Below are 57,671 nucleotides of genomic sequence, written 5' to 3' on the forward strand. Positions count from 1 at the left end.
CACGCGCGATATTTATGCCGATCCCGATACGAAGCAGAAGTTTATCGGTACGCAGCGATTCGATGTTATCCGTAACTATAATTACATTATCAGAATTAAGTCTGCCAACGGTAAGGGTTATCCCACCTACGACGAGGCTGTGCGCAACCCTGCCAGCAACAATCTCTTCGGTTCGGTGGAGTTGGAGAATTATTCCGACGTTACCGATGGTGAGTACACCCTCATTGTGGATAACACCAAAGCCATCATGACCCTTCCGGGCCACTTCTATTCGCCCATCACGTTTGCAGGTACAAACCTCGAGAAACCTTCTGAGCATGTGGACGTCTATCTGAACGGGAAGGAATGTAACGGCCATATAGATGGCGATCCATACATCGACCATGCCGAATATAACAAAACCACGGGTGTGCTCGATGTGAATGTGAAGGATATTCCTACTGCCGAGGATAAGCACTATGTGTTTAATGTTGTGGCGACAGCTCCCAACAAGACCACTCATATCCAGCGTACCATTGAGCTGATTCTGCGTAAGCGGTATGATTTTAAGATGCGTCTGGAAGAGAAAACCACGAGCAGGGCGCAAGGCAGCGAGGTCGATGTGGTGCTGACCATTCCCGGTACGCTCCCGGCAACGCTCTATCCTTTCGATGTCTACATCGCTGCCGATCAGTTGAGTCCGTTGGTTACTTCCGCCATCAACGACCAAATGAAGGTGCTCAAGTATGGCAAGCGCACCTATTATGTCTATACGGTCCGCACGGCGTCTACGACCGATCAGGAGGTTACGCTCCACTTCCAGCGTACCCGTAGCAACGGCACTTGCGACGTTACTGCCATCTCCGACAACTTCTACAATGCCGATGCCATATTGCCCAATGATAACAGCACCCAGACCGATAATCGGGGCTTGCTCACCTATACAGGCATCAGCTATACTGTGCCAAAGGTGGTGCCCAGTGAGTACCGTACGAAGCTGAGTCTTACGGGTACAGGATCAGCCGGCGTTACGGCCAAGATGGCATCTGCCGGTTATGTGGAGTTTGGAGGTGCAGGTTGGGCCAACGCTGCCGGCAGCCTTACCCTCACTGCTACGATGGAGTTGGGCAATGGTGTCGTGAAGGCCACGAAGATGCTCTCTGCAGACGAGTGGAGGCAACAACTGAAAGACAGGAAGACCATCAACTTGGATATTACCGATGTTACGGTGGAGGAAAAGGCGCAATACAAGGAGTCTAACGCTGCCATTTATAAGCAGGTACCTGGCGGTACTCAGTTCAAGGTAAGAACCAGTGATGCCTCAGGGAAAGTCAATGTTGATATCCAATCTACGGGAGTGGGTACATACAAGATGATTGTTACAGGGCTTAAAGATCTGAAGACGCCTATTGCGTTCACTTGCGAAGCAACGATTTACAGGAAGAAGTATGAAACGAACTCCATTTATCTGTCCAAGATATTCGATGCTCCAGTTATGTATCTGACGCCTCACTTTAATTAAACATATAATGCAAGACAAAAGATTCCTGCGTGGTATTGGCACCGTCTGCGTGCTATTGCTTCTCTGCCTGCTGCCCTCTGCGGCAAGCGCACAGAAAGCCACGGCGCAAGAGTCCTTTGTCTTTTCTTTTCCCTCTATTCCAGATTCTCTTACTTCGGTAGGCAGCCGTGCTTCCTATTTGGTAAGCCACTATTGGGACAAGGCTTCTTTCCCTGCCGCCTTGTCTTCAGCCGACAATGATTCCATAGAACAGGCTTGGGTCAATTATTGCGACCTTTTCAGCCTTGCAGATAGTGCTGTGGTGGAACGTTCCCTGTCCGGTGTTCTGAGCGAGGCGCGTTTTTCCGCTTCTGTCCGGATTTTTCTGATGTCGCTGGCAGAAAAATATTTCTTCGATTCCGATTCGCCTTACTGCAACGATGCTGTCTATCTCTGCGCCTTGAAAGCCTTTGTTTCCTGCAGGGACGTGGACTGCCTCTACCAGATGCGCTATGCCGCCCACCTCCGTATGCTCGAGCATTGCCGGGAGGGAGGCCGTGCTTCAGATTTCGGTTTTGTGTCCGGGCGTGGCACAACGTCTACGCTCTACCGGCTTTCGGCTTCCCACGTGCTGTTGATGATTTACGACCCGGAATGCGACCATTGCAAATCGGTAATAGGTTGGCTGAAGACGGACGAACGCATTGCATCGCTGCGCACATCAGGGAAACTGGCGATTCTCTCGGTAAATGTGGGCGAGGCGGACAATGCGGCTCTGAAGCCCGATGCGGGACACAATTGGATAGACACGCGCGAGACGCATCCTGATATGATTGCAGGAAACCTCTAAGACCTCCGCACATTGCCGCTTTGTCTTCTTCTCGATGCCGACAAGAACATCGTGGCGAAGGCGTGCAAGGTTTCCGATTTGGAGCAGAAGCTACGCACGCTTGTGCGGCAATAACCTCCAAGAAAAAACTTGCATCCATTAGTTTTCCAAGGTTACTTCATTCTTAAATGATTTCTGTCTTATTTTCCTGAACATACGCAGTAATCTGCTTGTCCCTTCGTTCCCTTGTAAACTCGTCCCCTCATCAGAACCTACTGCGCTCGCTCTGTCCTGCGCCGGTTCCCTTGTATTTGCTGCGTGTGGTGTTGAATTTATAGCGCACGGTAACAACGACTTCCCTGTTGTCGTAATTGTTATGCGAGTTTATCTTTAGGCTGTTCGTGTACACGATTACTTGCTGTGCGGATCGGTTGAACAGATCGTTCACGCCCGCGCTTACGGAAAGCCTGTCGTTCAGGAATGATTTCCTTACCGAGAAGTTAATCGTATAGCTGTTCTGAATGATTTCCGTATTCTCCGTTATGCCCTTGGAGTTGATTTGCAGAAAGGCATCTGCTGCCCAGTTGTGTTTGAATTCAAATGAATTGTTGAACTGGATGCCCCATATCGGTTTGCCCAAATCGAACCTGCTGCCCATACGCTCAATGTCGAACCACTGCTTTTGATAGAAAAACGTGAGCTGTGGCGACCATATTCCGAATGTCGGCGATGCCGTGAGGCTCAATGTAAGCTGTGGCAGCCTGTCGAAATTCTGGAAGCGCAGCGTCGTAATGTTCTCATCCTCGGCGTCCTGTTCGTTCCAGTACATAATTTTGTTGTGCGTCTCGTTGTAATTGGCCACAAGGGTGAGGAATTTCCAACTGCCCATCAGCGTCAGGTCGTGCTGCGTGGTTGGTTTCAGCATAGGGTTACCGCTCTGACGCGTGAAACGGTTCATATACAATATGTGCGTACCCAACTGGCTGTAGGATGGGCGATGCGTCTTTTTCGCATAGGAGAGTTGCAGTCCCACTTTCTGAATTTGCGTGGCAAAGCTGAACGATGGAAACCACTGATTGTAGGTGCGGCTTTGCTCCGGACTGTATATGCCTTGGTCGTAATAGTCGGAATTTACGTGTTCGTAGCGCAGTCCGGCAGTGAGCTGTCCGATGGGTGTTGCACGGCTGTATTCCATAAAAATGGCATTGTTGAGTTCCTTGACGGTCGATGCCGTATTGGGCACAAAGCCTTCTTCGTTGGCATAATTCTGCTTGTGGTTGGTATAGGTGTTCTCGTTTCCGAGCGACAGATTGCCGCCAAACAAGGGATGGGTAAACACCAACTTGGTGGCGAAGAATTTGTTGGCGTGCTGCCCCACAGACGTAACCGTTCGGTTCTCGAAGTTTGCACTCTGTTCGGAGGTAATGGTCGATTCGGTCTCTCTGCCGTAGTAATAGTCGGCGTTGAAGTCGATGTTCGTTTTTCCAACCTTTCCTACATAGTAAGCCGATAGACTCTTGTTGGGAATGGCAGTTCCCGTGTTTTGCAGTTGCGATTCTATGTGGTCGAAAAGCACATTGTTTTTAAGTATGTCGGTAGAGAAAACGCCGTGCCCCGGATCGTTGCCCACGATCAGGTTAGTGAAAAACTTGGCACCAACGAAGTGATTGGCATTAATTTCATAAGTTGCTGAGAACGTATAATTGTTGTTCTTGTTGTGGAAACGGCTGTCACCGACCCACTTGTTCTCCCACAAATTGGCCATTTGCACTTCGTTGATACTCGTCTGTTTATGGAAACTGTTATTGATGTTGTAACTCGTTCCCGCCGTGAGTTCCAGTCCCTTGTGGCGATAATGCACGTTCAGGTTGTTGAATGTGTCCCAGTTTTCCCAATAATAGACCGATGAGCGTGCATCGAAGCCGAAACCGTCGCCCACACGCTTTATTGTGTGAATACGGACAACGGCACGCACCGATGCATCGTAGCGTGCGCCCGGATTGGTTATAACCTCTATGTCCTTGATATCCGATGAGTTGAGGCGTTCAATTTCCGTTGCATCGGTTACTTTCCTGTTGTTTATGTAGATTACGGCTGCGCCCTTGCCCACGACGGAATAGCTGCCTTCCTTGCCCGAAAGCAGCGGAATGCGCTTCAGAACGTCGTTGCCCGAACCGGCTTTTGCCAGCGACGAACCCACGATGGTGGTAACGAGCGCATCGTTTCTGATAGCCATTCGTGGGCGTTGCGCCGTAACGGTTATGCCTTCCATCGTCTTTGATTCCGTGTTCAGTTGCAGAGTGTCGGCGATGAGGGGCAAGGAGAGGCTGCGTTGTTCGTAGCCCACGCCCGAGATGCGCAGAAACACCTTTTTCTCGGCTGGCACGGAAAGCTGAAATGCTCCTTTCTCATTGGTAATAGCACCCGTAACGAGCGAGGAGTCGCTTGTCGAAAGGGCTATCACATTGGCATATTCTATGGGCAAACGCTGTTCGTCTACCACCCAACCGTGAATGGACTGTTGCGCTTTTGCTATGCCGGAAAGCAGCAGGAGCATCGTAAGAATCGTGTGAATTTTCTTCATCGTTGTATTTTTAGGTTGTGGGTCAGCCTGTCTTTCAGGTGCATTACAGATTGACAGGAGGCTCTGTCGGCGTATTGCCAAGCCAATATCCTCTCTCTTCTTGTGCACGAAATGATTTACAAAGTTACGATTTAAAATAAATCTTGCGACATTTGTTTGTAAAAAAAACTAAATTTTTGTTTTTAATTTAAAACGAATGTGTCTTTCAAGGGCGCAGAAAGATAGTTGTTTTGATTGAATTGTCGCATAAATAACTTCAGTATGTTCAAAGGAATAATGGACAAATTGAGTTTGAGAGAGTTCGGGAATGCAGAAATCTACTGGTCAGTCTGCCAACTTGCAGGTCTATCGGCTTATCCCGAATTCGGATAGACCTAAACGTGTTTTGCAATCGTGCGAAGAATGCGTTTCAATCTTCGCACGATTGCAGTGCATTTTTGCGAAGAACGGACTGCATTCTTCGCACGTTTGGAAATTAGTTTGTTATTGACTGATTATCAGTTGATTATGAATTGCTTTGAAGGGAGGTTTTCCAAAATCTTGAACAGTGGATTTTCTCATTTTCCTTTCGTCATTGCCCACACGAATCCTTTTGCTGTTCTTTCTCCGTTATCTTGAAAATGATTGCCTTCGTTCCATTCCAAGACGGTGTTCACATTTGCTTTCTCGTACAGTTCCAGTTGTTTCCTGACGCAGGTGGCTACGGTAGACATTATTTTCGTCTTCGATTTCTCTTCTTTGTCGCCGAGGCTTAGGTAGGCATTCTGCACAACCGGCTGACGGCGTTCTGCATATTCCAACCACTCGGGGTACCACGCAGACGGCGATGCCGATACGGTGGCGGAAAATCTGTCGCAATGATAGGCTGCCCATATCGCAAAGAACCCGGCGAGGGAATACCCACCCAGTATGATCTTGAGCCGTTCGTCCTGAAGCTTGAAATCTTCTTTAATTTTTGGAATAAGTTCCTCTATTATATATAATAAGGTAATGGGGGCTTTGTCTCCGAAGGGAATTTTTCCGAAAACGGGTGGGGCAGGCCAGGGAGTGAGCTCCTCGTTCCATTTCATAATCCTGAAGCCGACAAAAATAAAGTCGGCGTCGCAATTTTTCTCAATGTAGGAAATTTCTTTGTCCGTTTCTTCCAGATCGTGGCTGTCTACTGGCTGAATAAGCAGGTATTTTGGCTTTGCATTCAAATTGTCGTATGCAGTCGCATTGTAATATATGGTACACTCGTGATTGCCGATGCTCAAAATTCTTTTGGAAAGTGTCATAGAATGATAATATTATTATTTTGTTGCAAATATACACTTATTTCTTTTAATTTGCGACGATGATTCCGAAATATACATCTTTTCAGTTCTGTTTTTGCTTTGTTTTATGGGAATTTGGTGTTTGAAAAATACAGAAAGATTAAAAAAATATTGCTTTTTTGTGAAAAAAGTTTGAGAAAAGTTTGGAGCGTAACGAAATTTGATATACCTTTGCACTCGCTTTTCCGATAACACAATAACTTTGTTTTAAACGATGAGCCGGGCGAAACTCGGAAAAGAGTTTGCGCCGATGAAGAGAGAGTTCTTTGAATAGATTTACATAATACAGAGTAGTAGTACAAGAAGCGTCCGCTTTTTTTAGCGGACGGGTAGAAGAAACGAACCTTATCAATTCCGGTGTGTGTGCCCTGTGGTCTTGTGGTTCTGTGTCCTTGCGAAATTTCATATTTCCCATCACACATTTCCCATTTCCCATTACACATCACACCGAACATATCGAACAGGTACTTTTGGACTTGATACTTTCATTATAGGATAGGCATTCTGGAACAGAGACAGCTCGGCGCATCCTTCCCGTTGTTTTCGCTTCGGTAGGATTCCGCCGGTACACATATTTTTACAGTGGAGAGTTTGATCCTGGCTCAGGATGAACGCTAGCTACAGGCTTAACACATGCAAGTCGAGGGGAAACGGCGTTGGGTGCTTGCATCCTTCGGACGTCGACCGGCGCACGGGTGAGTAACGCGTATCCAACCTGCCCCGGCCTGCGGGATAACCCGTCGAAAGACGGACTAATACCGCATGGGGTTCCCTGAGGGCATCTGACGGGAACTAAAGATTGATCGGACCGGGATGGGGATGCGTCTGATTAGCTCGTTGGCGGGGTAACGGCCCACCAAGGCTACGATCAGTAGGGGTTCTGAGAGGAAGGTCCCCCACATAGGAACTGAGACACGGTCCTAACTCCTACGGGAGGCAGCAGTGAGGAATATTGGTCAATGGGCGGGAGCCTGAACCAGCCAAGTAGCGTGCAGGAAGACGGCCCTATGGGTTGTAAACTGCTTTTATGCGGGGATAAAGTGGGCCATGCGTGGCTTATTGCAGGTACCGCATGAATAAGGACCGGCTAATTCCGTGCCAGCAGCCGCGGTAATACGGAAGGTCCGGGCGTTATCCGGATTTATTGGGTTTAAAGGGAGTGTAGGCGGCCTGTCAAGCGTGTTGTGAAATGCGGATGCTCAACATCCGCACTGCAGCGCGAACTGGCTGGCTTGAGTGCACGCAACGTAGGCGGAATTCATGGTGTAGCGGTGAAATGCTTAGATATCATGAGGAACTCCGATCGCGAAGGCAGCTTACGGGAGTGCGACTGACGCTAAAGCTCGAAGGTGCGGGTATCGAACAGGATTAGATACCCTGGTAGTCCGCACGGTAAACGATGGATGCCCGCTGTCGGTGTTTTGCTCCGGCGGCCAAGCGAAAGCGTTAAGCATCCCACCTGGGGAGTACGCCGGCAACGGTGAAACTCAAAGGAATTGACGGGGGCCCGCACAAGCGGAGGAACATGTGGTTTAATTCGATGATACGCGAGGAACCTTACCCGGGCTTGAATTGCAGATGAAGGATCCAGAGATGGTGACGCCCCTCGGGGCATCTGTGAAGGTGCTGCATGGTTGTCGTCAGCTCGTGCCGTGAGGTGTCGGCTTAAGTGCCATAACGAGCGCAACCCCTCTCCCCAGTTGCCATCGGGTTATGCCGGGCACTCTGGGGACACTGCCGCCGCAAGGTGCGAGGAAGGTGGGGATGACGTCAAATCAGCACGGCCCTTACGTCCGGGGCTACACACGTGTTACAATGGCCGGTACAGAAAGTCGGTGGCGCGCGAGCTCCATCCAATCCTCAAAGCCGGTCCCAGTTCGGACTGGGGTCTGCAACCCGACCCCACGAAGCTGGATTCGCTAGTAATCGCGCATCAGCCATGGCGCGGTGAATACGTTCCCGGGCCTTGTACACACCGCCCGTCAAGCCATGAAAGCCGGGGGTGCCTGAAGTCCGTAACCGTCCAGGAGCGGCCTAGGGCAAAACTGGTGATTGGGGCTAAGTCGTAACAAGGTAGCCGTACCGGAAGGTGCGGCTGGAACACCTCCTTTCTGGAGAGGGTGCCTTTTCCGGGGAAGTTTTCCTGTTCGGAAGTTGCGTTTGGTATTCATTGGTGGGTTCATTTCCTTTCTTGTGCTGCGCCTCGCTCTGTATTCCTGATACCGAATAGAGAAAAGCCCGGCTGACGGCCGCACGGTTTTTTCCAACTCAGTCCTATAGCTCAGTTGGTTAGAGCGCCACACTGATAATGTGGAGGTCGGCAGTTCAAGTCTGCCTGGGACTACTTCGGAATCCCCCGGGGGATTAGCTCAGCTGGCTAGAGCACCTGCTTTGCAAGCAGGGGGTCAACGGTTCGAATCCGTTATTCTCCACCCTGCCCGTCCTGCGCGGAAGCGCATCTGGGCATAAGCTCTTTGACATATTGACACAAGCAAACTGTAAAGTAAAGACGAAAGCGCGCGCTCCTTTGTGGAGTGTGTTCGCAAATGATTTCTAGATACAGCTGAAAGTATGAGCTACTCGCTCCTTTTTTGGAGCCGAGTCGAGCAGAAAGTATATAAGGGCGGATGGCGGATGCCTAGGCTCACGGAGGCGATGAAGGACGTGATAAGCTGCGACAAGCCCGGGGTAGGTGCAAATGACCTTTGATCCCGGGATTTCCGAATGGGACAACCCGGCATCCTGGAGGGATGCCATCCCGGCTGCTGCCGGGAGGCCAACGCAGGGAACTGAAACATCTTAGTACCTGCAGGAAAAGAAAATAATTCAATGATTCCCCCAGTAGTGGCGAGCGAACGGGGAGCAGCCCAAACCCGCGGCGTGGCGACGCGCTGCGGGGGTTGTAGGACCGCGGGGTCGCATCCCGGAGGCGAGAGGAAGATTCTGGAAAGAATCCCGGTACAAGGTGACAGGCCTGTACTCGAAGCCCGAGGGAGCGTAGCGGTATCCTGAGTAGCGCGGGACACGTGAAATCCTGTGTGAATCCGCCGGGACCATCCGGCAAGGCTAAATACTCCCGTGAGACCGATAGTGTACGAGTACCGTGAGGGAAAGGTGAAAAGCACCCCGGCGAGGGGAGTGAAACAGTTCCTGAAACCATCCGCCTACAAGCGGTCGGAGCACGCCCTGCGTGTGACGGCGTGCCTTTTGCATAATGAACCTACGAGTTACCATGTCTGGCGAGGTTGAGGGGCTCAGCCCCGTAGCCGCAGTGAAAGCGAGCCTGAAGAGGGCGTTTAGTCAGATGGGGTAGACGCGAAACCAAGTGATCTACACTTGCCCAGGTTGAAGTCCCGGTAACACGGGATGGAGGACCGAACGGATAAGCGTTGAAAAGCTTCCCGATGAGGTGAGTGTAGGAGTGAAAGGCCAATCAAACTTGGAGATAGCTCGTACTCCCCGAAAGGCATTTAGGTGCCGCGTGCGATGTTCTCCGTGAGAGGTAGAGCGACCGATAGGTCGAGAGGGCTTCACCGCCTATCGAGACCTGACGAACTCCGAATGCTCACGGACTGGAGTCGCGCAGTAAGGGGGCGGGTGCTAAGGTCCGTCCCCGAGAGGAGAAGAATCCTGACCGCCGTCTAAGGTCCCGAAATTCCGTGCTGAGTTAGTCTAACGAAGTCTGGTCCCGGTGACAGCTAGGATGTTGGCTTGGAAGCAGCCATTCATTCAAAGAGTGCGTAACAGCTCACTAGTCGAGGGTCCGGGCGTGGATAATAATCGGGTATAAGCCGGATACCGAAGACGCGGGATAGCATTGTATATAAAAAGTATCGGTAGGGGAGCATTCCATGTGCGCCGAATGGTGCGGGTGACCTATCCTGGAGCGCATGGAAAAGCAAATGTAGGTATAAGTAACGACAAGGGGGGTGAGATTCCCCCCCGCCGCAAGACCGAGGTTTCCCGGGCGATGCCAATCAGCCCGGGGTCAGTCGGGTCCTAAGTCTCAGCCGAACGGCGATGGCGATGGCAGACACGGTTAACATTCCGTGACTTGCGTGTTCAGCGACGTGGAGACGGAGCAGTGACACTCTCGCGCCCTGACGGAATAGGGCGTTGAAGGGCGTAGTCCGTGAGGGGTGCAGGCAAATCCGCATCCCGAGACGAACCCCGACAGTACGGAGCCTCCCCCGGGAGGGTCCGACAGCAGAGGTAACCATACTCCCGAGAAAATCCGCTAAGCTCATGTTCACGCAACCCGTACCGCAAACGGACACACGTGGTCGGGTAGAACATACTCAGGCGTTGAGAGATTCATGGTTAAGGAACTAGGCAAACTGACCCCGTAACTTCGGGATAAGGGGTCCTCCCTGTTAGCTCAGGGAGGCGCAGAGAATAGGTCCAGGCAACTGTTTAACAAAAACACAGGGCTGTGCAAACTCGAGAGATGACGTATACAGCCTGACACCTGCCCGGTGCCGGAAGGTTAAGAGGAGAGCTCAGGAGCGATCCGAAGGCTTGAATTGAAGCCCCGGTAAACGGCGGCCGTAACTATAACGGTCCTAAGGTAGCGAAATTCCTTGTCGGGTAAGTTCCGACCTGCACGAATGGTGTAATGATCTGGACGCTGTCTCAACCATGAGCTCAGTGAAATTGTAGTATCGGTGAAGATGCCGATTACCCGCGATGGGACGAAAAGACCCCGTGAACCTTTACTACAGCTTAGCACTGACCTCGGTCATCCGATGTGTAGGATAGGCCGGAGGCTTCGAAGCGGGTGCGCCAGCATCGGTGGAGCCATCCTTGAAATACGGCCCTTTGGCTGTCTGAGGTCTAACGCGCGATTTGTGCGGACACTGCTTGGCGGGTAGTTTGACTGGGGTGGTCGCCTCCAAAAGCGTAACGGAGGCTTCCAAAGGTGCCCTCGGGCCGATTGGTAACCGGCCTTACAGAGTGCAATGGCATAAGGGCGCTTGACTGGGAGGCAGACATGCCGAGCAGGCAGGAAACTGGGGCATAGTGATCCGGTGCAAGTGTATGGAAACTGCATCGCTCAAAGGATAAAAGGTACTCCGGGGATAACAGGCTGATCCCCCCCAAGAGCTCATATCGACGGGGTGGTTTGGCACCTCGATGTCGGCTCGTCACATCCTGGGGCTGGAGAAGGTCCCAAGGGTTGGGCTGTTCGCCCATTAAAGTGGCACGCGAGCTGGGTTCAGAACGTCGTGAGACAGTTCGGTCTCTATCTATCGTGGGCGTTGGAGTTTTGCGTGGTGCCGCCACTAGTACGAGAGGACCGTGGTGGACAGACCTCCGGTTTGCCGGTTGTGCCGCCAGGTGCACCGCCGGGTATCTGAGTCTGGTATGGATAAGCGCTGAAAGCATCTAAGTGCGAAGCCTTCCGCAAGATTAGAGCTCCTATTTGAGGGTCGTCATAGACGATGACGTTGATAGGGCGCAGGTGTAAAGACGGCGACGTCAAAGCCGAGCGCTACTAATTGCCCGAAGCTTTCGCTTGTTGGTTTATGCTTTGAGCTGTATTCCGGTTCGGGTTTCCCCGTGTGGTCCGGAAGTGAGAGAGGATTCTTTGCGGCGTCTTTCCTTTGTTTTGCTTGTGGCGATAGTCGCCCTTACGGTTCCTCCCCAGAGTGAGCGGGGATGGTGGTCCGATAAAACTTATCAGGTGGTTATTGCGCCGGGGTTCCACCTCTTCCCATTCCGAACAGAGAAGTTAAGCCCGGCTGCGCCGATGGTACTGCGATGCAATGTGGGAGAGTAGGTGGCCGCCTTCTTTTACGGAGAGTCCCCTGAACGATATGTTCGGGGGACTCTTTTTTTGTATGTGTGTGTTTGTGTGTGCCAGTGTGGGATTTGTAATGAGTTTGTAAGGAATGTGTCTGTGCGTTTTCTGTGTGGTATAAGCTGGTGCGGGCTTTTGTGTTGATTATAGTGCTTTTGCCGTAACGGAGTTGGTGCACTTGTCGTAACTCCGTTGCGATTGTCGCCGCAACGGAGTTGCTCCATTTGGCGGTTCGCAGTCCTGTTATTTCCTTTCCCATTGCCACCTCTTTGCTTTGGAGGTGGACAAGCGGAGGATGCAGACATCTTTCAAATTCAAGAGTAATGGACATTTGGTAGGCCGAAAAACTTTAGGCGTCTTTTATTTGTTAGTAAAAGTCTATGTTCATTTATGATGCTTTTATTCTGTATGATTTCAATCTCTCTGAGCTACTGATATGCGTGTGTGGTTTTCAGAGGAGTGAGGGCTTTCCGACGTAGGCGAAGGATTTACTTGTTCTTCCTGTAACTCTGTACTGCCCATACGTCAAGTATCATAGCCATTGTGCTGAGCACTGTCAACTCTCGCCATATACTGCCAGCGTTGCCACCCCGTACAAATACTGTTCGAATGGCGTCTATGAAATAGTGCATAGGATTAATTATTGTGGACATCTGTGCCCAGTGAGGCATAGAACGGACCGGAGTGAAAAGGCCACTGAGGAGTATCATACACATTACTAAAAACCACATCACAAATACTGCCTGTTGCAGCGTGTCGCTGTAATTTGAGATGATAAGTCCTAACCCGCTAAAGCACAAAGAGAGCAGTAAAGCATTCAAATAAATCAGCCACAGGCTTCCCTTACAGCTAATGCCGTATAATATCCACGCCAATACAAAGCATAGTGTCATTACTACGATAGCAATCAGCCAGTAGGGGATTAGTTTTGAAAAGATAAATGTCCATTTGCTCACCGGTGTTGCATTGATTTGTTCAATCGTGCCAACTTCTTTTTCACTCACAATGTTGAGAGCCGGCAAGAATCCGCATATAAGCAATAGTAAAATGCCCATTAGGGCTGGAATCATAAACACTTTATAGTTGAGATGCTTGTTGAAAAGATAGAGGGCCTGTACAGGAGAGGTTTGCAATGTGGCTGTCTGTGTCTTGTTCATTGCCACTACCTGTGTAAGGTAATTGGTTCCCATACCACCTTTAATTGGATTCGCAGCATTCGCAGACAATAGTATTTTAGGGGATATTCCTTTCTTTACGTCGCGCTCATAATGTTGTGGAATGTTCATTATTATATCAGCATTGCTGCGCTCCACGTCAGCTATCGCTTCTTTATAGGTGGAGCGTTGTGCATTGAGTACAAAATATTGGCTTGCTGCTACACTTTGTATCAGTTGCCGGCCCAGAGTAGAGCGATCATTGTCGATGACATCTACTCGTATATGCCTTACTTCCATATTCATTACCCACGGCATAACGCACATCATCAAAACAGGATACATTATAATAAAACGGGGCAAAAAGCTATTGCGCCTAATCTGTATAAATTCTTTTTGTATAAGATACTTGATAATCATATATTTTATGCTAAACGTTTTTTAAAAGTAACAATGGCCAAGGTTGAAAATAGCAGCGTCATACCAATTAAAACAGCCAACTCAGGTAATACATACTCTACGCTCACTCCCATAATCATAAGCTTGCGCATAGCGGAAAGGAAATAAGTGATGGGGATTGCGTATGCTGTCCATTGCAGGATAGAGGGCATACTCTCTATCGGAAATATAAAACCCGAAAGCATAATACACGGCATAAGCATCACAACTGCCGATAACAATAACGCCACTATTTGTTTTGAAACCAAATTGCTGATGAGCAATCCCAGAGCCAGAGACATAAAAATATAAATCAATGCTACTGTTACGATCCAGAAAAGTGAGCCGGAGAATGGAACTTTCAAGATGTAGTGCGATACCAATAAAATGATGGTCAGCAGCACATTGCCCAGCAGAAAATAAGGCACAGTCTTGGCAATGATGATACTCAAAGGGTTTACCGGGCTTACCAGCAGAACCTCCATCGTGCCATTCTCTTTCTCTTTTACAATACTGATGCTGGTCATCATCGTGCAGATGATAATGAGTATGATGCCCATTATGCCCGGTACGAAATTGTATGCCGATAGCATTTGTGGATTATAGAGCATACGCAGCGTAACCAAATCATCAGTATGAGTTCTTTGCATTATGATATTTTGCACGTAAGCTACATATTGCTGCGCCATATTAGGATCAGAGCCATCAACTAAAATCTGCATCTTGTCTCCACTTTGTCGGCTATTGCCAAAGTGCGGTGCAAATACTATGGCAATGTCGGCCTGCTGCGCCCTTATTATATCCTTTGCATCGTTTGGAGTAGGTGCTGTGCCCACCACAGTAAAGTATGAAGAGGCATCAATAGCGTCGATGATACGCCGTGTGGAATGATTCATCTGTGAAGTAACTATCACGCATCTCACATCACGAATATCCGTACGTACCGCAAAACCCAACAAAAGTAATTGTACAACAGGCATTCCAAAGAGAATGAGCATTGTACGGCGGTCGCGTACGATATGCCTGCTTTCTTTAATTATAAACGAAATGATACTGTTCATATTATTCTCCTCGTTTGGCGGCACGGGCCAAATATGTAAAAACACCGTCCATATTGGGTTGATGATATTTCTGTTTCAGTTCGGCAGGACTACCGATAGCACTGATTTTACCATCGACCATAATTGATATGCGGTCGCAATATTCAGCCTCGTCCATATAGTGAGTAGTAACAAAGACTGTAATGCCACGCCCGGCAGCCTCATAGATGAGTTGCCAAAACTGCTTGCGCGTAGCCGGGTCTACTCCTCCAGTGGGTTCGTCTAAAAACACAATACCCGGTTTGTGAAATATGCTTACCGAAAATGCCAACTTCTGTTTCCATCCTAATGGCAGTTTTGCCACTATCTCATCACGTTGTTTCTCCATACCGAGTTGCTTCAACAAGTGGGCGGATTGCTCTTTAATGTCGGCAGATGACATACCATAAATACCACCGAATAGTCTGATATTCTCAGCTACTGTAAGGTCTTCGTAGAGCGAGAAACGCTGACTCATATATCCAATGTGGCGTTTGATTTCCTTGTACTGGTTTCTGATATCATATCCCATAACCTTACCTGTGCCGCTTGTGGGTTGGTTCAACCCTGTAAGCATACGCATCGCAGTAGACTTACCTGCACCATTTGCACCAAGAAATCCGAATATTTCGCCTCGGCGAACGGTAAAACTAATATCGTCTACTGCACGGAATGTGCCGAAAGCCTTGACCAAATGTTCCACTTCTATTACATTTTCATTCTGTCTGCTATGAGCATTTGGCGACAAAGGAGCTGGATTTAACACCTTTCGGTATCGGGTCAGAATCTCATAGGGTGTATCTACACAGGCAATCCTTCCCTGTTGCAGAAAAGCCACACGGTCGCAACGCTGTATCTCGTCAAGATACGGCGTTGCTGCCACAATGGTCAGATTGCGCTCACGAAGCATACCGAGCATATCCCACAGATCCTTACGGCTCACGGGATCCACGCCCGTTGTAGGTTCGTCAAGAAATAATATTTCAGGCTGATGTATCAAGGCACAACACAAAGCCAGTTTCTGCTTCATACCTCCCGACAATGCACCGGCCTTACGGTTCTTAAAACGCTCTATTTGCCCGTAAATAGCCTTGACGCTGTCGTACCCTTCGGCTATGGTGGTGCCGAATATACTTGCAAAGAACGAAAGATTCTCTTCGACGGTCAAATCCTGATAGAGTGAGAATCTGCCGGGCATATAGCCCAAGCGTCTGCGCAATGGCTTCATTTGTATGACGGTATCGAATCCTGACACTTTCACACTTCCGTCATCTGGTTTCAGGAGTGTTGCCATAATGCGAAACAGTGAAGTCTTTCCGGCACCGTCCGGACCTATAAGTCCAAACAATTCTCCCCGCTGCACCTCGAAACTAACGTCGTTCAATGCCTCCACCTTCCCATATCGTTTAGATACGTGGCTCACTTCTATGATATTCTCATTCATAGTTTATTTTAATTTCATTTCACCATACATACCCATCTTGATCATTCCGTCGTTTTTCACAGCCACTTTTACGGCATACACCAAGTCTGCACGCTCATCATTGGTAAGCACGGTCTTTGGAGTAAATTCGCTTTTACCGCTGATCCAAGTTATCGTTCCCTCATAATGGCGACGTTCCCCTTGCCCGAAATCGGCCATTACTTTTACCTTTTGTCCTATTCTTACATATTGCAGTTGCAGCGATGTAAGATAAGCACGTAAAAACATAACCTGCAAATCAGCTACTTTGAACAATGGCTTCCCCGGTACTGCATATTCTCCCAGCTCTGCATACTTTTCGAGTATGGTTCCCGTTACAGGCGACAGTATATGGCATTTGCGCAATTCGTTGTGCAAAATACCTGTCTGCGAGTCAGCCTCTCCCTGTTGCGCCTGAATGGTGGAAACCTGAGTGTTGAGCAGAGAGCGTTGTGCCGCCAGTTGTTTGGCAAGCACCTGTACTTGCGTCTGCGCATCTTCCATTTGCTTGCGTGGTGCAGCACCGTCGGCTACGAGTTCTGAATACCGGCGATATTCCTGTTGTGCTTTGGCTAATTGCTCTTCGAGAGCAGCCACTTGCTTGGGAATGTCAGGATTTTGTGCTGCCGCCACACGTTTTCCTGCCATCACCTGTTTCATACGAAGCATAATTTGAGTAGTGTCTATTAGCCCTACTTCGGTATTGCGTTGCACTTGACCGCCTTCTTCCACATTCCATACAATGAGATTACCCGTTTGCTGCGCACATATTGTTGTCTCGACAGCCTCAAAAGTACCTGTGGCGTCAAAATCTTTTTCCTGTTCGTTACAAGCCCATACCGTTAAGGCAATCAGAGCACTTGCTGTCAATCTTATAATCTTCATCATTCTAATTGTTTTGCGTTATTTTTAAGTCATACATAGCTTTAAGCAGTTCTATTTCGTGCAGCGAACGCATCTGACGGGCAGCATTTTCATTGCCAATTACTTTTATCAGGTCGTTCGCCGCAATAATGCCGTGGTTGAGTTTCGACTCCGTAGCCTTGCGGACACTTGTCCGCAAGCGGATAATCTCATTGTCGGTTTCCATAAGTTTACGGTAGCGCACAATATCGTTGTTCTGCTGTATGTTCTGCATAGTATTGTTGAAAAGAAAAGCAGCACGCTGAATCTCTGCTGATTGACGTTGCAGAACTAATTTCGTCTTATCGTTCTTGCGTGTGTATAATGCCCCGATATTCCAAGTAATTCTTGCTCCCACCAATGCGTTGAAGGTCATCTTGCGATCCATCATGTCGTGAAACATATCATAACCGGTATAGCCGTAATAGCCTGAGGCAAATATGCTTAATCGGGGTATAAGCCGTGTGTCGAGCGTTTTCTCCTGTACATCGTAAAGCTCTAATTGTTTGTTGATGAGCGATACTTCCGGTCTTACTCCCCTGTGCTGAATATCAACAGGCTGTGGCTTTGTTACAGACCTTACGGCCTTGCCCGTAAATGCTTCAAGCAATTGCACCAAAGCATTGCGCTGACTTTCCATATCCACTTGCTGCTGCACCACATTAAGCCGTTCGGCACGCACGGTGTTCAGGTCGCTTTCGGCCGCCGTTCCTCCTTTGAACATATTTTCCAATGTTTTCTCATTGCTTAGGAGCACTTGCTGCAAATCCTTATTCAGCATTAGTTTCTGGTCTATGAGCAGTATGCCGAAATATAAGTCATTGACCCTTTGGCGCAAGGCATACAGCGTTACATCGTTCTGTGCTGTTTGCAAATCGCCTTCGCGGCGTGCGGCTTCCTTTTGCAGACGGATGGCACCACCATCGTAGACGGTCTGACTTATTTCAGCCCCCAAGCGGTATTGCAGTTTGCCCAATCCTTGCATACTGCCGTTTTGTCTGCGCAGCACATTGACAAGCGCATCAGGAAAAGCCGATACTCTGTTTTGCAATGTCGCCTGCATTGTGGTGGAAATTTGCGGCAGCCAGCCCTTGTCGATATTATCTATTGCAGCCGTCGTGGTTTGTTCTATCAGCTTGTACTGCTTTATAAGTGGATAATTGTCGCGTGCCGCTTGCTGACATTCGTCAAGCGACTGTGCCATTGCCCATTGTGCTGTAAAGGTCAAGAGCCATATCAATGTTTTCTTCATACGTTTGTTGTTTTGGTGTAAAAATAGTCATTGTATTTTCTTTATGTGTTACCTTTTCAGAAGAAAGAATGTTCTTTTTGTACAAATGTTGCTTTGATATGCCTTTTGAAACGTATAATTTGTTATCTTTGCGTAAAATATCGGTATGGAAATGGCTGCAAAAGAGAGACAAACTGTAACACCCTATGACCTGAAGGAAATAGTCGGCGAACACGCTGACCATACGGTAGAGGCATACTTTCAGACAGACTTTGCCGTGGTGAAGCGTATGAACACCACGCTCTTGCGGCATTTGGTCAATACGCCTATATATTTTAATGAGATAAGGTTGATTGTGGTGAGGAAAGGAACGGCATTGGTGCGTGTCAATCTCTTGCCCTATGAGATAAACTCCGGCGACTTTGTCTTTGTATCGGAAGGTTCCACAGTAGAGATTGCTTCGTTTTCCGACAGTCTGCAAGGAACGGGAATCTTGTTTACCAAGGAGATTCTGCACATAGCTATGAACGGACATCTGCCTGAATCTTTCGATGGCCGTCTGCGCGACTTCAAGATACGGCTTTCTGCTGAAGAGCAAACTCTCGCAGAACAAATCATAGCAATGATTTACGACCAGATTAATCAGCCGGACCATAATCATAAAGTGACGGCATCCTTGTTAGCATCGCTTGCGTGGCATATAGATGGGATACGACACCGCAATGCCGTCAGCCGTCAGGAATCACAAAACCGTAAGCAAAAGCTTTTCATTGATTTTCTGCAACTCGTAGACCGTTATGTTGCTGCCGAACGAAATCTTGATTTCTATGCTCAGCGTCTTTGTCTGTCAGTGCGTTATATGAGTAATATAATAAAGGAGATAAGCGGACAGGGAGCAAAAGAATGGATAGACCGTTCGCTTATCACAGCCATAAAGGTGGATTTGAGATATACTGACAAGCAAATAGCACAAATTTCAGTTGAAAAAGGATTCCCAAATGTCAGTTTCTTTTGCAAGTATTTCAAACGACTCACAGGACAGACACCCACCGAGTACAGAAATATGTAACCCTCCTTATTGCTTTTTCATACGAAATGACTGCACAAAAGAGAGGAAAAAAAAAGATTAATAAAGAATAACTTTGTATCAGACATTTATGTTATAGTATTATGAGAAAGTTTTTAATAGGCATTATCCTTGCTTTTGCTGCTTTGGTAGTGAATGCACAGGAACGTTATTATGGTAATGTGATGACCGATGGAGGGAAACCGATTTCCTTTGCAAATGTGGCATTATTGAGCGAAACGGATTCGGCTTTCATTACGGGTGCTGTTGCGAACGAACAGGGAGAGTTTGAATTAGATGCTCCCGTGAAGGGACTTTTGAAAGTTTCGTATATAGGTTACGAAACAAAGATAGTGAAAGGAGATACAGAAAGAAAACTTACGATAGTTTTATTACCCAATTCCGTGCAGATGGACGAGGTTGTAGTTCAGTCGCTTAAACCCGTAACACGCCTTGAGGGCGATGCACTTGTTACGAACGTAAAGGGCAGCATTCTTGAGAAACTCGGTAGTGCTAAGGATGTATTAGGGAACTTACCGGGTGTTTTGGATAATATGGGTAATATCGAGGTGTTGGGAAAAGGCGCGCCTGTCTATTATCTCAACGGACGACAAGTTTATGATCTGCATATATTGGACCAGTTGAAGTCTGACAAGATAAAGAAAATAGAAGTCGTGATGAATCCCGGCGCACGTTATGATGCTTCTGTAAAAGCTGTTATCCGTATCACTGCCGAACGTGAACAGGGCGAAGGATTTTCTTTTGAGAATAATGCAAAAGTAGGTTATCGTGATTATGTCTATGGTTCTGAGCAGATAAATATGAACTATCGTGTGAACAGACTTGATGTTTTTGCAGATTTAGAATATGCCAACAATCGAAATCGGGGATTAAGTAAAGGGATTCAAACCTCTTGGTTGGCTTCAACATTAAACCAAGAACTGGATATATCGCAACGTGGACGCTCTCGGCTCTATGATGGGAAATTGGGTTTTGCCTACACATTCTCGCCTGAACATTCCTTAGGACTATATTATAAGGTAACTCATACGCCTTCAAAAATGTGGTCTTCTGTTCGTGCCAATTCTTTTGTCAATGATGTGTTGGCCGAAGAAAGTGCAATGGAGCGTTATGATAACGGAAAAACCACCGCCCATCTTGTAGATGCCTACTACTCCGGACAAATGGGGAAATGGTCGCTCAATGCCACTTTCGATGCTCTTTGGAAGAATGGCAGTGCTGTTTCTGTGGCCGAGGAAATGATTGAAAATGGCGTCAGTCGTCGTATTACTACCGATAACAGAGTGGTTTCACGGATGCTTGCGGGCGAACTTCATCTGTCCAGACCGTTATGGAGGGGACAGTTGAACTTTGGAACGGAAGTTTCAAACGGCCGTCGTGAGGAAACGTTTACGGCCTTGGGTGGCAGCATCAATAACGATAATCCATTTGTGAAGGAAAGCAATGCCGGTGTTTATGCTGAAACAATGCAACGGTTAGGTAAGTTTATGATTCAGCTTGGGCTGCGCTATGAACACGTCAGCAGCCAGTATTTCCGTTTCGGCAGAAAGGTAGACGAACAGTCGCGTATATATGATAAACTTTTTCCAACGGCACTTGTAACCGGTAATTTTGGCAAAGTTATGATGCAGTTGAGTTATTCAAAGAAATATTTCCGTCCTTTGTATTCGCAGCTCAGCAGCACCGTCGCCTATGTAAACCGTTATCTTTACGAAAGTGGAAATCCATTGCTCCGTCCTTCCTATATTGACAACTTCTCTGCCATCTTCCGTTATAGCTGGGCAACGCTGATACTCGGCTATTCTTCCACGAAAGACAAGATTATCTCTTCGGCAATGCAATACGAGGGCGACCCTAATGCCACTTTGTTCAAGAAGACGAATTCCACTTACAGGATGGGCGAATTGCAGACTATGCTTCAGCTTTCTCCGCAATTCAAGCGTTATTATCCAACGCTGGTTTTAGGTATTGTTGCACCTTTCAACAAGATAGATTTTCGTGGAGGTGTCAAGCATCTGAATCATCCGATGGGCATAATTCGTGTGAACAACGTATATCAGATTACTCCCTCCTGTATGCTTACAGCCGATTTCAGTTGGCGGGGAAAGGGCAATGGCGAAAATATAATGGTAGGGCAGACGTGGCAGATGAATGCGGGTGCAATGAAGAACTTTGGAAAGCATTGGGAAGTGCGCCTTAACGTGAACGATATTTTCAACAGTGCCCGTAAGTCGTGGTTCGACATATACAGCGAACTCAACACTTCTTACCAAGAGCGTGATGCCAATACGCGGGGCATAGAGTGCTCGGTGCGCTATAAGTTCAATACCACGAAGTCGAAATACAAGGGCAAGGGCGCAGGCAGTCAGGAGAAGACGCGCTTGTAAGTTGCGAGGGAACAAGAGAACAAGGATATTTCTTCTTTCATCCTGTGCGTGCTGTATGCTCGCATTTCAATCTTCGCAAAAACGCATTCCATTCTTCGCACAAATGCCGTGCATTCTTGCGAAGAATGGAATGCGTTTTTCGCACGTTTGGAAACTGGTTTTCAGAAGGCTGATTTTCAGGTACTTGAGAAGTGGGATGAACCCTTGAGTAGTCAGTTCCCGATTCGGAGCTTATGCTTTCTTGTCTTTGACGAATTTCAGTTTCTTGGGGAGCTTTACCCATTTGCCATTGACGGCTATTTTCATTGTGCTGCCTTCCTTTTGGGTCAGCGTGTAGGAGCTGTCTGCCTCGCAGGTAAGGGTGGCCGTGAGGTCTTCGCTGCCGTAATCGTTTGTGATGAGCAGCGAGGCGTTGTTGCTTTCCACTTCTGCTTCGAGGATTATCCATTTGCGCGAATCCCTTTTGGAACCTAAGTAGCCGGGAAGTTCGCCGAATATGTCCTGATTGGGCACGATGATGTTGCTGTCGTAGAAGTTGATGTCGAGCCAGACTTGGTATTCCTCGTTTGCGATTCTGGTCTTGAAGACGGAATCCGTAGCTTCTGATGCCGTGGCGAGCAGTTCTGCCGGTTCGCTGGTTGATGAGGGCTTGAGTTTCGCTTCCTGTGCTTTTGCTGTGCCGCAGAGCAGTAAAAAGGCTAATGCTATCGTAATTTTCTTCATATTCAGTTCTGTTTTTTCGTTACAAAGTTAATGATATTTTTTATACTAAACATTTGATGTATTGAAAATTGTGAGGTTTAATGTTGCACGTTTATTATTTTTATATTACCTTTGCAACGAACGATTAGTTGTATATTAAGGAGAAAAGATGTTTCCGGATTTTATATTTGAGACAAGTTGGGAGGTATGTAATAAGGTAGGTGGTATCTACACAGTACTCTCAACAAGGGCAAAAACGTTGCAGGAGAAAATGCGTGACCGGGTGATTTTTATTGGTCCCGATTGTTGGAATGGAGGCAGCAGCCCGTATTTTACTGAAGACAGGAATCTGTTTCCCGAATGGAAGCAAGTTGCTGAAGATGAAGGATTGAACGTAAAGGTTGGCCGTTGGGATATTCCCGGTCAGCCGATGGCTTTCATTGTAGACTTCAAGCCTTTCGGGAATATCAAGGATGACATTTTCACTCAGCTTTGGAATCAGTATCAGGTGGATAGTCTCCACGCTTATGGCGACTATGAGGAGTCGGCACTTTTTGCTTATGCCACGGCGCGCGTCGTGGAGAGTTTCTACAAATATCATCTTAGTGCAGACAAGAATGTGGTCTTCCACGCCAACGAGTGGCAGACCGGCTTTGCCGTGCTCGTGCTTCAGCAGTTGGTTCCGCAGATAGCTTCGGTCTTTACGACCCACGCCACCTGCATCGGACGCAGTATTGCCGGAAACAACAAACCGCTGTATGAGTATCTATGGGCTTACAACGGCGACCAGATGGCAGGCGAGCTGAATATGCAGAGCAAGCATTCCATTGAGAAGCAGACTGCCCACAACGTGGACTGCTTTACAACGGTGAGTGAAATCACTGCAAAGGAGTGTGCGGAGCTGCTGGATAAGCCGACAGACGTGGTGCTGCCGAATGGTTTTGAAGACGATTTCGTGCCGAAGGGTGCCAAGTTCACGGCAAAGCGAAAGGAAGCGCGCAGGCGTCTGCTCGATGTGGCGAATGCCTTGACGGGTTCTAAGCTCGATGACGACACGCTGATCATTTCAACAAGTGGACGCTATGAGTTCCGAAACAAGGGGCTCGACGTTTTTATCGAAGCTATGAACCGCCTGAACTATGACGACAAATTGCAGAAAAACGTGGTTGCCTTCATTGAAGTTCCGGGCTGGGTGGCTGAACCGAGGAAGGATTTACAGGAACGCCTATCGGGTGAATGGAAGTCCGAAACACCGTTGCACGAACCGATGATTACGCATTGGCTGCATAATATGGAGGAAGACAGGGTGCTCGGTATGGCACATTCCCTGAATATGCGCAATGGCAAGGACGACCGAGTGAAGTTGGTTTTCATTCCCTGTTACCTGAATGGCGACGACGGCATCGTGAATCTGCCTTATTACGACCTCATTCTGGGCAACGACCTCTGCGTCTATCCGTCCTATTATGAGCCTTGGGGCTACACTCCGCTCGAGGCTGTGGCGTTCAAAGTGCCTTGCATCACTACCGATTTGGCAGGTTTCGGACTCTGGGCAAACGAGGTAAAGGGCAGTTACAGCGAGATTGAAGACGGCGTGAAGGTAATCCACCGCACGGACTACAACTATTCCGAAGTGGCAGATGCCATCAGGGACACCGTTGCGAAGTATTCTTCATTCAGCAAGACAAACATCAGCAAGGCACGTTCCAACGCAGAGAAACTTTCAAAGAAAGCACTTTGGAGCGAATTTATCACGTATTACGAAAAGGCTTACGGCATCGCATTTGAGAATATGCAGAAGCGGATGGTGTGAATCTTCGGGATAACGGTGCCACGCAAACAAAATATATTTGACAAAAAATAATATAATCAATAGAGAAAAATATGAAAATTAGATCTGATTATTCCAACGAGCCTCGCTGGAAAGAGGTTAATATTAAGTCAAGTCTTCCAAAGGAGCTTGCTTGTCTCGACGAAATCGCACACAATATGTGGTTTGGCTGGACACACGAAGCACGCGAACTCTTCAAGGGTCTTGACGAAAACCTCTATGATGAAGTGAATCATAACCCGGTGATGCTGCTCGAGCGTTTGAGCTATGACCGTAAAGAGGCTATCGTTAAGGACAAGGCATTGATGAAGCAGGTGAACGACGTCTACAAGATGTTCACAGAATATATGAATGTGAAGCCCGATGCAAAGCGTCCGTCGGTGGCATACTTCTGTATGGAGTTCGGTCTGAACCAGACGCTGAAGATTTATTCAGGCGGTCTCGGTATGCTCGCCGGCGACTACTTGAAAGAAGCGTCCGACTCTAACGTGGATCTCTGCGCCGTGGGTTTCCTTTACCGTTTCGGTTATTTCCGTCAGAGCCTTTCAATGGATGGTCAGCAGATTGCCAAATACGATGCACAGAACTTCAACTCCCTGCCTATCGAGCGTGTTCTCGACGAGAACGGCAATCAGGTAGTGGTGGATGTGCCTTACAACAACTATCAGGTGCACGCGCTGCTTTGGGTGGCGAACGTCGGCCGTATCAAGCTCTACCTGCTCGACACGGACAACGAGATGAACTCTGAGTTCGACCGTCCCATCACGCACGCTCTCTATGGCGGCGACTGGGAGAACCGTCTCAAGCAGGAGATTCTCCTCGGTATCGGTGGTATGCTTGCCTTGCAGAAGCTCGGCATCAAGAAGGACATCTATCATATGAACGAAGGCCACGCAGCTTTCTGCAATCTCCAGCGTCTTTGCGACTACATCGACGAGGGACTGACGTTCAATCAGGCTATGGAACTCGTGCGTGCGTCTTCCATCTACACCGTCCACACGCCTGTTCCGGCAGGACACGACTACTTCGACGAGGAACTCTTCGGCAAGTATATGGGTGCTTATCCTGCCAAGCTGGGCATTTCGTGGGACGAGTTCATCGGTATGGGACGCTCAAATCCCGACGACCACGGCGAACGTTTCTGTATGAGTACCTTCGCCTGCAACACATCGCAGGAAATCAACGGCGTGTCCAGACTTCACGGCTGGGTGAGCCAGAAGATGTTCGCGCCGTTGTGGAAGGGCTATTTCCCGGAAGAGAACAGCGTGGGCTACGTAACAAACGGCGTTCACTTCCCAACGTGGACGGCTACCGAATGGCGTCGCGTCTACGATAAGTACTTCGACAAGAAGTTTATGTCCGACCAGAGCAACGAAGACATCTGGCACGCAATCTACAATGTTTCAGACGAGGAAATCTGGAGCACCCGTATGGCGTTGAAGAACAAGCTCATCAAGTACATCCGCGACAAGTTCACGCAGCAGTGGCTCCGCAATCAGGGCGACCCTGCAAAGGTTGTATCCATCCTCGAGAAGATAAATCCCAATGCCTTGATGATTGGTTTCTGCCGCCGTTTCGCTACTTACAAGCGTGCCCACCTGCTCTTTACAGACCTTGAGCGTCTGGAGAAAATCGTGAACAACCCGGAACGCCCCGTGCTCTTCTTCTTCTCGGGAAAGGCACACCCTGCCGACGGTGCCGGACAAGGCCTGATCAAGCGTATTTTCGACATCTCCCGTATGCCGCAGTTCCTCGGTAAGATTATCTTCCTCGAGGACTACGATATGGAACTTGCACGCCGACTTGTATCGGGTGTGGATATATGGATGAATACGCCGACACGTCCGCTCGAAGCAAGTGGCACGTCTGGCGAAAAGGCCGAAATGAACGGTGTGGTAAACCTTTCCGTTCTCGACGGATGGTGGGTTGAAGGCTATCGTGAAGGCGCGGGATGGGCTCTTCCAGAGAAGCGCACGTATCAGAATCAGGCGCATCAGGACCAGCTCGACGCTGCCACTATCTACAGTCTGCTCGAAAACGACATCACGCCGCTCTACTTCAACAAGACAGAGGGCAAGAGTTACTCGGAAGACTGGGTTAAGATTGTCAAGAATTCAATCGCAACCATCGCGCCTCACTACACGATGAAGCGTCAGTTGGACGACTACTACACCAAGTTCTACGAGAAGCAGGCCGTGCGTTCTGCGAAACTCCACGCCGACAGCAACAAACTCGCCAAGGAGATTGCGCTCTGGAAGGAAACCGTGGCCGAGCGTTGGGACAGCATCAGTGTTGTAAGCTCAAACGTTGAATCTTTGAACGACGTTGTTACGGGCAAGAACACCACGCTCACATACGTTATCGACGAGCAGGGCTTGCAGGATGCGGTAGGCTTGGAACTGGTAGTGCTCAACAACGCCCCGGTGGAGGACATCAACGTGCACGAGGTTCTTCCGTTCAAGCTCGTGAAGACGGAGGGCAACCTCCACACATTCCAACTCGACTTCGAGCCGGCAGAGGCAGGTGCTTACAGATGTGCAGTGCGTATGTATCCAAAGAACGACCTCTTGCCACACCGTCAGGACTTCGCTTACGTGAAGTGGCTCGACTAAAATCAGTCAATTAATAATTCATCATAACGGTTAAGCCTCTCTTGGACGTGAGTTCGAGAGAGGCTTTTTGTGCGTTGGAAAGTGAATAAGTTTACGAGTGGACGAGCTGACAAGTTTACGAGTGGACAAGCAGACAAGTTTATGGGGGTGGACAAGTGAACGGGTGGATGGGCTGACAAGTAAGTTTGTTTATAAATCTCGCCATTTCAGCCTTGCTTTTCGTTGATTTTCTGCAATTACCAACCGATGGTAAAGAAATTACCACCCGATGGTAAACGAATTACCAACTGATGGTAAACAAATTACCAACCGATGGTAAACAAATTACCAACCGATGGTAAACAAATTACCAGCCGATGGTAAACGAATTACCAACCGATGGTAAATGAATTACCACCCGATGGTAAACAGATTACCACGCCTTGGTAATTTCCTAAAGTAAAGAAAGGAAGAATTTATGCACGCTGATTCATAGCTCTGCTATCCGATACGTCTGTTCAGGATAAGCCGATAAAGAGAGTTCTCACAGATTTCACGGAGCCACAGATTCCCTTCTCATTCCCGACCACAGAGAAGGCAAAGCCTTCAAGGATGACACAGATGCCTGATGGGGAATGATAGGACAATTAGTCTGCAATAGACGTTTGTGCAGAGAAATCTGTGCGTTCCTTGAATGCTTCTGCATTCTCTGTGGTAAAAAAGATATCTGTGAGTTTGTGAAATCAGTGAGAGATAAAGCCCTCTGAAAAGCCAACTGCTTTTCAGAGAAGTCTTATATCCCTTGATTTGGACTTATTCCCGAACCGAACTATCCGACACACGCTTTGCATTCAAGTGATGTTTGCGTGGTCGGATAGCAGCAATAGGATGAGAAAGGAGAGAGTTTAGAACTGATAGGAAAGGCCGAGCAGAAGGTGTCCGGGCATTTTCCGGTAGATGGTCTGCGATGAATAGAAGGACGAAAAACTAACGTTGGTCATATCGTAGCCGTTCAGCTTCAGGAGATTCTCGCCGGAAACGAACAGTTGAATCTTCTTGATTTTATAACGGATATCGAATCCCAAGTCCCACAGGTCGTTCTTGAAAATCTGCGAACTCGTCTTCCAGTAGCCCAGTCTCACGTTTCCGGTGAGCTGCTTGTGGGCGTAGAGAATCTTTTCCCTGATGCTCCACGTGTTGGAAGAGAAGTCGATGTGGCTGTTCTCCACCTTGTGGTGGTTGGTTTTGTAGCCATATTCCAGCTCGAAGTTCCATCTTCTCTTGAATCTCGACGACAGGCCGCCCCCCACAGAGAAATAAGTGTTCTTGCTTTCCTTGAGAATGTCGTCTATGAACATCTGCGAAGTGAACTTATGAGCCGACAGGTTCGCACTGAAGTCGATGGGAGCGAACGGCAACTGCTGTTGCAGGTAGGCACCTCCGTGGAAAGAGTCCGACGGCCCTCCTGCTTTATAGCTGCTGATGTAGTAGTTATCCTTTCTGATGCTGAATATAGCCGGCGATTCCGACGTTCTGTTATACCCCGCATAGATGCCCAACGAAGTTTGGGGATTGAAGAGATGGTAGCTGAAATCGTAGGCAATGTCCTCGGTATAAGGATTTTTAATCTCCGTATTGCCCGACAGAATATTGTATCGGGAGATAATCGGGAGGGAGGTAATCTGCGAGAAAGGCACTCTTCTGACTGCTTTCGATACCTTAAACTCAATATCGTGCATCTGGGTAAATTTGTACTTGAGGCTCAGCGAGGGCAGAATATAGAACTTGTGGTTGCCTCCCAGTGCCGTATTCGTCTGCCAGTTGTGCAGGTTGAACGCCGATTCGAGCGATATGTCCAGTTTCCTTATATGGCTCGTGAGCGACACCTGACTCTGAATTTCATTGAAATCAACGTATTCCTTCTGCTCAATGCGTGGCTCGCCGTATTTGTATTCATACTTCAGGTAGTTGTAGCCCACTCGTGTGTTGAAGGTAAACATTCTGCTGATATTGAGCTTATAGGCTATTTCCGAATTGATTTTCAGGTTCAGGTCCTTGGTGTTCGTCATCAGTCGGTAGCCGTAGAGGTCGTCCGTTCCGGGCAGATAGGTTCTCGGAAGCAGGGCTTCGTTGGTGTTCAGATCCATATCATTGTTGCCGCGCACCAGTTCCAGATTTACCTTTCCGTTGAGGAAGCCTTTCCCTAATTTCTTTGTTGCCATAAGGAAGTTGCTCAGTCGGAAGTTCTTGTAGGCTTCAGAGGTAGACTGGTTGTAATCCTTTACCTCGTCGCTCGACAGCTTCTGCACGTTGTCGCCGTCCAGAAGGCTGAATTTCGATATGTTCACGATTTCCAGTTTCCTGTTCGGCCGCCAAGTTTCCGATAGCTTTATGTTCAGGAATCTGCTGCGCTTGTTGTTCTCAAAGGCTTTGTTCACGGTGTTGTTGCTGTCCAGATACGACTCTATGGACGAACTTCTGTCGCTCACGCTCTTTGCCGTGTAGAGTACGCTGCTCTCCAGAGTGAACTTCTTGTTGGGCACGTGTTTCGTGCTTACTGCCACGATGCCCGCCTTGTTCTTCACTGCGCCGTCGGGAATGCTCTGCATCATCGATTCCGTTTCGTTGAGTTCTCTCATCATTACGCCGTTGCCCACGTTCATGGCAGTAGTAATGTAGTTGAGATAGTCCATATAGGAGATTACCTCGTGCCCGAGATTGTTGCCCGAGAGCAATGCCGTGCCCGAGAGTTTGTCGTAGAGCGAAATGAGCGAAGCCTTTCCGTCTGCCTTGTTCTTGATGCCGCCGCCGGCAGAAAGGTTGCCGGTTATCTTTATCTTCTGTGCCGTCTTTATGTTGATGGCCACCGTCTTTATGTTTTTCAGTTCGTCGCTGAGCTTGTCCGATTGGTAGTTCTTCCATATTTCAGCCCCCGTCATCAGTGCCGCATTCATATTCTTAACGGCAATGCCCGAATTTTCTTTCGAGAAGAGGTCTTTTCCGTCCACGAGCAGATAATCCACTCTTTTCCCCTCGTATGCCACGGCTCCGTTTCCGTCCACGTTTACACCCGGGAGTTTCCTCAGCACGTCCGCCACCGTCATTTCCGTGCCGTTCTTGAAGAAGTTGGTGTTGAACTTCACGGTGTCGCCCACGACTTTCACGCCCGTGTACCGTTGCTTCACGATTACTTCGCTCAGTGTGTGCGTCTCGTCTTCCAAGACTATTTGGAGCATTTCCGGAACGGAATCCACCCTTAGAACTTCTTTCTTGTAGCCGATGCTGCTTGCCGAAACCCATACGGGAAACTGCTTTACTTTCAGTTCAAAGAGTCCTTTCTGTTTAGATATGGCGTAGCTTGTCAGCTTCTTGCACGTGCTGTCGCTGAAGGCATTGATGGTTGCCGCCGTTATTTCTTTGCCCACGAGCGACCTTACTTGTCCTTTTATCGTGTGTTGGGCAGCCATTTCAGTACTGAAGAAGAGCAGCAGCACCGTGGTCAATATATTCAGAATCTTGTTTTTCATATCTTTTTCAGGTTTCGTTCGTTCCGTTCTGCATCTGAATGCAAGTGGTTTGTAAGTTATTGGAAATCAATGGATAAAACATCTGTTTTCAAACGTGCGAAGATTGCATTCCATTCTTCGCAAAAACGCGCTGCAAACGTGCGAAGATTGCGCTGCGTTTTTCGGTCATTTGCAAATCGTGTCTTGTCTGTTCGTAATCATCTCTCGTTCTGATGAGTTTGTATGATGCAAATTCCGTTGAACCAATGAGCGAAAATCTCGGGCAGAAGAGCCAAATAGGCAAAAGGAAGCTCGCCAATGGAGAGAACGTATGTTGAGGATGCGTTTTGCGATTTCCTGTCATACGCTGTCTCTATTGGCGTGTAGGGCAAGATGCCTAATGCTTTCTGATTTCTTTGTATTCAGCTCTCGACACAGCCGTTCCGCCCTTGAGCTCTTCGGGGAGCTTGTCGTCCATAGCGTTTATTTCCTGCAAGGTAAAGAGGAAAAAATAACGTTTGTAGCTTACCACAAGCCCCGGCAGTCCATAGCAGTCGTACGGTCCACAGGTGAAAGGCAAATCGGTGGTAAACCAGGCTTCCATTCCTTTGTTGTCTTTTCTGATGGCTTTTGTGCAGTTCCATCCTCCTATTACCTTGCTCTCGTCTGTTATCTCCCATTCCATTGCAGGCAGGTCATCCTTTATCAGGTATAAAGTGTCATTATACACGGGCTGATAAGTGGTAGTATTATTGATGAAATCTATCTTTCTGTACACCTCAAAGCCGTTTGTTTTCATAATATGCTGAGACTTTGCCGTGTTTTCTACCATTACCACCACACCATCTTTATAGTAAGTGTCGTAAACCACCTTGTCATTTATCGCCTCAGGATGGTTTTGCTGTTCAAACTCTGTTAATCCTAACGGAGTGCGGAAATAGGTTAGTTTAACTCCTTTTTCTGTTTGTGATTGTGCCAACAGGCAGTTGCACATCAGAAGAAAAAGTATTGTGAATGATAAATGTTTCATCGTTAATGGCATTAAGTTTTCTTTTAGAGTAATGAAAATGCCGTCATTTCATTGCTTTTTTGAAAAATATAATAAAAGCAATTGAAACGACGGCATAGTCAATTTAATTTCCTCTTGATGCTAACTCTGGTTCTGTGAAAACCTTCAATGTTACCGTTGTTGTTGTTGTCGTTTTTTCTGAAACTTTCTTGCCGTTTTCATAAGTAACGACTGTCGTTGTTTTGGTAACGGAACCATCATCATTTCTAACTTCCTCTATAAAAGTGAGAGTACGTGTTTCTGCTTGAACTTGTGTAGCATAACCAAACTGCAAGGCTAATGCTGCAAAAAGGACAACTAATTTTTTCATTTTGTTTAAGTTTTTTAAGTTGTTATAATTTAATTTGTAGGTGTTGCAAATTTATAATTTCATATTTAATTACTATCATTTTAATTATTTTTTTTGCAATGTTTAACCTTTTTGGAGAGGAATTTTGTAAACTTTAGGTTTGTTAAATTGAATGAATTGCCATAGTATGGTACTTGATTTTGGATAATGAGTGCAGAAGTCTAATGCTTTTCTATCTTTTCATATTTGGCTCTGGACACAATTTTTCCAGTCTTGGGCTCTTCCGGAAGTTCTTCGTTCATAGTGTTTATTTCCTGTAAAGTGAAAAGAAATATATAGCGTTTGTAGCTTACTACAAGTCCCGGCAGCCCATAGCAGTCGTATGGTCCGCAGGTAAAAGGCAAATCGGTGGTAAACCAAGCCTCTATTCTCTTGTTGTCTTTCCTGATGGCTCTTGTGCAGTTCCATCCTCCTATCTGCTTGCTCTCGTCTGTTATCTCCCATTCTATCGGAGGCAAATCGTCCTTTATCAAATATAGAGTGTTAAGATGTATGGGCTGATAGGTGGTAGTATTGTTGATGAAATCTATCTTTCTGTACAACTCTAAGCCTTCTATTTTTATAGTTGGCTCTGATTTTTCCGTGTTTTCCACTGTTACCACAACGCCGTCTTTGTAGTAAGTGTCGTAAACCATCTTGTCGTCTTCCCACTCTGGACGGTCTTGCGCTGCATAATCAGCTAACAGAGTACGGAGATAGGTTAATTTAACTCCTTTTTCTGTTTGTGATTGTGCAAACAGAAAATTGCACATCAGTAAGAAAAGTATTGTAACTGATAAATGTTTCATCTTGTCTTGATTTGTTTTTTATGATTGTTGTTCGATTTAAGTTTTACAAATTTATGTTTTTCGTATGATTTTTATACCAAGTGCGAAGTGTTTTTGTCAAATTTTAACCTTTCAAGAGATTTGTTTCCCCTCTTGAAATGTATTCGTAAGTTCATTCTCTTGCCACACACTCCCTCTGAATTGGAATCGTATTCGGGGTTAAAACAGCTTATGCCGAATTGTGATGAATATGAAAACAGGGAAAGACAATAAATTAAATGCCGCTTCGTTATTTCATAGTATGAATGTATTTAATAGATTTGCAATATTCTTGTTCGCAATGGCAGCCGTGTTTGTGGCAGCCTGTTCAGACGATGATAGTTTCACTACGTCCACGTCGAGCGTGCTTACGTTTTCCACCGACACGTTACGGCTCGACACTACTTTCTCTAAAGTGCCTACACCTACGAAGACTTTCTGGGTCTACAACCGTTCGGGCGATGGCATTCGGCTCTCAAATGTGCGTCTGGAACAGGGCAATCAGACTGGATTCAGGGTAAATGTAGATGGCATTTATCTCGGTCAGGCGAGCGGCTATCAGGTAAACGGACTCGAAGTGCGCGACAAGGACAGCATTCGTGTGTTTGTGGAGCTGACCTCTCCCGCGAATGGTAATGTGGATCCGACGCTGATCGAGGATAATTTGATATTTACGTTGGAAAGTGGCGTTCAGCAAAAGGTAAACCTGAATGCGTATAGTTGGGATGCGGAACTGCTGAAAGAGGTGGTTGTTTCCAGCGATTCCACCATACAAAGCACGAAGCCCATCGTGATTCAAGGAGGGATTACGGTGAAGGAAGGAGCTACTCTGACCATCGGCGCAGGCACAGTTATCTACTTTTCCAATTCAGCCGGAGTTGATGTGCACGGACGATTGAAAGTGGATGGTACGCCCGATGAAAACGTTGTTTTCAGAGGCGACCGCCTTGATTGGATGTTCGACTATCTGCCTTACGACCGTGTGAGCGGGCAATGGCGAGGCATTCGTTTCCACGAAACGAGCTATGAGAACGAAATAGCCTTTGCTGATATTCATTCGGCGTATAACGGCATTGTGTGCGATTCATCGGATGTGAGCCGAACCACGCTAACGCTGAAGCACAGCATCGTGCATAACTGTCAGGGCTACGGCTTGTTGGCGACCAACAGCAGGGTGGACGTGAGCAATTCGCAGCTTACCAATACCCTGAACGACTGTGCTGCATTCTTCGGTGGATACACCATTTTGAGCCATTGCACGCTCGCCCAGTTCTATCCTTTCGACGGCAATCGTGGCGCAGCCCTTAGATTTGGCGACAAGAAAGGGGATAATGTCTATCCATTACATCAGTTTGATGTCTTGAACACGCTCATTACGGGCTATTCCGATAACGTGATTATGGGTTCATTCTCCGATGAAACCGTGAAAAATTACAAGTTCGATCACAGCATTCTCCGTACAGGCGCACCCAAGGAAATCGATGCCAACATCTATAAAGACGTGATTTGGGAAGACGTTAAAGACACCGTGCAATTCGGCGAAAAGCATTTCGTAAGGATAGATGCCGAAAAGCAATCCTACGACTTCCATCTACGGGACAAGTCGAAGGCGCGCGATGCCGGATATGTATTGGGCAATGGCACCAGTGCTACGGACAGAGACGGAAAAGCAAGGACGAATACGCCCGATATTGGCTGCTACGAATTTTTTGAATAAACAAACTCTCTATTTTGAATAAACAAACCTCGACAAATTATAGAACACTATGAAGACGATAGATTTAAGTATAAAAATTGGTTTCTGTCAGATAGAAGAACTTTCAGAAGAGGAACGGAAATTAGTTGAAGTGGCCATTCAGGCTACGAAGAACAGCTACTCTCCTTACAGCCACTTCGCAGTTGGGGCGGCGTTGCTGCTCGAAAATGGCGACGTTGTAATGGGAGCGAATCAGGAAAATGCGGCGTATCCATCGGGATTATGCGCCGAACGCTCTGCTATTTTCGCAGCCCAGTCCACGCAACCCGAACAGCCGATTACCACTTTGGCGATTGCTGCCCGTAACGGTGGGGGATTGATGCGCGAGCCAATCGTTCCCTGTGGTTCTTGCAGGCAGGTAGTATTGGAGATTGAGGACAGGTACAAACGGCCGGTTCGCGTGCTTCTCTATGGCACCGACGGAGTTTATGTGGTGAATACTATCAAGGATTTGCTCCCCTTGCAGTTTGTAGGGGAGTCAATGAAATAGGAAACGGCTTTTGCTTTTCGGTTCAAGCGAAATGAATCCGGCACGTGTGCGTCTGACAGGAACGACCTGTTTGATGCACACGTGCCGGATTTTCTTGTTTATGGCGTTGGCTTGATTTGCTTTCCAATGGTTGAGGCTGTTCCTTCAGAGCTTTCTGAAACAAATAAAGTTAAATAGTTGTGGGGAATGAAAGAAACGATTACTTTTGCGAAAAACAATATTATTGCGTATGAATATGAAGTTTCTTTTCTGTGCATTGTTTCTGATGTTTTCAACAATGGCAACCGATAGCTGCATAGCTGCACGGCAGACGGTAGCAGACGATACAATCCGTGTGGATTCAGTAGAGAAAATTGTAATGACAGACAATGCTCACGCCGTTGTCTACGTGGATTATCCTGTAAGTGGACCGGCGATTTTGCGCGATTCCATCGAGAAATATATTCTAAATGAATTATCCAGAGGATGGGATGAAAGTGTTGTTTTGAAGCCTCTGCCCGTAAGTAGGGAGGCAGTCGGGCTCCGTGCAAAACGTATTCACGCATCTCTCGACGATATGTATAAGGAGTTTGCAGCATCCGTGGACGATCCCAATGAAGACTACGTGAAGTCAATGATGTACGAAACGGATGTGATGCTGAGGAAAGTCTGCGAAACGGAGGACTTCGTTACTTATACCAACCGTTATTATGAGTATCTCGGAGGCGCGCACGGCATTACAGGTATGGATGGTGTTACCTTTCTGAAGCCGAGCGGAAAGTTGGTTGGCTACGTTGTGGATAATCTGAAACTGACGGAATTGCAGCCCATTCTACGCAAAGGAATTGTGGAATACTTCCAAGAATCCGAAGTGGAAATGACCGAAGAAGAGATTATAGAGTCGCTGTTTGTAGAGGATGGTATTATTCCTTTGCCGTTTTGTAAGCCTTATTTCACGAAGGGAGGACTGACATTTCTTTACGGACAGTACGAAATCGGAGCTTATGCAATCGGAATGCCCAATTTCGTTGTTCCGTACGAAACGATATTCCCTTATCTGACGAGCGAAGGAAAGCAAATTGTCTCCAAGATTCTGAATCGCGAGTAGTCGAGAAGTGAGTTACTGGAAACAGCAACTGGTTTCTTACAGATTGCTTTTCTCGTTCTCTTTTCCCACACTCTGATACGTTATCAAACGTCTCTCCATTTCATATTTGTAAAGTTTGATTACCAAAAAACGCACATATTTTTTCTGCAAAATAGAGATTTCTCAGCGATATTTCCACCATTGAAAACCGATTTTCAGAGCATTAGATTTCAAAAGTCCGAAGACTGCTACACGTTTTTGCGAAGATTAGTGCGCATTTCTGCGAAGATTGCATTACGTTCTTCGCAGAAAAGCAAAGCAAAAATGCGATGAAAAGGGATAAAATAAGGCTGTTAAGTAAGATTTATTGCTCTTTTTCGGAAGTCTTCCGAAAGGTTTTCTATGCACAAAAAGAGAATAAAAGAGCCGAATTTCTGATACTCAAAACATTAGGAATGCACACGCAAAACTCGCATATTTGAAAAATAAAAATATTTATTTCAAAATACGCGAGTTATACAAGCCATTTTGTAAATTTTATTCGCACTCTCAATACTTTTCAAAACTCTTTTTCAAACTCAATTATCCATTATCCGCCAACGATTCATCAGCGTGATTTGCGCCATCTGCGAGAACCCATAACTTCTATTGTTAGCAAGAAAAAAGGTATGATAAACCAAATGTTTACCATACCTTCTTTTTTCTATATTCGGTTTTAATTATTTCTCCTTGCTCACAGGTGTCAGGAGTTTTCTGTATTCGCTTTGATTGCCCAATAATCTGACGGCCTCCTTGTACTGCTTGTCGAACTGGAGGCTGTTTTCGATGGTGCCCCGCTGAAAATAATAGGCCGAAACGAGGTCGGCAGTAATCACTTGCTTGAGCATTTCCTTATTATAATCGAGGTCGTGCGCCAAATTGTGGTTTAGTTTTGCGTTCAACGCATCAAATTCAGCCTTTGCATCGTCGTAATAGCCTTCAAATTTAGCCAGTTTTACGAGATTTTCCATATATTTTCTGCTCTCACGGTCGTATTTGAAACCACTCTTGAGCACTGCCTGCTTGAAGCTCTCAAAGTCGGCGTCCGAAATCATAAAGTCCTTTGCAGGGACAATCGTAGGATGATTCTTCAAGTATTCCAGTTCCCAATTAAGCATCACTTCCGTAGAGTCGCGACCGGTGGAAGCGAGATAGAATGCAATGTTTGGCAAGGAGTCGGGCAGCACCTCTATGTCGGGCTTTATGCCACCACCGTCGCGTACCTCACGCCCGTTGGCTGTGTGGAAAACCTTCGTCAGAGAGTCCGGCACGTGCTCCATATAGCCGCCGTTTTTGTGCTTATAGTTGATGGCCTGAATGCAACGGCCGCTCGGAATGTAGTATTTGCTTGTAGTCAGCTTGAGATTGCCGTTGTAGGGGAGATCCATCGGAGCCTGAACCAGTCCTTTTCCATAGGTACGTGTGCCAAGAACCACGGCACGGTCGAGATCCTGCAAGCTGCCGCCGGTAATTTCGCTCGCGCTTGCTGTTTCGCCATTCACGAGCACCACAATCGGCATCACGGTGTCGATGGGTTCGACGGTAGTCTTATATTCGCGGTTGGCACGTTCGAGCTTACCGATTGTCTTTACCAACGTGAGTCCTTTGGGCACAAACATATTCACGATGTTGATGGCTTCCTGAAGACTGCCGCCGACATTGTTGCGCAAGTCCAGCACGAGCGCCGCCATTCCCTGCTTCTTCATTTCGAGGAAAGCACGGCGCACATCCTTGGAACAGTCGGTAGTGAAGGAGTTCAGATTAAGATAGCCGATGCCGTTCGCCTGTAAACCATAATAAGGTACAGCCGGAAGCTGAATGGCTTTGCGTGTAATCTTGAACTTCATCGTCTTGCCCGTCATCGGACGCTTGACTTTCAGAATGAAAGTAGTGCCCGCGTCGCCCCGAAGATGCTCGCTGACATAGCTCACGGATTTCTTTATCATCGTGGAATCGTCGATGGACAGAATCACGTCGCCCTTCTTCAAGCCCGCTTCGGCAGCCGGCATATTCTCGTAGGGTTCGTCGATTACCACGTTGTCGAGTACAAGATTGTAGCGGATGAGCGCACCGATACCTGCATATTTTCCCGAAATCATCATATTAAGGTCTTTTACCTTCTCTTCAGGATAATACACCGTATAGGGATCAAGCGAATGCAGCATTGCATTGATTCCGTATCCCACCACCTCATCGGCATCGAGTGTGTCTACATACATCATATCAAGATATTTGTAGATAGCCGTGAACGTCTCGAGATTCTTTGCCACCTTGTAGTTATGATCCTTATCAGTCTTGGCTTCCGTCTGTGCATTTGCGCCAACGGCAGCCATCAGCAAACCAACAAAGAGGAGTATCTTCTTCATCATAATTCTTTATTATATAGTATATGTTTGCGTATCACGACTTCCGAAAGCGCATTGCTTACGAAGCCAGAATAATGCAAAAGTACATTAATATAATGGAATAAGACGGAGAATGTCGGTAAATTTACAAAAAATTAGAACAACAGAAGCAAACAGACTAAGGTAGCTTAGTCTGAAAGTAAGCTAAAAAAGCAGCGTCCGAATCTATTGAATCTATCAAAACACAGCTATGCGAACGACACGACGATGGCTCGTCCAAAGCAGTTTGTTTGGGAATCAATCAGCACGCTGTCGTAGGGTTGGAGCGTCGCCTTGCCCATTTGCAAAGCTTCCAATGCAAATATCAGCGAACGCGTATTGATTACTATTTCGCCAGAAACAACAGATACTTTCACATTCGTGCCTTCACGGTAAATCACATTGAAGTCGATAGCCCCCTGAGTATTTGTCGAACGTATTTTATCGCTGCCGTCAAAGAAGAAAGGTTCATTCCATTTCAGGCTGATGCGTTCGCTGTCTCGGAAGAGCGTGATGTCTCCATCTACTGGAAGCAGACAACGCCTGTAACCGGTGAAATCGCTGAAAGTGCTTTCCGGAGACTCAATTACTGCCGAGGAAATGCGTAGGTCGAAATTGCGTTCGACTAAACTGCTGCCTTGTGGTTGTATCAGTATCTCGCGTGTGACGCCCCCTTTCCATTCCGTAACCTTGTAGTTCTCTTGCCTGATTATTTCCATCATCATTAGATTTTTCGATTATTGCCCCAAAAGTAATCATTTTTTCTGATACAATACCCCCTTTTCTGTATTTTAATGTTCAAAACCCCTGCTTCAGGTTGCCTCTTTAATTTCTTTTGCTCTGAATAATAATAGCTTATACTATTTGTTCTCGAACACCTGTCTTTGTATCAGAAACCATAGACAGCCATATCATAATCCTTTCTCTTTTCCCTTCATCTTCCTTGCAAAGAACTTTTTTACATCTTTCAGTTCATTTTTTTTGTAAAAAATTTGGTGGTTTCAAAAAAACGCTATACCTTTGCACTCGCTTAAAAGAAATAAGCAAAACCTGCTTCAGTAGCTCAGTTGGTTAGAGCACCTGACTGTTAATCAGGGGGTCGTTGGTTCAAGCCCATCCTGGAGCGCACAAAGAGACAACTTATGGTTGTCTCTTTTTTGTTTTATATACTTTACTTCTACAAACTATATAGCCGAATAATACATTTAATTAATCTATGTTTTTAAGTACCATAGAAATGAAAAAATACTGTAAATAAAGTCATTTCTCAGTGTTGATGAGAATTATAATATTCTTTGCATTGCGAATAAAATTTACAAAACGGCTTGTATAATTCGTGTATTTTGAAATAAATATTTTTATTTTTCAAATATGCGAGTTTTGCGTGTGCATTCATAATGTTTTGAATATCAGAGAATCGTCTTCTCTGTTCTCTTTTTGTGCATAATAAGTCCTTCGGATTAGTTCTTAAAAAGAGCAATAATTCTAACTTAACAGCCTTATTTTCTTCCTTTTCATCGCATTTTTGCTTTGCTTTCCTGCGAAGACCGTAATGCAATCTTCGCAGAAATGCGCACCAATCTTCGCAAAAACGTGTAGCAATCTTCGGACTTTTGCATCCTGATACTTTGAAAACAGCTTCTCAATAGTGAAAACACTCCTGACAATTCTCTAAATTGCTGAAAAAATATGCACGTTTTTTGGTAATCAGATTTTACAAAATTGAATTGGGGACGCGTTTGATTGATTTTCCTCTTTTAAGTCTTTCTCACCTTATGATAATCTTTCTCCACTCTTTTTTCGTCTTCGGCTTGACAATACAGAAAAGTTTGCGTATATTTGCTTTCGACTAAAAATTTAAATTGATAAGTAACATTTTGGAAAAGCAGACCATATAAAAACAAAAAAGGTGAGTTGCCCCACCTTGAATGTTTTCACAACGGAATGATCCTTATTGTGATTTGCTTGAAAATATGTTGCAAATATAACAATTTAATAATCTACTTCCAAATAAAAACGAAGAAAAAGATGAAAAAATGAAAACAATCTTAGGATTAGACTTGGGAACCAATAGTATTGGTTGGGCCGTAGTCTTTGTTGATGATGAAGGGAAATTCGTGCAGAAAATTAAATTGGGAAGCAGAATTATTCCTATGAGTCAGGATGTGTTGGGTAAGTTTGATAGTGGAGTTACTGAATCACAGACTGCTGTTCGTACGGGATTCCGTGGAGTGAGAAGAATTCGTGAGCGTAATCTTCAACGGCGCGAACGCCTGCACAGAGTGTTGCACACTTTAGGGTTTCTGCCAAAGCATTATGATTCGGCAATAGGATGGGACAGGAACAGGCCGACAACCTATGGTAAGTTTCTTGACCACGCTGAACCCAAGTTGGCGTGGGAGCAACAGGAGGACGGAAGTATGCGTTTCCTGTTTATGGATTCGTTCTGTGAAATGATGGCGGACTTTGCACGATGCCAACCTCATCTTATTGCCAATGGAAGGAGGGTGCCATTAGACTGGACTATCTATTATTTGCGAAAAAAAGCACTTACACAAGCTATAACAAAGGAAGAATTAGCTTGGATATTGCTTAATTTTAATCAGAAGCGTGGTTACTATCAATTACGTGGAGAAGAAGATGAAGAAAATCCAACGAAGAAAGAAGAATATTACGAACTTAAAGTTGTCAGTGTAGAGGCTGATGAGAATAATAAAGGTAAGGACACGTGGTACAATGTACATCTGGAAAATGGATGGATATATCGTCGCAGCAGTAAGATCTCGCTTGATAATTGGGTAGGTAAAACCAAACAATTCATTGTTACTACTGAATACGAGAAGGATGGTATAACCTTGAAAACCGATAAAGAGGGAAATGTGAAACGTTCGTTTAGAGCACCCAAGGAAGATGACTGGGGATTGCTGAAGAAACAAACGGAAGGGCAATTGGAAAAGTCGGGAAAGACAGTTGGTGCTTTTATCTACGACCATATTCTTGATAATCCTTCTGATAAAATCAGAGGTAAGTTTGTGAGAACTATTGAACGCCGCTATTACAAGGACGAACTGCGTGCTATTCTTACGGCTCAAAGTAAGTATCACGAAGAATTAAGAGACGGCACAATGCTGGCTGCTTGTGCGGAAGAACTCTATAAGGGAAATTTGCCCCATCAGCAAAGTTTGTTGAAGAAAGATATGTCGTACCTTCTTCTTGATGATTTGTTGTTCTACCAACGTCCGTTGAAAAGCAAGAAATCTTTGATTGCTGATTGCCCTTATGAATATTATGAGTACGTTGATAAGGAAAGTGGAGAAATAAAGCGCCAGACTATCAAGTGTATTGCCAAATCCAATCCATATTTTCAGGAATTCCGTTTGTGGCAATTCATTATTAACTTGCGTTTATTCGACCGGACGGATGATAAGGAAGTTACGGAAGAGTATTTGCCATCGAAGGAAGCCTATGCTCGCTTGTTTGCATATTTGAACGACCGCAATGATATCAATCAGGAAACATTGCTGAAAGACTTCTTTAAGCTGAAGAAAGAGAAGATGGGCAATGATAAAGTGTATCCGATTCGTTGGAACTACATTGAAGACACGTCCAAGAAATATCCTTGCAACGAGACTCGCCACGAATTGTTGGTGGCATTGCAGAGGGCAGGTATAGACAAAGAGTGGTTGGCCGACAAGAGACTGGAGTATCGGCTTTGGCATTTGCTTTATTCCGTAGAAGCGAAGAGTGAGGCTGAAACGGCACTTCAGAAATTGAAAGACGATGAGGCTTTTGTAAACTCATTCCTGAAAGTTAAGCCTTTTAAAAAGGAATATGGTGCTTACTCTGAAAAAGCTATCAAGAAGCTGTTGGCTGTGATGCGTATGGGCAATGACTGGAATGAAGACAATATCTGCGTGGACACGAGAAAGCGGATAGAAGACATCATAAACGGCGATATAGATGAAAAGATCAGAAGCAGAATGGGGCAGGGTATGCGTTCCTTTGAAAGTGTATCTGATTTTCAGGGGTTGCCGGAATGGCTGGCTTGTTATGTGGTTTATGGAAGACATTCTGAAGCTACGGAGATTCAGCGTTGGGAAACTCCTGAAGAATTGCTGAATTACGTAAGGTTCGGATTCAAGCAGCATTCTCTCCACAATCCGATAGTTGAGCAATGCATACTTGAGAGTTTGCGCACGGTTCACGATATTTGGAAAGAAGTGGGGCATATTGATGAAGTTCACATTGAATTGGGGCGAGAAATGAAAAGCACATCGGCTCAGCGTGCAAGTCGCACCCAAGCTATATTGAAGAATGAGAATACCAATTTACGCATCAAGAGTTTGCTGATGGAGCTAAAGAACGATGCCGGCATTGAAAATGTTCGTCCATTCTCTCCAATGCAGCAAGAAATATTGCGCATTTATGAAGAAGGTGCGTTGCTGGAACTTACCAAGGAGGATAAGCAGTTTGATGAAATAAGTAAGATTTCTCAAATGGCGCAGCCGACGGCTAATGAGCTGACAAAGTATAAGCTGTGGTTGGAACAGAAGTATCGTTCTCCATATACGGGAAAGCAGATTTCGTTGGCGAAGTTGTTTACCTCGGCATATCAGATAGAGCATATTATTCCCCAGAGCAGATATTTCGATGATTCGTTCTCCAACAAGGTTATTTGCGAGTCTGAGGTTAATTTACTGAAATCCAATATGCTTGGATATGAGTTTATAAAGAACCACGGTGGAGAAATAGTGCATTGTACGATGCTGGGCGATGTGAAAGTCTTCAACGAAGATGAGTATAAGGCGTTCGTAACCGAGCATTATTCAGCTCAAGAGGCAAAACGGAAAAAGAAGAATCTGTTATTGGAAGACATACCTGATGAGTTTTTGAATCGTCAGATGAACGACAGTAGATATATCAGCAAGGTGGTCAGAACTCTGCTCTCAAATATAGTTCGCACAGAAGATGAAATGGAATCTACGTCTAAATTCGTCATTTCTTGCACGGGAGGAATCACTGACCGATTGAAGAAGGATTGGGGATTGAATGATGTTTGGAACAGCATAGTCTATAAGCGTTTTGAAAGACTCAATCAGATTACGGATACGGAAGCGTTCGGACACTGGGAAAACAAAGATGGCAAGCGGGTGTTCCAGACCTCTGTGCCATTGGAATTGCAGCGTGGATTCAATAAAAAGCGAATCGACCATCGGCATCACGCTATGGATGCGCTTGTGATAGCGTGTGCGTCGCGCAATATCATTAATTATCTGAATAATGAATCTGCAAACAGTCCAGAGAAAAGAGAAGATTTGCGTCGTAAGCTTTGCGATAAGAACAGGATTATCCGTAAGCCTTGGGAAACTTTCACGCAGGATGTGCGTAAAGCTCTGGAAGACGTAGTCGTTAGTTTTAAGAATTATGTGCGCGTAATAAACAAGGCGACAAATTATTATGAAAAGTATGATGAAAGTGGAAAGAAGATAATTTGCAAGCAAAAGGGAGAGGATATGTGGGCTATCAGAAAGCCTATGCATAAGGATACCGTTTTCGGACGTGTGAATTTGCGTCGTAAAGAAACTGTCGTTCTTTCAAAGGCTTTGGATAATATATCTTCTATTTGTAATAAGGAGTTACGGAAGTACATTAATGGTTTGATAGCAAAAAACTTTAATAAGAAACAATTGTTGGCACATTTTAAGAGCTTGAATTATCGTTGGAATAGACAATATGTTTCAAAGATTGACGTATGGGTGAATAGCGATGAAAAAGAGCCGATGGTGGCTACGCGTAAGCCTCTTGATATTTCTTTTGACAAGAAACGTATAGAATCTATCACTGATACGGGTATTCAGAAGATTCTGCTCAATTATCTTGCATCAAAAGGCGATGATCCAGCAATGGCCTTTACTCCCGAAGGGATTGCCGAGATGAATAAGAATATTTCGCTGTATAATAATGGAAAGTATCATCAGCCGATAATGAAAGTGAGACTGTCTGAACCATTGGGAGCCAAGTTCCCAATAGGTCAAACAGGTAATAAAAAAGAAAAGTACGTTGAGGCTCAAAAGGGTACTAATCTTTATTTTGCTATTTATGAAAATGATAAAGGCGAAAGAAGCTATAATACTGTTCCACTCAACGAAGTTGCAGAACGTTTGAAACAGGGACTTTCTCCTGTTCCTGAGGTTGATGATCAAGGTGTGCCTTTGAAATTCTATCTGTCTCCTAACGATTTGGTTTATGTGCCATCAGAGGAAGAGGTAGCTTTGAATGAATGTAGGATGGATAAGAGTAGGATATATAAGGTGGTAAGTGGAACTGGAAAAGATTGCTTCTTCTTACCTAATAGAATAAGCAAACCTATTTTCGAAAAGGTGGAATTTGAAGCTAAAAATAAATTAGGTAGAGCCTTGTCGGGTGAAATGATTAAGACTGTCTGTTGGAAACTGGAAATTGATCGTTTGGGCAATATTCGTAAAATCATTAAATAGTATGGCTTATGATAAAGAAAACGCTTTGTTTTACGACCCCCGTCTATTTGAGTTTGCGCAATGCACAATTGGTTTTGCGTTTGCCCGAAGTGGAAACAAGTGATGGCTATCCGGAAAAATTGAAGAAAGAAGCCGAGCGCACCATTCCGATAGAAGATATCGGAGTGGTGGTGCTCGACCATAAACGGATAACGATTACTACTGGTGTGTTGGAAGCCTTGCTGGATAATAATTGTGCTGTAATCACGTGCGATTCCAAGAGTATGCCGGTAGGGATGATGCTGCCTTTAGATGGAAACAGTACGCAGAGTGAACGGTTCAGACAGCAGATAAATGCTTCGCTTCCTTTGAAAAAACAACTGTGGCAGCAGACTGTCAGGCAGAAAATTCTCAATCAGGAGGCTGTACTGCGCCTTACCACCAATAAGGAAACTAATTGTATGCGAGTATGGGCAACGGATGTAAGGAGTGGCGATAGCGAAAATTTGGAGGCTCGTGCTGCTGCTTACTATTGGAAGAGCCTGTTCAGGGATATTCCTGATTTTGTGCGGGATAGGGAAGGAATGCCGCCCAATAATTTGTTGAATTATGGATATGCCATACTTAGGGCAGTCGTTGCTCGTTCGTTGGTGGGCAGTGGGCTGTTGCCGACATTGGGAATACATCATCATAATAAATATAATGCCTATTGTTTGGCCGATGATATAATGGAGCCGTATCGCCCATTTGTGGATCAGTTGGTATTAAGCATAATGGACCGGGTGTATGATTGTAGTGAACTGACGAAAGAAATCAAGATGGAACTGTTGGGAATCCCTGCAATGGACGTTAAATTAGGAGGTAAACGACGCCCTTTGATGATTGCTGCTCAAGAAACTACTGCGTCATTGTATAAATGTTTCGCAGGTGAAATACGCAATATAAGCTATCCTGAAATTTAAACAATACGTAAAGATGGCAACTTTTGACCGACTTAGTGAATTTAGAATTATGTGGATACTTGTTTTCTTCGACCTTCCTACAGAAACAAAGAAAGACAAGAAAGCCTATATTGACTTTCGGAAGGGCTTGCAGCGCGATGGTTTCACGATGTTTCAATTCTCTATCTATGTCCGTCATTGTGCCAGTATGGAAAATGCAGAAGTGCATATCAAGCGCGTTAAAAATCTTTTGCCCAAGTTTGGAAAAGTGGGAATTTTGTGTATTACCGATAAACAATTTTCGAATATTCAGCTCTTTTATGGCGAAAAACCACAAAGTCCCAATGCTCCTTACCAACAACTGGAGTTGTTTTAGAAATGAAAAATCCCACTCAATACGAGTGGGATTTTTGTTTGCATTATCATTTTTTGTTTTTTATCTTTCTTTGCAACTCGTTGTTCTGTAAATAGTTACAGTCAATCAGTTGTTTTTGATAATGCAAAGATAATAATTTTCAAGCAAATCACAACTGCAGCTTGTGGAGAGCCTGTTGGTTTTCCGTTGTTTTTGATAATGCAAAGATAATAATTTTCAAGCAAATCACAACTGCGTAAAAAACTACGTAATATGCTTTTTTGTTGTTTTTGATAATGCAAAGATAATAATTTTCAAGCAAATCACAACAAGCTCGAATTTTCTCACTTGAAAAATCTAGTTGTTTTTGATAATGCAAAGATAATAATTTTCAAGCAAATCACAACCAAAAGACCCTTAGTATTATCACTGAATCTGTTGTTTTTGATAATGCAAAGATAATAATTTTCAAGCAAATCACAACAGAATAGTGCAATATGCAACAGACAATCAAGTTGTTTTTGATAATGCAAAGATAATAATTTTCAAGCAAATCACAACAAACTTTGAATTTTTCTTATTAAAAAAAAGTTGTTTTTGATAATGCAAAGATAATAATTTTCAAGCAAATCACAACTCCTTAAAGATTTTTTTTCTTTATCATTGGTTGTTTTTGATAATGCAAAGATAATAATTTTCAAGCAAATCACAACACAGAGAATGCTATCAAGTAAATGATTATGTTGTTTTTGATAATGCAAAGATAATAATTTTCAAGCAAATCACAACAAAGAAGACATATTCGTTAGTTGCAATGAGTTGTTTTTGATAATGCAAAGATAATAATTTTCAAGCAAATCACAACTTCTTAAGGATTTTTTTTCTTTATCATTGGTTGTTTTTGATAATGCAAAGATAATAATTTTCAAGCAAATCACAACCTTATTGAAAAATCTAATTATTAACAAAAAGTTGTTTTTGATAATGCAAAGATAATAATTTTCAAGCAAATCACAACCAATAATATCTTTTGCATTATTCTTAATTGTTGTTTTTGATAATGCAAAGATAATAATTTTCAAGCAAATCACAACGAAAAAGCTCTTAATTTATGTAAAAAGTAGTTGTTTTTGATAATGCAAAGATAATAATTTTCAAGCAAATCACAACGAAACTAAAGAAGATAAGAAAAAGCAATTAGTTGTTTTTGATAATGCAAAGATAATAATTTTCAAGCAAATCACAACCATTATCAAATTTAATTAATAATTAATTTAGTTGTTTTTGATAATGCAAAGATAATAATTTTCAAGCAAATCACAACACAGGTACAAGAAAACAGGTGTTTGGCAAAGTTGTTTTTGATAATGCAAAGATAATAATTTTCAAGCAAATCACAACGGCTATGCGAGGAGGCGCAACAATGCACTTGTTGTTTTTGATAATGCAAAGATAATAATTTTCAAGCAAATCACAACAAGATAATGGATATTAAAGAACTTAACGACGTTGTTTTTGATAATGCAAAGATAATAATTTTCAAGCAAATCACAACTGAGTTATGAATTACAGAAGTGTTATTCTGTTGTTTTTGATAATGCAAAGATAATAATTTTCAAGCAAATCACAACCTATTTCAGGAGATGGTTCTACAACCTCTTGTTGTTTTTGATAATGCAAAGATAATAATTTTCAAGCAAATCACAACTCCGGCAGCTCCGTTAACACATTCGCTGGTGTTGTTTTTGATAATGCAAAGATAATAATTTTCAAGCAAATCACAACCCCTCCAACCTGTTATGCAACTCTATGCAGTTGTTTTTGATAATGCAAAGATAATAATTTTCAAGCAAATCACAACCTGATTCTTATAGGAATGGCTTGCTTAACCGTTGTTTTTGATAATGCAAAGATAATAATTTTCAAGCAAATCACAACATGCTTTAGGTTATGAACTAACCCCGTTAGGTTGTTTTTGATAATGCAAAGATAATAATTTTCAAGCAAATCACAACTTGAATTCAGGATTCGACCACGTTGCCAGCGTTGTTTTTGATAATGCAAAGATAATAATTTTCAAGCAAATCACAACCACAATCAGGAGATAGTTTAAGTTCAAACAGTTGTTTTTGATAATGCAAAGATAATAATTTTCAAGCAAATCACAACATAAGGAGTTGTGCGAGGTAATAAATGCGGTTGTTTTTGATAATGCAAAGATAATAATTTTCAAGCAAATCACAACTGTTGCCCAGTCTCATAAAAAGACGAATACGTTGTTTTTGATAATGCAAAGATAATAATTTTCAAGCAGATCACAACATTTTGACACACCTCCTATTTTATGCTTTTAAAGACTTGGATAAAGATTACTATTCCACAAAATTCTCTTCAATAAATTCTTCAAAGGAATTTGAAAGCACCTGCTTTTCTTCTGTATCGTAGTCAAATAGCACTATTTCGCCATTAGGCATAATAGCAATAGGATTGCCCGAACCATCATCAGCAATTACAAGACTTTTATTAATTTCAGGGAAAAGATTGGCTTCATTAAAAAGGTTGCGAGCGTTATTTGTTAAATCAATTATTGTTTCATTTCCTATTGATGTTCCATTTATAAAAGCATGAATCGCTAATCCTGCATAAGCACCTCCAAAATTTTGGATAAACTCTTTATAATCTTTATCCATTATAATATTAAGTTCTTTTTCAGCATTTATGATTTGTTCATTAGTAGCTGCTTTTCCTGACATAGTGGGATTTTGCTGAAAGAAAACATTCAACTTTTTTATGACTTCTTGTTTCATATCCGTATAAAAAAATAATGGCACCTATTTTTTGCCTGTTGTTTTTGATAATGCAAAGCTAATAATCTTCAAGCAAATCACAACTGGTAATAGGTAATATTTTTATAAAACCTGTTACTTTATGCCTCTGAATTTGAGATTCTTCCAAACTCGGGACAATCATTGATAAAAAAGAATTTTAATGCTGATTGTCTTTTTCTTTTTCTTTTTCTCTTTCCCTTTCTTCTTTTTTGTCTTGGATGCGAAAATATATAATCCACGCAATAAACATTCCCAAAACTGATAATAACATAATATTAGCTGCCATTTTTATTTTCCTTTCTTTTTATCGTTACTATCTGTCAATTATGCCCTAATTTGCACTTCCGGAATTACAGCAGACGCCGAGATTGTAAAACTCAATCATTCTTATTGCTCGGTTCTGTTGAATTATAAAACAAGTATTCTCACGTTGTGAGTCTGGGCGAAACGTGTGCCAATGCTTTGAGCGTTCATTTCACGGGTGCGTTTAGAGTCTGTTTGCAAATATAGTTATAAAAATTATAATAACCCAACTTATGAGGTTTTTTATCGGCTTGCCATTTCCGGGTATAGGATTTTGGGTGCAAAAAGATGCTTGTTTTTTGCTTGATTCGCCTGTGATTTTTCCGCTCTGTTGAGGCTGACTCCGACAAGGGGTGCTGGAAATAATTGCAGGCTGATAAAAATGTGTTTTTCAAATGTGCGAAGAACGTCGTGCATTCTTTGCACATTCGCTTTCCGTTTTTGCGAAGATTGAAACGCATTCTTCGCACGTTTGGAAAGCAAAGTAGTAGTCGCTGATTATCAGTGGTTTACGAGGATTGGGGTGTTCGGTACATTATACGAGTCAGATTTTCAGTCTGATGAAAGAATGAATGAATAATATTGCATTATCGTGAATATTTGCAGAAATCGCGGGAAAGGTTTGGATATTAGCGATTTTATTCGTAACTTTGCATCGTTCAGTGGAATGAGGGGCTTTTCGGAAGTCCCTCATTTTTCATATTAAAAACTGTATGATAGATAAAAACGTAGTAAAGAAATTTGTTGATGAGTGGCTGGAGGACAAGGAGTATTTCCTCGTCGATATTCAGTTAAGCCCGGACAACAGAATCGTTGTTGAAATCGACCACGTTGATGGTGTGTGGATTGAGGATTGCGTGGAGTTGAGCAGGTTCATTGAGGAGCGTCTCTCGCGCGATGAGGAGGACTACGAACTCGAAGTGGGTTCGGCTGGTCTGGGGCAGCCGTTCAAGGTTCCTCAGCAGTACATCAACTTCATTGGCAAGGAAGTCGAGGTGCTCTCGAAGGACGGAAAGAAAGTGAAGGGCGTTTTGAAAAGCGTTGATGGCAAGGACTTTGTGGTGTCTGTCAATGAGAAGGTACAGGTGGAAGGAAAGAAGCGTCCCGTGAAAATGGACGTGGACCACACGTACAATATGGATGAAGTAAAATATACAAAATATATAATAAGTTTCAAGTAAAGCTATGGCAGCAAGAAAAGAAGAAGAGCGTCCGAATATGATCGAGACCTTCAAGGAGTTTAAGGACACCAAGAGTATCGATCGCACGACACTGGTAAGCGTTTTGGAAGAGAGCTTCCGCAACGTGATTGCCAAGATTTATGGTTCGGATGAGAACTTTGACGTTATCGTCAATCCAGACAAGGGCGACTTTGAAATCTACCGCAACCGTGTCGTTGTTGCAGACGGCGAGGTGCAGGATGAGAATAAGGAAATCAGCTTGACTGATGCACAGAAGATAGAATCTGACTATGAGGTGGGCGAGGATGTTTCCGAGCCAGTGAACTTTGCTAAGTTCGGCCGGCGCGCCATTCTCAACCTTCGCCAGACTTTGGCGTCAAAGGTTTTGGAACTGGAGCACGATTCTCTTTACAACAAGTATAAGGACCGTGTCGGTCAGATTATCTCCGGCGAGGTTTATCAGACTTGGAAGCGCGAGGTGTTGCTCGTTGATGATGAGAACAATGAACTGATTCTTCCGAAGGGCGAGCAGATTCCCCGAGACCAGTATCGTAAGGGCGAGACGGTTCGTGCCGTCATCTTGCGTGTGGACAATGAAAACAACAATCCTAAGATTATCCTTTCGCGTACTGCGCCTTCATTCTTGGAGCGTTTGCTCGAGGCTGAAGTTCCTGAAATCAATGACGGACTTATTGCCATCAAGGGCATCGCGCGTATGCCTGGCGAGCGTGCAAAGATTGCCGTTGAGAGTTTCGACGACCGTATCGACCCGGTAGGTGCTTGTGTCGGTGTGCGCGGCGGCCGTGTCCACGGTATCGTGCGTGAGCTTTGCAACGAGAATATCGATGTTATCAACTGGACTGCAAACACCAAGTTGTATATCCAGCGTGCGCTTTCTCCGGCCAAGGTAAGCAGCCTTACCATTGACGAGGAAAACAAGAAGGCAGAAGTTTTCCTGCAGCCCGAAGAAGTGAGTCTGGCAATCGGTCGTGGAGGTATGAACATCAAGTTGGCAAGTATGCTGACGGGTTACACTATCGACGTGTTCCGTGAGCTTGACGGACAGAATGCAGACGAGGAAGATATCTACTTGGATGAATTCTCTGACGAAATCGACAGTTGGGTTATTGATGCCATCAAGGGTATCGGCTTCGATACGGCTCGCAAGGTGCTCAATGCTCCGCGCGAAATGCTGATTGAAAAGGCTGACCTTGAGGAAGAAACCGTTGATAACGTATTGAGTATTTTAAGAGCAGAATTTGAAAATTAGGTGATAGTTGGTAGGTGATGGTTGTTGTCTGATAGCTAACGGGTGGACTATTCAGCAACTTCCATGTTCGGAACGCCAAGCCAAAGTATTTTTCAACAACCAGACAAACCAACACCCTACACCGAAAAATAAGATTAATGAGCATCAGATTAAATAAAGCAATTCGAGAACTGAACATAGGACTCCAGACGGCAGTGGAGTTCTTGGAGAAAAAACAAGACTTGGGCGAAGTCAAGGGCGACCTTAACTTCAAATTGAGCGACGAACAATATCAGGCTCTGGTAAAGGAGTTCAAGAGCGATCAGGCTGTAAAGAACGACGCTGCGAAAATCCTTCAGAAGAAGCAGGAGAAGAAAGAAAGCTCGCGCAAGTCGGCAGCCGAGCACAGGGCTGAAAAGATTTTGAAGCAACGGCCACAATTCAAGCAGGTCGGAAAGATAGATCTCGACCAGCTCAACAAGCCGGCCGCTAAACAGACTGTTGCTCCGGCTGAAACACCTTCTGCACCTGGAGAAAAGGCTACTGTCGCAAGCCCGAAGGAAGAGGTTAAGCCAGAAGTTAAAGCCGAAAAGACGGCAGAACCCAAGGTTGAGAAAGCCGTTGAGGCTTCTGCAAAAGTGGAAAAGGCTGAAACACAAAAGCCCACGGCAGCAAAGAAGGAAGACGCTCCAAAAGCGAAAACTCCTGAAGCTGAACCGGCAAAGACTGAAACGCCAAAACAGGAAACCAAGGTTGAGGCTCCGGTAGAAGAAAAACCAACAGTAAAGGAAAACGATAAGAAAATGGAGTCCGCAAAAGAAGGCATCTACCAGACTTCCAATGAGAAGAAGATGCTGAATCAGCCGAAGGTAAATGTCCTTGGCAAGATAGACCTTAGTACGCTCAACCAGAGCACACGCCCGAAGAAGAAAAGCAAGGAAGAACGCCGTAAGGAGCGCGAAGACAAGGCTGGACAGAATGGGCAGAACAAGAAGAAGCGTGTTCGCATAGGCAATGAACGCGTGGATATCAACGCTGCTGCCAATCAGCAGGGCGGAGGTAAGTCCGGTTCAAAGAAAAACAACAACAATAATAATAATAACGGTGGCGGCAAAGGCAAGAACAATCGCAACAACAACCGCAATCAGAAGCCTCTGGAGGTTGATGATGAAGCCGTAGCACGTCAGGTAAAGGAGACGCTCGCACGCCTTACGAGCAAGAACCAGAACAAGAAGGGTGCGAAGTATCGTAAGGAGAAGCGCGAAGCCGTTCAGGAACGTCTGAATGCCGAGGCAAAGGCAGAGCGCAAGGAGAGCAAGGTGCTGAAACTGACAGAGTTTGTTACGGTATCGGAATTGGCAACGATGATGAACGTGCCTGTAACCAACGTGATCTCCACCTTGATGTCGGTCGGCATTATGGTGTCTATCAATCAGCGTCTCGATGCCGAAACCATCAATATGGTGGCAGACGAATTTGGATACAGCACGGAATACGTGAGTGCCGAAGTTCAGGAAGCCGTCAGCGAGGAAATCGACGACGAGAACGACCTCGTTACCCGCGCTCCCATCGTAACCGTGATGGGACACGTAGATCACGGTAAGACCTCTCTGCTCGACCATATTCGCAACACCAACGTGATTGCCGGCGAGGCCGGTGGTATCACACAGCACATCGGTGCCTACGGTGTTACGCTGAAGAGCGGCCGTAAGGTTACGTTCCTCGACACTCCGGGCCACGAAGCGTTTACGGCTATGCGTGCCCGTGGTACTCAGGTTACCGATATCGCCATTATCATCATCGCTGCCGACGACTCAGTGATGCCTACCACCAAGGAGGCTATCGCTCACGCTCAGGCTGCCGGAGTTCCGATGGTGTTTGCAATCAACAAGATTGACAAGCCGGGAGCCAATCCGGATAAGATTCGTGAGGACCTTAGTCAGATGAATCTGCTTGTAGAAGAGTGGGGTGGTAAGTATCAGTGTCAGGAAATCAGTGCAAAGAAAGGACTCGGCGTGGCAGACCTGCTCGACAAGGTGCTGCTCGAAGCCGATATGCTCGACCTGAAGGCCAATCCCAACCGAAAGTCTACCGGTACGGTTATAGAATCTTCGTTGGACAAGGGACGTGGATATGTAAGTACGGTTCTTGTTTCCAATGGTACGCTGAAGGTTGGCGACAACGTTATCGCAGGCACATCTTGGGGACGCATCAAGGCTATGTTCAACGAGCGCAACCAGCGTATCGAGTCAGCAGGACCATCTGAACCTGCCATCATCCTCGGTTTGAACGGTGCTCCTACTGCCGGCGACACCTTCCACGTGATGGAAACCGAACAGGAAGCCCGCGATATTGCAAATAAGCGCGAACAGTTGCAGCGTGAGCAGGGCTTGCGCACACAGACCCGTCTTACGCTTTCCGATATTTCACACCGTATTGCCCGTGGCGAGTTCCACGAAATGAATATCATTGTCAAGGGAGATACCGATGGTTCTATCGAGGCTTTGTCCGATTCATTCATCAAGCTTTCTACCGAGAAGGTAAAGGTAAATGTCATCAACAAGGCCGTAGGTCAGATTTCAGAAAACGACGTGATGCTTGCCGCAGCTTCAGATGCAGTCATCGTAGGTTTCCAAGTGCGTCCTTCATCAGAAGCACGCAAGCTGGCCGACCGTGATGGCGTGGAAATCAACACCTATTCTGTTATCTACGACGCTATCGACGACGTAACCTCAACGATGGTCGGTATGCTCGACAAGGTAAAGAAGGAAATCGTAACCGGTCAGGTAGAGGTGCAGCAGGTGTTCAAGATTTCCAAGGTGGGTACGGTTGCCGGATGTATCGTTACCGAAGGCAAGGTACACAGCAAGGACAAGGGTCGCTTGATTCGCGATGGTATCGTTATCCATACGGCACCTATCAGCGCACTGAAGCGATACAAGGACGATGTTAAGGAAGTGGTTACAGGTTTGGAATGTGGTATTTCACTTGTGAACTACAACGATATACAGACAGGTGATATCATTGAGACATTCACCGAAATTGAAGTAGAACAGAAACTGTAATATGCCAGTCGCCTCTCTTTTCCACAGGGAAAGATGAGGCGATTTGTGCTTGATGGCAACTGATGTTACCATTGTGCTCGTTGGCATACTATTTGTTTTTGGTCTTATATGTATAAGAAGAGCTATAATAAGGCTAAAAGGGGACAGACTGAAGTGTGTGAAGGCGAAGGTTGCCGATTATGAACTCGATGTGAGCTTCGGCGTTTGCCGTTGTCCTTCAGCTTTCCGAATGGAGAATGAGCGTCCGTCGTTTCCCTTTACCTTATATGATAGACGCAAAAACTAAAAAGTAATGTCAGAAAAAAATAGCAATGAGTATGTAAAGAAGGTAGCCGAGCAGAAATACGAGTTCGGATTTACTACGGATGTGCATACTGATATCATACCGAAAGGGTTGAACGAAGACGTGGTCAGACTCATCTCGGAGAAGAAAGGGGAGCCGGAATGGCTTCTCGATTTTCGTTTAAAGGCATTCCGCCATTGGCAGACGATGAAGATGCCCACGTGGGCGCATCTGAATTTGCCGGAGATAGACTATCAGGCTATTTCCTATTATGCCGACCCGTTGGCAAAGAAGCCTAAGAACAGGGAGATAGATCCCGAGTTGGAAAAGACTTTCGATAAGTTGGGTATTCCGTTGGAAGAGCGTCTGGCATTGAGTGGCGTAGCCGTGGATGCCATTATGGACTCCGTTTCGGTAAAAACAACCTTCAAGAAGCAGTTGGCTGAGAAAGGCGTAATCTTCTGTTCCATCGGCGAGGCCGTGAAGGAACATCCGGAATTGGTAAAACAATATCTCGGTACGGTGGTGCCTTATAAGGACAACTTCACGGCAGCGTTGAACTCTGCCGTGTTCAGCGACGGTTCGTTCGTTTATATTCCGAAAGGCGTTCGCTGTCCGATGGAATTGAGTTCTTATTTCCGTATCAATGCAATGAACACCGGCCAGTTCGAGCGCACGCTGATTATTGCCGACGACGATTCGTATGTCAGCTATCTCGAGGGCTGTACGGCTCCGATGCGTGATGAGAATCAGTTGCACGCTGCTATTGTCGAGATTATTGTGATGAACAATGCCGAAGTGAAATACTCTACCGTTCAGAACTGGTATCCCGGCGACGAGAACGGAAAAGGCGGCGTGCTGAACCTCGTTACCAAACGCGGAGATTTGCGGGGCGTGAACTCGAAGCTCTCGTGGACGCAGGTGGAAACCGGTTCTGCCATCACGTGGAAATATCCTTCCTGTATTCTCCGTGGCGATAATTCGCAGGCCGAGTTCTATTCCGTGGCCGTAACCAACAACTTTCAGGAAGCCGATACCGGTACGAAGATGATTCACATGGGCAAGAACACCAAGAGTACGATAATCTCTAAGGGTATTTCGGCAGGCAAGAGTCAGAATTCCTATCGCGGACTGGTGCGCGTAACGGCGAATGCCGACAATGCACGCAATTACAGTTCGTGCGACTCGCTGCTGATGGGTTCGGAATGCGGTGCCCACACTTTCCCATATATGGACATTCACAATGATACGGCTATCATTGAGCACGAAGCTACGACCTCGAAAATCAGCGAGGATCAGCTCTTCTACTGCAATCAGCGTGGTATTCCTACCGAAGATGCAATCGGCTTGATTGTAAACGGATATGCCAAGGACGTGCTCAACAAGTTGCCGATGGAATTTGCCGTTGAGGCGCAGAAACTCCTTTCGGTAACTTTAGAAGGAACTGTGGGATAGGCAAAGCGTAGGCACGCTCTGCAATTTTAAAAAGATTAGAGAACAAGAAGACGATGAAAAAGATTCTGATATTCATATTTGTACTGCTGTCTTCCGTTACTTATGCGCAGAAGTGGCAGCCAAAACCGTGGCAGCAATACGTTACGGACCTGAAGATTCAGGCAGCCCCCATTTCTGCACCGAGGTCGATAATAGTGCAGAATGTACTGAGTACCGAACCTTTTGAGAAGAAACTCTTCCGATGCACCACGAGTGCAACCATCATTGACGAGTCTTCGATCGTGGCACCGTTGAAGAAGAAGCCCGGACTTTTCTCAAACGACAGCAGCTCTCCCTCAATGCTCGACCAGATGAGGGAAGAAGAACGTAGCAGAAAGATTGCGGCTGGCGACTATCACACTTCGGATTTCGTTACAGATATGTTCTGCGATATTCTCAGCACGATATTATTTAAATGATATAAACAATATATTATATGTTAGAAGTAAAAAATCTGCACGCTACCATTGCAGACAAAGAAATATTGAGAGGCATTGATTTGACCATAAAAGATGGTGAAATTCACGCCATAATGGGACCGAACGGTTCTGGAAAATCTACATTAAGTGCCGTTCTTACCGGTAATCCACTGTACGAAGTTACGAGTGGCTCGGCTGTGTTCAACGGTAAGGATTTGTTGGATATGAGTCCTGAAGACCGTGCCCGCGAAGGCATCTTCCTTTCATTCCAATATCCGGTGGAAATCCCCGGCGTAAGTATGACCAACTTTATGAAGGCCGCCATCAATGCAAAACGCGAGTACGAAGGTCTGGAACCCTTGAAAGCTGCCGATTTTTTGAAGTTGATGCGTGAGAAACGCGACTTGGTAGGTCTCGATTCCAAACTTGCGCACCGTAGTGTAAACGAAGGTTTCTCCGGTGGCGAGAAGAAGCGTAATGAGATTTTCCAAATGGCGATGCTTGAACCGAAGTTGAGCATTCTCGATGAGACAGACTCAGGGCTCGACGTGGATGCTATGCGCATCGTGGCCGACGGCGTGAACAAGATGCACACGCCCGAAACATCAACCATCGTCATTACCCACTACGACCGTCTTCTGGATATGATCAAGCCCGATGTGGTTCACGTGCTCTATAAAGGCAGGATCGTGAAGACAGCCGGTCCTGAACTTGCCAGAGAAATAGAAAAGCGTGGTT

At 45.4% G+C, this 57,671-nt stretch carries 35 protein-coding genes, 3 tRNA genes, 3 rRNA genes and 1 CRISPR repeat array (2 of these 42 running past the window's edge); of the genes, 25 read left to right on the forward strand and 16 right to left on the reverse strand.

From position 1 onward, the window contains the following. A protein-coding gene (locus P150_RS0108290; protein WP_155952976.1) for a hypothetical protein crosses the window boundary here: on the forward strand, nucleotides 1–1,501 show its 3' portion. 935 nt of this gene lie to the left of the window's left edge; 1,501 of the gene's 2,436 nt are visible here — the last part of the coding sequence; its start codon lies off the left edge, out of view; it ends in the stop codon at nucleotides 1,499–1,501. A gap of 7 nt (nucleotides 1,502–1,508) precedes the next feature. Beyond that, the gene (locus tag P150_RS0108295) at nucleotides 1,509–2,330 is read left to right on the forward strand and encodes a DUF5106 domain-containing protein (RefSeq protein WP_028897285.1); all 822 of its coding nucleotides are present in this window, start codon (nucleotides 1,509–1,511) and stop codon (nucleotides 2,328–2,330) included. A gap of 244 nt (nucleotides 2,331–2,574) precedes the next feature. Here the strand turns inward: P150_RS0108295 and P150_RS0108305 are convergent, their stop codons facing one another. Together P150_RS0108305 and P150_RS0108310 are read right to left on the reverse strand one after the other, a co-directional pair. Further along, nucleotides 2,575–4,893, reverse strand: a complete 2,319-nt coding sequence (locus tag P150_RS0108305) for an outer membrane beta-barrel family protein (protein WP_028897286.1) — start codon at nucleotides 4,891–4,893, stop codon at nucleotides 2,575–2,577. Between the two features lie 557 nt (nucleotides 4,894–5,450). Next, the gene (locus P150_RS0108310; protein ID WP_028897287.1) at nucleotides 5,451–6,170 is read right to left on the reverse strand and encodes an alpha/beta hydrolase-fold protein; all 720 of its coding nucleotides are present in this window, start codon (nucleotides 6,168–6,170) and stop codon (nucleotides 5,451–5,453) included. A gap of 618 nt (nucleotides 6,171–6,788) precedes the next feature. On the opposite strand from P150_RS0108310, the gene P150_RS0108315 reads away from it, so the two are divergent. From P150_RS0108315 to rrf, 5 genes are all read left to right on the forward strand, one after another. Further along, nucleotides 6,789–8,320: ribosomal RNA gene (locus P150_RS0108315) — 16S ribosomal RNA — on the forward strand. A gap of 159 nt (nucleotides 8,321–8,479) precedes the next feature. Continuing rightward, a tRNA-Ile gene (locus P150_RS0108320) sits at nucleotides 8,480–8,553 on the forward strand. Nucleotides 8,554–8,567: 14 nt separating this feature from the next. Next, nucleotides 8,568–8,641, forward strand: a tRNA-Ala gene (locus P150_RS0108325). 173 nt (nucleotides 8,642–8,814) lie between these two features. After that, nucleotides 8,815–11,727: ribosomal RNA gene (locus P150_RS0108330) — 23S ribosomal RNA — on the forward strand. A gap of 161 nt (nucleotides 11,728–11,888) precedes the next feature. Then, nucleotides 11,889–12,001 (forward strand): 5S ribosomal RNA (rrf, locus tag P150_RS0108335). The 16S, 23S and 5S rRNA genes sit together here with 2 tRNA genes alongside, the layout of an rRNA operon. 496 nt (nucleotides 12,002–12,497) lie before the next feature. Here rrf and P150_RS0108340 read toward each other — a convergent pair. Genes P150_RS0108340 through P150_RS0108360 form a run of 5 tightly spaced genes read right to left on the reverse strand, consistent with a single transcriptional unit; the run spans nucleotide 12,498 to nucleotide 18,297 of the window. Next, entirely contained in the window at nucleotides 12,498–13,583 is a 1,086-nt protein-coding gene (locus tag P150_RS0108340) for an ABC transporter permease (protein WP_028897288.1), read from the reverse strand. Between the two features lie 5 nt (nucleotides 13,584–13,588). Then, entirely contained in the window at nucleotides 13,589–14,662 is a 1,074-nt protein-coding gene (locus P150_RS0108345) for an ABC transporter permease (RefSeq protein WP_028897289.1), read from the reverse strand. Nucleotide 14,663: 1 nt separating this feature from the next. Beyond that, nucleotides 14,664–16,124 carry an ATP-binding cassette domain-containing protein gene (locus P150_RS0108350; protein ID WP_028897290.1) on the reverse strand — a complete coding sequence of 487 codons (1,461 nt, stop codon included), beginning with the start codon at nucleotides 16,122–16,124 and terminating at the stop codon, nucleotides 14,664–14,666. 3 nt (nucleotides 16,125–16,127) lie between these two features. Continuing rightward, nucleotides 16,128–17,030: an HlyD family secretion protein gene (locus P150_RS0108355; RefSeq protein WP_028897291.1), complete on the reverse strand. Its 903-nt coding sequence runs from the start codon at nucleotides 17,028–17,030 to the stop codon at nucleotides 16,128–16,130. Nucleotide 17,031: 1 nt separating this feature from the next. After that, the gene (locus P150_RS0108360) at nucleotides 17,032–18,297 is read right to left on the reverse strand and encodes a TolC family protein (protein ID WP_028897292.1); all 1,266 of its coding nucleotides are present in this window, start codon (nucleotides 18,295–18,297) and stop codon (nucleotides 17,032–17,034) included. A gap of 151 nt (nucleotides 18,298–18,448) precedes the next feature. Here P150_RS0108360 and P150_RS0108365 point away from each other — a divergent pair, with 151 nt between their 5' ends. Both P150_RS0108365 and P150_RS0108370 read left to right on the forward strand, forming a co-directional pair. Further along, nucleotides 18,449–19,345, forward strand: coding sequence for an AraC family transcriptional regulator (locus P150_RS0108365; protein WP_028897293.1), 897 nt, complete (start codon nucleotides 18,449–18,451; stop codon nucleotides 19,343–19,345). A gap of 101 nt (nucleotides 19,346–19,446) precedes the next feature. Further along, nucleotides 19,447–21,750 (forward strand): outer membrane beta-barrel protein, encoded by a 2,304-nt coding sequence (locus P150_RS0108370; RefSeq protein ID WP_028897294.1) that lies wholly within the window; start codon nucleotides 19,447–19,449, stop codon nucleotides 21,748–21,750. A 231-nt stretch (nucleotides 21,751–21,981) separates the two neighbouring features. On the opposite strand, the gene P150_RS0108375 is transcribed toward P150_RS0108370, so the two are convergent. Continuing rightward, nucleotides 21,982–22,473, reverse strand: a complete 492-nt coding sequence (locus tag P150_RS0108375) for a hypothetical protein (RefSeq protein WP_028897295.1) — start codon at nucleotides 22,471–22,473, stop codon at nucleotides 21,982–21,984. A gap of 148 nt (nucleotides 22,474–22,621) precedes the next feature. On the opposite strand from P150_RS0108375, the gene P150_RS0108380 reads away from it, so the two are divergent. After that, a complete protein-coding gene (locus P150_RS0108380) occupies nucleotides 22,622–24,265 on the forward strand; it encodes a glycogen/starch synthase (protein ID WP_028897296.1) in 1,644 nt (547 codons plus the stop codon). Between the two features lie 71 nt (nucleotides 24,266–24,336). Then, entirely contained in the window at nucleotides 24,337–26,895 is a 2,559-nt protein-coding gene (gene glgP / locus P150_RS0108385; RefSeq protein WP_028897297.1) for an alpha-glucan family phosphorylase, read from the forward strand. 884 nt (nucleotides 26,896–27,779) lie between these two features. Here glgP and P150_RS0108390 read toward each other — a convergent pair. From P150_RS0108390 to P150_RS16885, 4 genes are all read right to left on the reverse strand, one after another. After that, complete coding sequence (locus P150_RS0108390; protein WP_028897298.1) at nucleotides 27,780–30,401, reverse strand: hypothetical protein; 2,622 nt, start codon at nucleotides 30,399–30,401, stop codon at nucleotides 27,780–27,782. Between the two features lie 376 nt (nucleotides 30,402–30,777). Further along, entirely contained in the window at nucleotides 30,778–31,410 is a 633-nt protein-coding gene (locus P150_RS16880) for a GLPGLI family protein (protein ID WP_197018066.1), read from the reverse strand. A gap of 103 nt (nucleotides 31,411–31,513) precedes the next feature. Next, nucleotides 31,514–31,759: a hypothetical protein gene (locus P150_RS0108405; protein ID WP_028897301.1), complete on the reverse strand. Its 246-nt coding sequence runs from the start codon at nucleotides 31,757–31,759 to the stop codon at nucleotides 31,514–31,516. Nucleotides 31,760–31,959: 200 nt separating this feature from the next. Beyond that, nucleotides 31,960–32,586 (reverse strand): GLPGLI family protein, encoded by a 627-nt coding sequence (locus P150_RS16885; RefSeq protein WP_081819305.1) that lies wholly within the window; start codon nucleotides 32,584–32,586, stop codon nucleotides 31,960–31,962. A gap of 280 nt (nucleotides 32,587–32,866) precedes the next feature. Here P150_RS16885 and P150_RS0108415 point away from each other — a divergent pair, with 280 nt between their 5' ends. The 3 genes from P150_RS0108415 to P150_RS0108425 all read left to right on the forward strand — a co-directional run bounded on the left by P150_RS0108415 (nucleotide 32,867) and on the right by P150_RS0108425 (nucleotide 35,937). After that, the gene (locus P150_RS0108415) at nucleotides 32,867–34,321 is read left to right on the forward strand and encodes a right-handed parallel beta-helix repeat-containing protein (RefSeq protein WP_155952977.1); all 1,455 of its coding nucleotides are present in this window, start codon (nucleotides 32,867–32,869) and stop codon (nucleotides 34,319–34,321) included. 49 nt (nucleotides 34,322–34,370) lie between these two features. Then, nucleotides 34,371–34,850, forward strand: coding sequence for a cytidine deaminase (gene cdd, locus P150_RS0108420; protein ID WP_028897304.1), 480 nt, complete (start codon nucleotides 34,371–34,373; stop codon nucleotides 34,848–34,850). A gap of 229 nt (nucleotides 34,851–35,079) precedes the next feature. Further along, nucleotides 35,080–35,937, forward strand: a complete 858-nt coding sequence (locus P150_RS0108425; protein ID WP_028897305.1) for a DUF3298 and DUF4163 domain-containing protein — start codon at nucleotides 35,080–35,082, stop codon at nucleotides 35,935–35,937. A 698-nt stretch (nucleotides 35,938–36,635) separates the two neighbouring features. Here P150_RS0108425 and P150_RS0108435 read toward each other — a convergent pair. Together P150_RS0108435 and P150_RS0108440 are read right to left on the reverse strand one after the other, a co-directional pair. After that, nucleotides 36,636–38,321: a S41 family peptidase gene (locus tag P150_RS0108435; protein WP_028897306.1), complete on the reverse strand. Its 1,686-nt coding sequence runs from the start codon at nucleotides 38,319–38,321 to the stop codon at nucleotides 36,636–36,638. Between the two features lie 227 nt (nucleotides 38,322–38,548). Further along, nucleotides 38,549–39,064, reverse strand: a complete 516-nt coding sequence (locus P150_RS0108440) for a HutD family protein (RefSeq protein ID WP_231477589.1) — start codon at nucleotides 39,062–39,064, stop codon at nucleotides 38,549–38,551. Between the two features lie 327 nt (nucleotides 39,065–39,391). Here P150_RS0108440 and P150_RS0108445 point away from each other — a divergent pair. The 4 genes from P150_RS0108445 to cas2 all read left to right on the forward strand — a co-directional run bounded on the left by P150_RS0108445 (nucleotide 39,392) and on the right by cas2 (nucleotide 46,132). Beyond that, a tRNA-Asn gene (locus P150_RS0108445) sits at nucleotides 39,392–39,465 on the forward strand. A gap of 910 nt (nucleotides 39,466–40,375) precedes the next feature. Further along, entirely contained in the window at nucleotides 40,376–44,836 is a 4,461-nt protein-coding gene (cas9, locus tag P150_RS0108455; protein WP_028897309.1) for a type II CRISPR RNA-guided endonuclease Cas9, read from the forward strand. A gap of 8 nt (nucleotides 44,837–44,844) precedes the next feature. Beyond that, on the forward strand, nucleotides 44,845–45,777 hold the full coding sequence (gene cas1, locus P150_RS0108460) for a type II CRISPR-associated endonuclease Cas1 (protein WP_028897310.1): 933 nt from the start codon (nucleotides 44,845–44,847) through the stop codon (nucleotides 45,775–45,777). A 13-nt stretch (nucleotides 45,778–45,790) separates the two neighbouring features. Continuing rightward, on the forward strand, nucleotides 45,791–46,132 hold the full coding sequence (cas2, locus tag P150_RS0108465) for a CRISPR-associated endonuclease Cas2 (RefSeq protein ID WP_028897311.1): 342 nt from the start codon (nucleotides 45,791–45,793) through the stop codon (nucleotides 46,130–46,132). Between the two features lie 108 nt (nucleotides 46,133–46,240). After that, a CRISPR array of direct repeats spans nucleotides 46,241–48,433; the repeat unit is 38 nt; unit sequence GTTGTTTTTGATAATGCAAAGATAATAATTTTCAAGCA. A gap of 50 nt (nucleotides 48,434–48,483) precedes the next feature. On the opposite strand, the gene P150_RS0108470 is transcribed toward cas2, so the two are convergent. Then, nucleotides 48,484–48,918 carry an SMI1/KNR4 family protein gene (locus P150_RS0108470; RefSeq protein ID WP_028897312.1) on the reverse strand — a complete coding sequence of 145 codons (435 nt, stop codon included), beginning with the start codon at nucleotides 48,916–48,918 and terminating at the stop codon, nucleotides 48,484–48,486. A 178-nt stretch (nucleotides 48,919–49,096) separates the two neighbouring features. Beyond that, complete coding sequence (locus P150_RS18130) at nucleotides 49,097–49,225, reverse strand: hypothetical protein (protein WP_255327174.1); 129 nt, start codon at nucleotides 49,223–49,225, stop codon at nucleotides 49,097–49,099. Between the two features lie 730 nt (nucleotides 49,226–49,955). Between P150_RS18130 and rimP the strand changes: the two genes are divergently transcribed. From rimP to sufC, 7 genes are all read left to right on the forward strand, one after another. After that, a complete protein-coding gene (rimP, locus tag P150_RS0108485; protein WP_028897313.1) occupies nucleotides 49,956–50,423 on the forward strand; it encodes a ribosome assembly cofactor RimP in 468 nt (155 codons plus the stop codon). Nucleotides 50,424–50,427: 4 nt separating this feature from the next. Next, entirely contained in the window at nucleotides 50,428–51,693 is a 1,266-nt protein-coding gene (gene nusA / locus P150_RS0108490; protein WP_028897314.1) for a transcription termination factor NusA, read from the forward strand. Nucleotides 51,694–51,830: 137 nt separating this feature from the next. Next, nucleotides 51,831–54,737 carry a translation initiation factor IF-2 gene (gene infB / locus P150_RS0108495; RefSeq protein WP_028897315.1) on the forward strand — a complete coding sequence of 969 codons (2,907 nt, stop codon included), beginning with the start codon at nucleotides 51,831–51,833 and terminating at the stop codon, nucleotides 54,735–54,737. A gap of 157 nt (nucleotides 54,738–54,894) precedes the next feature. Beyond that, nucleotides 54,895–55,023 carry a hypothetical protein gene (locus P150_RS18135; protein WP_255327175.1) on the forward strand — a complete coding sequence of 43 codons (129 nt, stop codon included), beginning with the start codon at nucleotides 54,895–54,897 and terminating at the stop codon, nucleotides 55,021–55,023. Nucleotides 55,024–55,029: 6 nt separating this feature from the next. Next, nucleotides 55,030–56,475: a Fe-S cluster assembly protein SufB gene (sufB, locus tag P150_RS0108505; protein ID WP_028897317.1), complete on the forward strand. Its 1,446-nt coding sequence runs from the start codon at nucleotides 55,030–55,032 to the stop codon at nucleotides 56,473–56,475. Nucleotides 56,476–56,528: 53 nt separating this feature from the next. Next, nucleotides 56,529–56,933, forward strand: a complete 405-nt coding sequence (locus P150_RS17995) for a hypothetical protein (protein ID WP_028897318.1) — start codon at nucleotides 56,529–56,531, stop codon at nucleotides 56,931–56,933. Nucleotides 56,934–56,950: 17 nt separating this feature from the next. Then, nucleotides 56,951–57,671: the 5' portion of a Fe-S cluster assembly ATPase SufC gene (sufC, locus tag P150_RS0108515; protein ID WP_028897319.1), read on the forward strand. Its footprint extends 41 nt past the window's final position; only the first 721 of its 762 coding nucleotides appear in the window; the start codon lies at nucleotides 56,951–56,953; its stop codon lies beyond the right edge, outside the window.

Origin of the sequence: Prevotella sp. HUN102, from assembly GCF_000688375.1 — a bacterium.
In the GTDB taxonomy this organism is placed as follows: Bacteria; Bacteroidota; Bacteroidia; order Bacteroidales; family Bacteroidaceae; genus Prevotella.

What these genes read in the sequence shown, in the direction of transcription:
- P150_RS0108415 (WP_155952977.1), top strand. Translation starts at nt 32,867, where the DNA reads ATGAATGTATTTAATAGATTTGCAATATTCTTGTTCGCAATGGCAGCC.
- cas2 (WP_028897311.1), top strand. Translation starts at nt 45,791, where the DNA reads ATGGCAACTTTTGACCGACTTAGTGAATTTAGAATTATGTGGATACTT.
- glgP (WP_028897297.1), top strand. Translation starts at nt 24,337, where the DNA reads ATGAAAATTAGATCTGATTATTCCAACGAGCCTCGCTGGAAAGAGGTT.
- P150_RS0108345 (WP_028897289.1), bottom strand. Translation starts at nt 14,662, where the DNA reads ATGAACAGTATCATTTCGTTTATAATTAAAGAAAGCAGGCATATCGTA.
- cas9 (WP_028897309.1), top strand. Translation starts at nt 40,376, where the DNA reads ATGAAAACAATCTTAGGATTAGACTTGGGAACCAATAGTATTGGTTGG.
- sufB (WP_028897317.1), top strand. Translation starts at nt 55,030, where the DNA reads ATGTCAGAAAAAAATAGCAATGAGTATGTAAAGAAGGTAGCCGAGCAG.
- P150_RS0108365 (WP_028897293.1), top strand. Translation starts at nt 18,449, where the DNA reads ATGGCTGCAAAAGAGAGACAAACTGTAACACCCTATGACCTGAAGGAA.
- P150_RS0108305 (WP_028897286.1), bottom strand. Translation starts at nt 4,893, where the DNA reads ATGAAGAAAATTCACACGATTCTTACGATGCTCCTGCTGCTTTCCGGC.
- infB (WP_028897315.1), top strand. Translation starts at nt 51,831, where the DNA reads ATGAGCATCAGATTAAATAAAGCAATTCGAGAACTGAACATAGGACTC.
- P150_RS18130 (WP_255327174.1), bottom strand. Translation starts at nt 49,225, where the DNA reads ATGGCAGCTAATATTATGTTATTATCAGTTTTGGGAATGTTTATTGCG.
- P150_RS0108360 (WP_028897292.1), bottom strand. Translation starts at nt 18,297, where the DNA reads ATGAAGAAAACATTGATATGGCTCTTGACCTTTACAGCACAATGGGCA.
- P150_RS0108370 (WP_028897294.1), top strand. Translation starts at nt 19,447, where the DNA reads ATGAGAAAGTTTTTAATAGGCATTATCCTTGCTTTTGCTGCTTTGGTA.
- P150_RS0108375 (WP_028897295.1), bottom strand. Translation starts at nt 22,473, where the DNA reads ATGAAGAAAATTACGATAGCATTAGCCTTTTTACTGCTCTGCGGCACA.
- P150_RS16880 (WP_197018066.1), bottom strand. Translation starts at nt 31,410, where the DNA reads ATGAAACATTTATCATTCACAATACTTTTTCTTCTGATGTGCAACTGC.
- P150_RS0108295 (WP_028897285.1), top strand. Translation starts at nt 1,509, where the DNA reads ATGCAAGACAAAAGATTCCTGCGTGGTATTGGCACCGTCTGCGTGCTA.
- cas1 (WP_028897310.1), top strand. Translation starts at nt 44,845, where the DNA reads ATGATAAAGAAAACGCTTTGTTTTACGACCCCCGTCTATTTGAGTTTG.
- P150_RS0108435 (WP_028897306.1), bottom strand. Translation starts at nt 38,321, where the DNA reads ATGAAGAAGATACTCCTCTTTGTTGGTTTGCTGATGGCTGCCGTTGGC.
- P150_RS0108390 (WP_028897298.1), bottom strand. Translation starts at nt 30,401, where the DNA reads ATGAAAAACAAGATTCTGAATATATTGACCACGGTGCTGCTGCTCTTC.
- nusA (WP_028897314.1), top strand. Translation starts at nt 50,428, where the DNA reads ATGGCAGCAAGAAAAGAAGAAGAGCGTCCGAATATGATCGAGACCTTC.
- P150_RS0108350 (WP_028897290.1), bottom strand. Translation starts at nt 16,124, where the DNA reads ATGAATGAGAATATCATAGAAGTGAGCCACGTATCTAAACGATATGGG.
- P150_RS17995 (WP_028897318.1), top strand. Translation starts at nt 56,529, where the DNA reads ATGAAAAAGATTCTGATATTCATATTTGTACTGCTGTCTTCCGTTACT.
- P150_RS0108340 (WP_028897288.1), bottom strand. Translation starts at nt 13,583, where the DNA reads ATGATTATCAAGTATCTTATACAAAAAGAATTTATACAGATTAGGCGC.
- P150_RS0108355 (WP_028897291.1), bottom strand. Translation starts at nt 17,030, where the DNA reads ATGATGAAGATTATAAGATTGACAGCAAGTGCTCTGATTGCCTTAACG.
- P150_RS0108380 (WP_028897296.1), top strand. Translation starts at nt 22,622, where the DNA reads ATGTTTCCGGATTTTATATTTGAGACAAGTTGGGAGGTATGTAATAAG.
- P150_RS0108440 (WP_231477589.1), bottom strand. Translation starts at nt 39,064, where the DNA reads ATGATGATGGAAATAATCAGGCAAGAGAACTACAAGGTTACGGAATGG.
- cdd (WP_028897304.1), top strand. Translation starts at nt 34,371, where the DNA reads ATGAAGACGATAGATTTAAGTATAAAAATTGGTTTCTGTCAGATAGAA.
- P150_RS0108425 (WP_028897305.1), top strand. Translation starts at nt 35,080, where the DNA reads ATGAATATGAAGTTTCTTTTCTGTGCATTGTTTCTGATGTTTTCAACA.
- rimP (WP_028897313.1), top strand. Translation starts at nt 49,956, where the DNA reads ATGATAGATAAAAACGTAGTAAAGAAATTTGTTGATGAGTGGCTGGAG.
- P150_RS16885 (WP_081819305.1), bottom strand. Translation starts at nt 32,586, where the DNA reads ATGAAACATTTATCAGTTACAATACTTTTCTTACTGATGTGCAATTTT.
- P150_RS0108470 (WP_028897312.1), bottom strand. Translation starts at nt 48,918, where the DNA reads ATGAAACAAGAAGTCATAAAAAAGTTGAATGTTTTCTTTCAGCAAAAT.
- P150_RS0108310 (WP_028897287.1), bottom strand. Translation starts at nt 6,170, where the DNA reads ATGACACTTTCCAAAAGAATTTTGAGCATCGGCAATCACGAGTGTACC.
- P150_RS0108405 (WP_028897301.1), bottom strand. Translation starts at nt 31,759, where the DNA reads ATGAAAAAATTAGTTGTCCTTTTTGCAGCATTAGCCTTGCAGTTTGGT.